The organism is Stenotrophomonas cyclobalanopsidis (assembly GCF_008710035.1).
In the GTDB taxonomy this organism is placed as follows: Bacteria; Pseudomonadota; Gammaproteobacteria; order Xanthomonadales; family Xanthomonadaceae; genus Stenotrophomonas; species Stenotrophomonas cyclobalanopsidis.
This window is the reverse complement of sequence record NZ_VYKI01000031.1, coordinates 1-42,670: the sequence shown is the minus strand read 5'-3', so window position 1 is coordinate 42,670 and position 42,670 is coordinate 1. Positions and strand designations below refer to the sequence as shown.

Annotated in this window: 39 protein-coding genes; 13 read left to right on the top strand and 26 right to left on the bottom strand. The window is 68.5% G+C overall.

What is annotated here, in order from left to right; all coding sequences use genetic code 11:
- Positions 1-226: 226 nt before the first annotated feature.
- The 11 genes from FJU31_RS17015 to FJU31_RS16965 form a co-directional block, all read right to left on the bottom strand.
- On the bottom strand, positions 227-1,495 hold the full coding sequence (locus tag FJU31_RS17015) for a glutamate-5-semialdehyde dehydrogenase (RefSeq protein ID WP_150455792.1): 1,269 nt from the start codon (positions 1,493-1,495) through the stop codon (positions 227-229).
- Positions 1,492-2,649: a glutamate 5-kinase gene (proB, locus tag FJU31_RS17010; RefSeq protein WP_150455791.1), complete on the bottom strand. Its 1,158-nt coding sequence runs from the start codon at positions 2,647-2,649 to the stop codon at positions 1,492-1,494. The genes FJU31_RS17015 and proB overlap by 4 nt, the downstream gene beginning before the upstream one ends.
- A gap of 10 nt (positions 2,650-2,659) precedes the next feature.
- A complete protein-coding gene (locus FJU31_RS17005) occupies positions 2,660-2,923 on the bottom strand; it encodes a YciI family protein (RefSeq protein WP_150455790.1) in 264 nt (87 codons plus the stop codon).
- Positions 2,923-4,218, bottom strand: coding sequence for an argininosuccinate lyase (gene argH, locus FJU31_RS17000; protein WP_150455789.1), 1,296 nt, complete (start codon positions 4,216-4,218; stop codon positions 2,923-2,925). The genes FJU31_RS17005 and argH overlap by 1 nt, the downstream gene beginning before the upstream one ends.
- Before the next feature lie 33 nt (positions 4,219-4,251).
- A complete protein-coding gene (gene argC, locus FJU31_RS16995; RefSeq protein WP_150455788.1) occupies positions 4,252-5,205 on the bottom strand; it encodes an N-acetyl-gamma-glutamyl-phosphate reductase in 954 nt (317 codons plus the stop codon).
- On the bottom strand, positions 5,202-5,804 hold the full coding sequence (locus FJU31_RS16990) for a GNAT family N-acetyltransferase (protein WP_150455787.1): 603 nt from the start codon (positions 5,802-5,804) through the stop codon (positions 5,202-5,204). Before FJU31_RS16990 ends, argC begins: the two co-directional genes overlap by 4 nt.
- Before the next feature lie 5 nt (positions 5,805-5,809).
- Positions 5,810-7,138 (bottom strand): acetylglutamate kinase, encoded by a 1,329-nt coding sequence (locus FJU31_RS16985; protein WP_150455786.1) that lies wholly within the window; start codon positions 7,136-7,138, stop codon positions 5,810-5,812.
- Between the two features lie 24 nt (positions 7,139-7,162).
- Positions 7,163-8,251 carry an acetylornithine deacetylase gene (locus tag FJU31_RS16980; RefSeq protein ID WP_150455785.1) on the bottom strand — a complete coding sequence of 363 codons (1,089 nt, stop codon included), beginning with the start codon at positions 8,249-8,251 and terminating at the stop codon, positions 7,163-7,165.
- 109 nt (positions 8,252-8,360) lie between these two features.
- Positions 8,361-9,557 (bottom strand): argininosuccinate synthase, encoded by a 1,197-nt coding sequence (locus tag FJU31_RS16975; RefSeq protein ID WP_150455784.1) that lies wholly within the window; start codon positions 9,555-9,557, stop codon positions 8,361-8,363.
- Positions 9,558-9,676: 119 nt separating this feature from the next.
- Positions 9,677-10,687 carry an N-acetylornithine carbamoyltransferase gene (locus FJU31_RS16970; protein WP_150455783.1) on the bottom strand — a complete coding sequence of 337 codons (1,011 nt, stop codon included), beginning with the start codon at positions 10,685-10,687 and terminating at the stop codon, positions 9,677-9,679.
- A 338-nt stretch (positions 10,688-11,025) separates the two neighbouring features.
- Positions 11,026-11,589, bottom strand: a complete 564-nt coding sequence (locus FJU31_RS16965; protein ID WP_150455782.1) for a glycine zipper 2TM domain-containing protein — start codon at positions 11,587-11,589, stop codon at positions 11,026-11,028.
- Positions 11,590-11,776: 187 nt separating this feature from the next.
- Between FJU31_RS16965 and cysS the strand changes: the two genes are divergently transcribed.
- From cysS to FJU31_RS16950, 3 genes are read left to right on the top strand one after another with little or no spacing between them, the layout of a single operon-like run.
- On the top strand, positions 11,777-13,153 hold the full coding sequence (gene cysS / locus FJU31_RS16960) for a cysteine--tRNA ligase (RefSeq protein WP_150455781.1): 1,377 nt from the start codon (positions 11,777-11,779) through the stop codon (positions 13,151-13,153).
- A gap of 54 nt (positions 13,154-13,207) precedes the next feature.
- Positions 13,208-13,660: a SufE family protein gene (locus FJU31_RS16955; protein ID WP_079222523.1), complete on the top strand. Its 453-nt coding sequence runs from the start codon at positions 13,208-13,210 to the stop codon at positions 13,658-13,660.
- Complete coding sequence (locus tag FJU31_RS16950; protein ID WP_150455780.1) at positions 13,657-14,904, top strand: MFS transporter; 1,248 nt, start codon at positions 13,657-13,659, stop codon at positions 14,902-14,904. The genes FJU31_RS16955 and FJU31_RS16950 overlap by 4 nt, the downstream gene beginning before the upstream one ends.
- A gap of 141 nt (positions 14,905-15,045) precedes the next feature.
- Here the strand turns inward: FJU31_RS16950 and dksA are convergent, their stop codons facing one another.
- Positions 15,046-16,284, bottom strand: coding sequence for an RNA polymerase-binding protein DksA (gene dksA / locus FJU31_RS16945; RefSeq protein WP_150455779.1), 1,239 nt, complete (start codon positions 16,282-16,284; stop codon positions 15,046-15,048).
- 271 nt (positions 16,285-16,555) lie between these two features.
- Here dksA and yidD point away from each other — a divergent pair, with 271 nt between their 5' ends.
- From yidD to FJU31_RS16930, 3 genes are read left to right on the top strand one after another with little or no spacing between them, the layout of a single operon-like run.
- Positions 16,556-16,810 carry a membrane protein insertion efficiency factor YidD gene (yidD, locus tag FJU31_RS16940; RefSeq protein WP_150455778.1) on the top strand — a complete coding sequence of 85 codons (255 nt, stop codon included), beginning with the start codon at positions 16,556-16,558 and terminating at the stop codon, positions 16,808-16,810.
- A 1-nt stretch (position 16,811) separates the two neighbouring features.
- Positions 16,812-18,158, top strand: coding sequence for a dihydroorotase (locus FJU31_RS16935; RefSeq protein WP_150455777.1), 1,347 nt, complete (start codon positions 16,812-16,814; stop codon positions 18,156-18,158).
- Positions 18,158-19,006 carry a M23 family metallopeptidase gene (locus FJU31_RS16930; protein WP_188115523.1) on the top strand — a complete coding sequence of 283 codons (849 nt, stop codon included), beginning with the start codon at positions 18,158-18,160 and terminating at the stop codon, positions 19,004-19,006. Before FJU31_RS16935 ends, FJU31_RS16930 begins: the two co-directional genes overlap by 1 nt.
- An 88-nt stretch (positions 19,007-19,094) precedes the next feature.
- On the opposite strand, the gene FJU31_RS16925 is transcribed toward FJU31_RS16930, so the two are convergent.
- The 5 genes from FJU31_RS16925 to efp form a co-directional block, all read right to left on the bottom strand.
- Positions 19,095-19,799 carry an isoprenoid biosynthesis enzyme family protein gene (locus FJU31_RS16925; RefSeq protein WP_150455775.1) on the bottom strand — a complete coding sequence of 235 codons (705 nt, stop codon included), beginning with the start codon at positions 19,797-19,799 and terminating at the stop codon, positions 19,095-19,097.
- An 11-nt stretch (positions 19,800-19,810) separates the two neighbouring features.
- The gene (locus FJU31_RS16920; RefSeq protein WP_150455774.1) at positions 19,811-20,506 is read right to left on the bottom strand and encodes a phosphoglycolate phosphatase; all 696 of its coding nucleotides are present in this window, start codon (positions 20,504-20,506) and stop codon (positions 19,811-19,813) included.
- Positions 20,503-21,219: a bifunctional 2-polyprenyl-6-hydroxyphenol methylase/3-demethylubiquinol 3-O-methyltransferase UbiG gene (gene ubiG, locus FJU31_RS16915; protein WP_150455773.1), complete on the bottom strand. Its 717-nt coding sequence runs from the start codon at positions 21,217-21,219 to the stop codon at positions 20,503-20,505. Before ubiG ends, FJU31_RS16920 begins: the two co-directional genes overlap by 4 nt.
- A 25-nt stretch (positions 21,220-21,244) precedes the next feature.
- Positions 21,245-22,588, bottom strand: a complete 1,344-nt coding sequence (locus FJU31_RS16910; protein ID WP_150455772.1) for a TRZ/ATZ family hydrolase — start codon at positions 22,586-22,588, stop codon at positions 21,245-21,247.
- Positions 22,589-22,753: 165 nt separating this feature from the next.
- Entirely contained in the window at positions 22,754-23,320 is a 567-nt protein-coding gene (gene efp / locus FJU31_RS16905; protein WP_107230998.1) for an elongation factor P, read from the bottom strand.
- 120 nt (positions 23,321-23,440) lie between these two features.
- Between efp and epmB the strand changes: the two genes are divergently transcribed.
- The gene (gene epmB, locus FJU31_RS16900; protein ID WP_188115522.1) at positions 23,441-24,457 is read left to right on the top strand and encodes an EF-P beta-lysylation protein EpmB; all 1,017 of its coding nucleotides are present in this window, start codon (positions 23,441-23,443) and stop codon (positions 24,455-24,457) included.
- A 31-nt stretch (positions 24,458-24,488) separates the two neighbouring features.
- Here the strand turns inward: epmB and FJU31_RS16895 are convergent, their stop codons facing one another.
- Entirely contained in the window at positions 24,489-26,615 is a 2,127-nt protein-coding gene (locus FJU31_RS16895; protein WP_150455770.1) for a putative bifunctional diguanylate cyclase/phosphodiesterase, read from the bottom strand.
- Between the two features lie 284 nt (positions 26,616-26,899).
- Positions 26,900-27,673, bottom strand: a complete 774-nt coding sequence (locus tag FJU31_RS16890; RefSeq protein WP_150455769.1) for an RNA methyltransferase — start codon at positions 27,671-27,673, stop codon at positions 26,900-26,902.
- A 120-nt stretch (positions 27,674-27,793) separates the two neighbouring features.
- Between FJU31_RS16890 and FJU31_RS16885 the strand changes: the two genes are divergently transcribed.
- Positions 27,794-28,621 (top strand): inositol monophosphatase family protein, encoded by an 828-nt coding sequence (locus tag FJU31_RS16885; RefSeq protein WP_150455768.1) that lies wholly within the window; start codon positions 27,794-27,796, stop codon positions 28,619-28,621.
- 272 nt (positions 28,622-28,893) lie between these two features.
- Here FJU31_RS16885 and htpX read toward each other — a convergent pair whose 3' ends face one another.
- A complete protein-coding gene (gene htpX / locus FJU31_RS16880) occupies positions 28,894-29,760 on the bottom strand; it encodes a protease HtpX (RefSeq protein ID WP_150455767.1) in 867 nt (288 codons plus the stop codon).
- A 91-nt stretch (positions 29,761-29,851) separates the two neighbouring features.
- On the opposite strand from htpX, the gene gluQRS reads away from it, so the two are divergent.
- From gluQRS to phaR, 3 genes are all read left to right on the top strand, one after another.
- Positions 29,852-30,787 carry a tRNA glutamyl-Q(34) synthetase GluQRS gene (gluQRS, locus tag FJU31_RS16875; RefSeq protein WP_150455766.1) on the top strand — a complete coding sequence of 312 codons (936 nt, stop codon included), beginning with the start codon at positions 29,852-29,854 and terminating at the stop codon, positions 30,785-30,787.
- 17 nt (positions 30,788-30,804) lie between these two features.
- Positions 30,805-31,545 (top strand): acetoacetyl-CoA reductase, encoded by a 741-nt coding sequence (gene phbB, locus FJU31_RS16870; protein ID WP_150455765.1) that lies wholly within the window; start codon positions 30,805-30,807, stop codon positions 31,543-31,545.
- A 183-nt stretch (positions 31,546-31,728) separates the two neighbouring features.
- A complete protein-coding gene (phaR, locus tag FJU31_RS16865) occupies positions 31,729-32,268 on the top strand; it encodes a polyhydroxyalkanoate synthesis repressor PhaR (protein ID WP_150455764.1) in 540 nt (179 codons plus the stop codon).
- A gap of 150 nt (positions 32,269-32,418) precedes the next feature.
- Here phaR and FJU31_RS16860 read toward each other — a convergent pair whose 3' ends face one another.
- The 6 genes from FJU31_RS16860 to FJU31_RS16835 all read right to left on the bottom strand — a co-directional run bounded on the left by FJU31_RS16860 (position 32,419) and on the right by FJU31_RS16835 (position 40,022).
- Entirely contained in the window at positions 32,419-33,363 is a 945-nt protein-coding gene (locus FJU31_RS16860; RefSeq protein WP_150455763.1) for a TraB/GumN family protein, read from the bottom strand.
- A gap of 2 nt (positions 33,364-33,365) precedes the next feature.
- Positions 33,366-34,295 carry a DUF1684 domain-containing protein gene (locus FJU31_RS16855; RefSeq protein WP_150455762.1) on the bottom strand — a complete coding sequence of 310 codons (930 nt, stop codon included), beginning with the start codon at positions 34,293-34,295 and terminating at the stop codon, positions 33,366-33,368.
- Positions 34,296-34,321: 26 nt separating this feature from the next.
- Positions 34,322-36,223 carry a DNA mismatch repair endonuclease MutL gene (mutL, locus tag FJU31_RS16850; protein ID WP_150455761.1) on the bottom strand — a complete coding sequence of 634 codons (1,902 nt, stop codon included), beginning with the start codon at positions 36,221-36,223 and terminating at the stop codon, positions 34,322-34,324.
- Positions 36,224-36,417: 194 nt separating this feature from the next.
- The gene (locus FJU31_RS16845; RefSeq protein WP_150455760.1) at positions 36,418-37,977 is read right to left on the bottom strand and encodes an N-acetylmuramoyl-L-alanine amidase; all 1,560 of its coding nucleotides are present in this window, start codon (positions 37,975-37,977) and stop codon (positions 36,418-36,420) included.
- Between the two features lie 81 nt (positions 37,978-38,058).
- Positions 38,059-38,541 (bottom strand): tRNA (adenosine(37)-N6)-threonylcarbamoyltransferase complex ATPase subunit type 1 TsaE, encoded by a 483-nt coding sequence (gene tsaE / locus FJU31_RS16840; protein WP_150455759.1) that lies wholly within the window; start codon positions 38,539-38,541, stop codon positions 38,059-38,061.
- A complete protein-coding gene (locus tag FJU31_RS16835) occupies positions 38,538-40,022 on the bottom strand; it encodes an NAD(P)H-hydrate dehydratase (RefSeq protein ID WP_150455758.1) in 1,485 nt (494 codons plus the stop codon). Before FJU31_RS16835 ends, tsaE begins: the two co-directional genes overlap by 4 nt.
- Positions 40,023-40,045: 23 nt before the next feature.
- On the opposite strand from FJU31_RS16835, the gene queG reads away from it, so the two are divergent.
- Both queG and xseA read left to right on the top strand, forming a co-directional pair.
- Positions 40,046-41,116 carry a tRNA epoxyqueuosine(34) reductase QueG gene (gene queG, locus FJU31_RS16830; RefSeq protein ID WP_150455757.1) on the top strand — a complete coding sequence of 357 codons (1,071 nt, stop codon included), beginning with the start codon at positions 40,046-40,048 and terminating at the stop codon, positions 41,114-41,116.
- A 44-nt stretch (positions 41,117-41,160) separates the two neighbouring features.
- Positions 41,161-42,492 carry an exodeoxyribonuclease VII large subunit gene (gene xseA / locus FJU31_RS16825; protein ID WP_150455756.1) on the top strand — a complete coding sequence of 444 codons (1,332 nt, stop codon included), beginning with the start codon at positions 41,161-41,163 and terminating at the stop codon, positions 42,490-42,492.
- Positions 42,493-42,670 lie beyond the last annotated feature (178 nt).

Sequence of the window (42,670 nt, the reverse complement as noted above, 5' to 3'; positions counted from 1 at the left end):
TGCGGCGACCGAGCTTACATGGGTGAGGGCGCTTTGCTTGCGAAGCACTGCTTCGCAAGCGCCCGAACGCACAGCCGCCAGCGGCTGGGCCGGGCCCCGGAGGGGGACTTGCAGCGTCCCCCTCAACCGGACCCACCCCGCCAACCCACGGAATGCGCGCGTTTGACGTTGACGTTGACGTTGATTCAAAGCAGGTGCAGGGCTGCAAGCCCTGCAAGACAACCCCCTACCGGGTCTGGCCTTCGCCGCGCACCACGAAACGTTCGACCGTCAGCGCTTCCAGCCCCATCGGTCCATACGCATGCAGCCGCGTGGTGGAAATGCCGATCTCGCTGCCGAGGCCCAGCTGGCCGCCATCGGAGAAGCGCGAGGAGGCGTTGACCATCACCACCGCCGAGCGCAGTGCGTTGACGAAGCGCTCGGCATTGGCCGTGTGCTCGGTAGCGATCACTTCGGTATGGTCGGAGGTGTAGGTGCGGATATGCGCGATGGCGGCATCGAGATCGTCGACCACGCGCACCGCCAGCACCAGATCGAGAAACTCGGCCGCGTAATCCTCATCGGTGGCCGCCGTGCTGCCCGGCAGCAGCGGCTGCGCGCGTTCGTCGGCGCGCAGCTGCACGCCACGTTCGCCCAGCGCCTGTGCGGCACGCGGCAGGAATGCATCGGCAACGTCGCGATGCACCAGCAGCGTTTCCAGCGAATTGCAGGCCGCCGGGCGGCTGCACTTGCCATCCACCAGCAGGCCGATGGCCTTGTCCAGGTCGGCGCTGGCATCCACGAACAAGTGGCAGACACCCTTGTAGTGTTTGATCACCGGCACGCGTGCATGCTCGGCGACGAAACGGATCAGCCCTTCGCCACCACGCGGAATGGCCAGGTCGATCAGCTTGTGCAGCTGCAGCAGCTCCAGCATGGCCTCGCGACGCAGGTCGGTCAGCACGGTCACCGCGGCCGGCGGCACGCCGTTGGCCTGCATCGCCGCGGCCAGTGCCTGGGCGATGGCGGTGTTGGAATGGATCGCCTCCGAGCCGCCGCGCAGGATCACGCCGTTGCCGGCCTTCAGGCACAGCGCCGCCGCTTCGGCGGTCACGTTCGGCCGCGCTTCGTAGATCATCGCGATCACGCCCAGCGGCACGCGTACTTTCTGTACGCGGATGCCGTTGGGGCGCACGTCGTCGCGGGTCACCTGCCCCACCGGGTCCGGCAGTGCGGCCACTTCGCGCACGGCCTCGGCCATCGCGAACAGGCGCGCCGGGTCCAATGCCAGGCGGTCGAGCATCGCACTGCCGACGCCCTTCTCGCGCGCCGCCGCCAGGTCACGGGCATTGCCGGCCAGGATCAGGCCGGCGTTCATTTCCAGCGCCTGGGCCATGGCCTGCAGCAGCCTGCCGCGTGCGGCGCTGTCCAGGCCAGCGACCACCTGGGCCGCGTCACGGCAGGCACGTGCCTGCGCTTCGATCTCACTCATGGGGGTGTCCTGCGGTCCGGTCATGGCAGCACGAGGTCGTCGCGATGGACGACGGTACCGCCGTAGTTGTAGCCGAGCACGGCCTGGATGTCGCGCGAATGGCGGCCGGCGATGCGGCGTACGTCATCGGCGGCATACTGGCTGACGCCGCGGGCGACGCAGAGGCGACCGTCCGGGGCCTGCCAGCACACCTGCACCATGTCGCCGCGGCGGAAATCGCCGTCGGCACCGGTGATGCCGCCAGGCAGCAGCGAGGCGCCCTTCTCGCGCATCGCCTGCGCGGCACCGGCATCGACCAGGATCGCGCCCTCGGCCAGTGGTGCGTGGCGCAGCCAATGCTTGCGTGCGGCCTCGCGGCTGCGCGCGGCATGGATGCGCGTGCCGAACAGACGGTCCTGTGCCAGCGCGCGCACCACGTCGCCGCTGCGGCCGTTGAACAGATAAGTTTCGATGCCGAGCCGGCCGGCCTTGGCCGCGGCTTCCAGCTTGGTGCGCATGCCGCCGGTGCCGGCCCGCGAACCGGCACCGCCGGCCATCGCCAGCACCGCGTCATCCAGTTCAGGCACATCGTGCAGCGGGCGCGCGTCGGCGACGGTGCGCGGGTCGGCGCTGTACAGGCCGTCGATGTCGGTGGCGATGAACAGGGCATCGGCATCGACCAGCGCGGCCACGGTGGCGGCGAGATTATCGTTGTCGCCCAGCTTGAGTTCGTCCACCGACACGGTGTCGTTCTCGTTGACCACCGGCAACGCGCCCAGGCGCAGCAGCTCGGTCAGCGTGGCGCGTGCATTGAGGTAGCGGCGGCGGTTGCGCAGGTCGTCGTGGGTCAACAGTACCTGGGCCACCGGACGTTCGAAGAAGCGCTGCCAGAGCCCGATCAGCTGTGCCTGGCCGAGCGCGGCCAGCGCTTGCCGCGCGGCCATCGCCGCACCCGGCTCATCGGCACGCGGCAGGATGGCGCGTCCGGCGGCGACCGCGCCGGACGAGACGATGACCACCTCGCGCCCGGCCAGCACATTGGCCGAGACGAACTGGGCCAGGCCCAGCGCATGGCGCGGCGACAGGCCACCGCCATCGGCGGCCAGCAGGCTGCTGCCGACCTTGAGCACGGCACGCCGCCACGGCGGCAGCGCTTGTTCGGGGAACGGCGAGGCGACGTGGGTGGCGTGCAGGGTCATCAGATGCGCCTCAGCGGGTGTTCCATTCGTGCACGGTCAGGTGCGAGGCCTGCATCGTCACCAGCGGATCGGTGGCGACGATGGCCTGTGCGTCGGCCAGGCTGCCCACGTTGCACAACACGTAGGCGCCGCCCGTGCCATCGCTGAAACCACCGGTCAGCTGCAGCTGGCCGCGCTCGCGCAGCGCATCGAGGAAATCCAGGTGCGGCTGCACGGCAGCGGCGTTGAAGTCGGGCCGGCGCATCGCCAGCACCAGGTAGACGGTGCCCGCCATCAGGACAGCGCCTGCCAGCGCGTGCGCAGCTCATCCAGGCGCAGGTCGGCGGCCGAACCGGGCGACACGCGCGCGGCCAGGCTGGCTTCCGGCGTGCGGCCCTGCCCTGCACTGTCGGCAGCGGCGGCAGCGGCCTTGTAGGCTTCGCGGAACGGCACGCCGGCCACCGCAGCTTCCACGGCCACGTCGGTGGCATACATGCCCGAATCGATCGCCGCGCGCAGCTTGTCGTCGCGCCATTCCAGGTTGGCCAGCAGCGCCGGCAGCAGTTCCAGCGCGGCCAGGCCGCGACCGAAGCCGTGGAAGATGGCGCCCTTCGAAGACTGCAGGTCGCGGTGGTACCCCGAGGGCAGCGACAGTAGCTGCTCGATCTCGGTACGCGCAGCGGCGACGCTGGCATGGGTGGCGCGCATCAGTTCGATGACGTCCGGGTTGCGCTTGTTCGGCATGATCGAACTGCCAGTGGTGTACTGCGCCGGCAGTGCGACGAAACCGAACTCGGCGCTGGTGAACAGCGACAGATCCCAGGCGATGCGGCGCAGGTCGAGAGTAGCGCCACCCAGCGCTTCCAGTGCGGCCAGCTCGAACTTGCCGCGCGACAGCTGCGCGTAGATCGGCGAGATCTGCATGCGCGCAAATCCCAGCGCAGCGGTGGTGTGTTCGCGGTCCAGCGGCAGGTTCACGCCGTAACCGGCGGCGGTGCCCAGCGGATTGGCGTCGACCAGCGCATGGGTATCACGCGCACGCACGGCGTTGTCGATGAAGGCCTCGGCCCAGCCGGCCCACCACATGCCCGCCGAGGACACCACGGCGCGCTGGATGTGGGTATAGCCAGGAAGCGGCACGTCCTTCTCGGCCTGCGCGCGGTCCAGCGCGACCTTGGCCACTTCGGCGCTGAGCTGGGCCACGCGCTGCAGCTTTTCCTTCAGCCACAGGCGGGTGGCGACCAGGATCTGGTCGTTGCGGCTGCGGCCGGTGTGGATCTTGCGGCCGGCATCGCCCAGGCGCTCGGTCAGGCGCGCTTCGATGGCCGAGTGGCCATCCTCGTACTGCGTATCAAGCACGAAACGGCCTGCGCGGAAGTCCTGCGCCAGCACTTCCAGTTCGCGCAGCAGGCCTTCCAGCTCGTCGGCGCTGAGGATGCCGATGTGCTGCAGGCCCTGCGCGTGCGCGGCGCTGGCGGCGATGTCGTGCAGGAAGAATTCGCGATCAAGGATCACGTCATCGCCGGCGAGGAAGGTCTGGATCTGGGCGTCGACGGCGACGCCGGGCTTCTGCCAAAGAAGGTCTGCCATGGGGGGCTCCGGGAATGCGGTAACTAAGCGATGTCAGTGCGGGATCGACGTCAGTTCGTCGATGCCCAGCGCGAGGTTGAGGTTCTGCATGGCCTGGGTGGCCGCGCCCTTGAGCAGGTTGTCCAGGGTCGCCACCACCACCACCCGCTTGTTGCCCGGGGCCAGGGTGAAGCCACCGACCTGGGCGCCGTGGCGGCCGGCGATGTGACTGACCCAAGGCGCTTCGTCCACGATCTCCACGAGTGCTTCCCCGGCGTAGGCCTGCTGGAAGCGCTCGACGATCTGCTCGCGGGTCTGCGCGCGGTTCAGCCACAGGTTGGCGGTGAGCGTGATGCCACGGAAATGCGGGGCCACGTGCGGCATGAACTCGACCGGCACGCCCAGCTGCGCGGACACTTCGCGCTCGTGCATGTGGTTGGTCAGCGAATACGGCATCAGGTTGTCGGCCAGCAGCTCGGGGTTGTTCTTGTCGGAGGGCGAGGTGCCGGCACCGGAGTAACCGGAGACGCCGAAGCACTGCGGCGGGCCCGCCAGCAGGTCCAGCAGCGGGTGGATCGCCAGCTGCATCGCAGTGGCGTAGCAGCCCGGGTTGCTGATGTGCTTCTGGCCCTGGTAGCGGCCGCGGGTCAGTTCCGGCAGGCCGTAGTACCACTGGCCGTCGAAGCGGTAATCAGCCGACAGGTCGACGATCACGGTCTCCGGCCTGGCAGCCTGGATGGCGGCCACGAACGGTGCGGCCAGGCCATTGGGCAGGGCCAGGATCACTGCATCCACACCCTTGGCAGCCACGGCATCGGCGTCCAGGTTTTCGTAGTGCAGCTCACCGGTGTATTCGGGGTGATGGTCGGCGAGAGGCTTGCCAGCCAGCTCGCGCGAGGACACGAAGGCGAGCTGCAGGCGCGGGTGGGCGGCGACCAGCTTGATCAGCTCGGCGCCGGTGTGGCCGCGGGCACCGACGATGCCCAGGGTGAAAGTCGAATCGTTCATGCGTGATGGTCCAGGCGGTGCTGCAGGTGGCGCTTCACGCCCTGCCATTCCGCGTCGATGATGGAAAAGATGACGGTGTCTCGCGGCGTGCCGTCGGCATGCCGGGTATGGTTGCGCAGCACGCCGTCCTGCTTGGCGCCCAGGCGGGCGATGGCGGCGCGCGAGGTGTGGTTGAACCAGCTGGTTTCCAGCACCACGCTGATGCAGCCCAGGGTATCGAAGGCGTGCTGCAGCAACAGCAGCTTGGCCTCGGTGTTGACCCCGGTGCGCTGCACGCGCGGAGCGTACCAGGTGTAGCCGAGGCTGAGCCGCGGCACGCCCGGCTCCAGCGCATAGAACCGCGTGCTGCCGACGATCACGCCGTCCGCATCACGGATCACGAACGGCAGCACCTTGCCTTCGGCCTGCACGTCCAGCGCGGCCTGCACGTAGTGCCCTGCCCGCTCCGGCGACGGCACCTGGGTGTACCAGAGCTGATCCAGGCCGCTGCCTTGCAGCGCCGCGGCCAGGCCGGGCACATGCTCACGCTGCAGCGGCTCCAGCATCACGTGCTGGCCGCGCAGGGTGGGTACGGTGGCCCAGGCATCGGCGTGGCTCATCGCGCTCAGTCCTTCAGGCTCGGCGGGCGCGCGGCGCAGTGGTCGACGTAGGTCTTGATGCGGTCGATGCCATCGGCGCCGAACCAGAACACCTTCCAGGTGTTCTGCTTGTAGCAGCCATCGGACTCGGCGTAGTAGAAGTGGTTGATCGGGTTGCCGTTGCGCGAGCGCCAGAACAGCTGCGGGGTTTCTTCCAGCATCACGTTCCAGACCGCACGGCCCAGGCCCTCGCCCTGTGCATCATCGAGCACGGCGAACTTGTCCAGGTAAACGCCTTCGGCTTCGTCGGTGAGGATGACCGCGGTGCGGTAGTTCTCGCTGACATAGGCACGCAGCAGCCTAGTCTTCTCGAAGTAATCCGGCACCAGGGTGCGGCCGAAGCTGGATTCGATCAGGCCCTTCAGGCGCGGCAGGTCCAGTTCGTCCCAGCCGGAGGCGCGCAGCACTCTCTCGCCCTTGCGCACCAGCGTGCCCGAGCCCTTGTGGGTGAACAGTTCCTTGGCCAGGTCGGCCGGGCGGGTGATCGACACCGACGATTCCAGCGGCAGGCGGTCCAGCAGATCCTTGATCTGCTCGATCTTCACCTTCATGCCGCCGTGGATCCACGGCTGCGCGATCAGGTGGTCGTATTCGGTGGACAGGTTGATCGAATCGATCACGCTGCCCGACTCGTCCAGCAGGCCGCCGGTGCCGGTGAGGAAGATGATCTTGTACGGCTGCAGTTCCTGCACCAGCTCGTTGGCGGCGAAATCGGCGTTGACGTTGAGGATCTGGCCGCCGGCGGTCTCGCCCAGGCTGGTGATGACCGGGATCGAGCCGGCGCGCAGGCTGGCCTCGATCGGGGCCAGGTTGACCCGCTTCACTTCACCGACCAGGCCGTAGGTGTCCACGTCCAGGTACTCGGCTTCGAACACGCCGCCAGTGATGGAGGTGGCGCGCGCACCGTTCTGCTGCAGGGCCTCGACCAGGCGCAGGTTGGACTGCTGGAACACGCGGCGCACGATCGCCAGCGCTTCCGGCGAGGTCACCCGCAGGCCGTTGACGGTCTGCTTCTCGATGCCGGCCGCCGACAGTTCGGCATCCAGCTGCGGGCCGGCGCCGTGCAGCACGATCGGGGTCAGGCCGACTTCCTGCAGGAACGACAGCGAGGAGGTCAGCGCTTCGAGATCGTCGCGCAGCACCGCGCCGCCGACCTTGACCACGGCGAAGCGCTTGGCGTCCAGCTGCGAGAAACGCTTGAGGTACTGGCTGATCTCCTTCGCGCTGGCCATGCTGGAAAGCAGGCGCACGATGGTCTGGCGGGTCTGGCGGTGGGGCTGGAGGGCAGGAGACATTTCGGTTTCGTCAGAAGGTAGGTATCAGGCGCCGGCGGCGATGATGCGATGCACGGCGTCGGTGTAGCGCTGCAGCTGGTCCAGCGTCACGAACTCATCGGCGGTGTGCGCCTGGGCGATGTCGCCCGGGCCGAACACCATCGTGGTGTAGCCACCGGCCGAGAACAGCGAGGCCTCGGTCCAGAAGTCCACCGCGTTGCCGATCGGCAGCTCCAGCGCATCGGCCACGTCGCGCGCCAGCAGGCGGCGGTTTTCGGCTTCGGCGATGTCACCGGCCGGCAGGCTGGGGCCACGGAAGGTTTCGGTGAACAGCGCGGCGTCCGGTTCGGCGAAGCCGGCGAAGGTGGCCAGCAGCGCATCGATATCCATCGACGGCAGCGGGCGGAAGCCGAAACGCACTTCAGCGGCCGGGGCGATCATGTTGGCCTTGATGCCGCCCTCGACGCGACCGATGTTGAAGCGCAGGCCGGTGAGGCCACCGAAGCGTGCCGAGGCCAGCGATTCGACATGGTCCAGCGCGCGGTTGCCCCAGCGCATGGCCTGGTGCAGCGCGCTGGCGGCCGCATCCTGCTTGCCCGAGGCATGGCCGGCGCGGCCGGCGAACTGCATCAGCACCGAGCTGATGCCACGGTGTGCCAGCACGGCCTCACTCATGGTCGGCTCGGCCACCAGCACCGCTTCGTACGGCAGGCCACGGGCCAGGAACGCGGCGATGCAGCGCGGGTCGTTGGCTTCCTCGTCGCTGGAGAACAGGAACGCGGCGTCGCCATCGCTGGCATTGGCCGCGGCCACCAGCGCAGCGGCCGCGCCCTTGATGTCACACACGCCGAGGCCGACCACGCGGTCTTGCAGGCGGCGCATCACGTGCGGGTCGGCACTCCAGTGCGGCGAGTCCGGCACGGTATCCAGGTGCACGTTGAACAGGTACTTCGGCGTACCGCGCACGGCATACAGGCTGACCGCACCGGCGCCGTGGTCGATCACCTCGACGTTGAAGCCGGGCAGGTTCGCGCGCAGGTAATCGAAGATGCCACCGGTGGTGATCGCACGCGGCGGGTTGCGGGTGTCGAAGGACACCAGGGCCTGCAGGTGATCGAGCGTCTGTTCAAGCATGAATCAACAATCCTGTGGAATTCCGCCGGGCATGGCCTGGCGCTACCGGAATGCGCCTGCTGGAGAGCCCCCTTGGTGTTCGAGGGGGCGCGCCAGCGGCGCAGGTGGGTCAACCGCGGTTGACCTGCGCGTAGACGGTCGAGCTCATGCCGAACAGCTTGATGAAGCCTTCGGCCTCTTCCACGCCCCAGTCGGCCGACTGCGCGTAGGTGGCACCCTTGGTGTTGAGCAGGTGCGGCGACTTCACGGCCACCGCATCGACGCGGCCGCCACGGGTTTCCAGCACCACTTCACCGTTGACCTTGGCCTGCGAGGACTTCAGGAAGGCCTCGATGTCGGTCTTCAGCGGGTCGTGGTAGAAGCCTTCGTACACCAGCTCCACCCACTTGCGTGCCACGTCCGGCTTGAAGCGGTTCTGCTGCTTGGTCAGCACGGCGTCTTCCAGCGCGCGGTGCGCGGCCAGCAGCGAGACCAGGCCCGGGGCCTCGAACACGATGCGGCCCTTCAGGCCGATCACGGTGTCACCGGTGTAGACGCCACGGCCGACGCCGTACGGGGCGAACAGCTTGTTGAGCTGGGCCAGGATCTGGTCGCCCGGCAGTGCCTTGCCGTCCAGTTCGACGGCTTCGCCTTCGACGAACTTCAGGGTCACGGTCAGCGCCTGTTCCGGCCACTCGCTGCGCGGTGCGCACCAGCCGCGGGCACCCTCGCCCGGGGCTTCCCAACGGTCGATCTCGCCGCCGGACATGGTCAGGCCCAGCAGGTTCTCGTTGATGGTGTAGGCCTGCTGCTTGGCGCGCACGCCGAAGCCGCGCTCCTCCAGGTACTTCTGCTCGTAGGCGCGGGTCTGGGTGTGTTCCTTCTGGATCTCGCGGATCGGCGCGATGATCTGGTAGTCACCCAGGGCCTTCACGGCCAGGTCGAAACGGACCTGGTCGTTGCCCATGCCGGTGCAGCCGTGGGCGATGATGTTGGTGCCCAGTTCGGCGGCACGCTTCAGCGCGGCATCAACGATCAGGTAGCGGTCGGAAACCAGCAGCGGGTACTGGCCCTGGTAGCCTTCGCCGGCCCAGACGAACGGCTTGACGAAACCTTCCCAGATGGCCGGGCCGCCGTTGACGGTCTGGTGGCTGGCCACGCCCAGCTCGGCGGCGCGCTTTTCGATGAAATCGCGCTCTTCATCATCCACGCCGCCGGTATCGGCGAACACGGTGTGCACGTTGTAGCCGCGCTCCTGCAGGTAGGGCACGCAGAAGCTGGTATCCAGGCCGCCGGAGAAGGCGAGAACGGCGTCTTTGTTGCTCATGGGAATCAGGTCCACTTGGGGGGATGGGAATTCGGTAGAGCCGACCGTTGGTCGGCTGCAATGTTGGATGCGCCGCGGCGGGAGCAGCCGACCAACGGTCGGCTCCACCCTTCTTTGAATCAGCGCCCGGCAACCGCCGCCATGATCGCCTTCTGCACGTGCAGTCGGTTCTCGGCTTCGTTGATGGCGATGCACTGCGGCGAATCCATCACGCCGTCGGTGGCCTTGACGTTGCGGCGCAGCGGCAGGCAGTGGCTGAACACGCCGTTGTTGGTCAGCGCCATCTTGCGTTCGTCGACGATGAAGTGCTTGAACTGGTCGCGGATCGGCTTTTCCGGTTCCCAGTTGCCGAAGAACGGCAGCGCGCCCCAGCTCTTGGCGTAGACGACGTCGGCGCCGGCGTAGGCGCTGTCGATGTCATGGCTGATCTTCAGCGAACCACCGCTCTCGGCCACGTTCTGCTCGGCCCAGCCCATGTAGCGGTCGTCGAGGATGTAGTCGGCGGTCGGGCACAGCAGGGTCACGTCCATGCCCATGCGGGTGGCGATGGTCAGCGCCGAGTTGGCCACGGCGGTGTTCAGCGGCTTGGGGTGGTAGGTCCAGGTCAGCACGTACTTCTTGCCACGCAGGTCCTGGGTACCGAAGTGCTCCTGCAGCGCCATCACGTGGGCCAGTTCCTGGCACGGGTGGGTGATGGTCTCCATGTTGATGACCGGCACCGGCGAATACCTGGCGAAGCTGTTGAGGACGATGTCCTGGCGGTCGTAGGCCCAGTCGATGAACTTGGGGAACGCACGCACGGCAATGATGTCGCAGTAACGCCCCAGCACCTTGGCCACTTCCGCGATGTGCTCTTCCGTGTCGCCGTCCATCACCGTGCCGAGGTTGAACTCGATCGGCCACGCATCCTTGCCCGGCTGCAGCACCACCGCGTGGGCGCCGAGCTGGAACGCGCCCAGTTCGAAGCTGGTGCGGGTGCGCATGGACGGGTTGAAGAACACCAGCGCGATCGACTTGCTCTTGAGCTGGTCGCCGAGCTTGTTGCGCTTGAACAGCGCGGCCTGGGTCAGCAGCGCGTCAAGATCGCTGCGGCTCCAGTCCTGGGTGTTCAGGAAGTGCTTGGGGGACATCATCTTTCCTTGCGTGGCGGCGCCGGTGGTTCGACGCGGTGGAAGGGAGAACAGGGAAACAGGGTGGGACGAAAAAGTTTCAGATGAAGCTTTCGGACCGCGGAAACGAAAAAACCCAGCCGGGAGGCTGGGTTTTCATCGGACGAACAGCAGAAAGCTCCGGTTACCCAGCGAGGATGTGGGGTTCCGGTCGACGGGCACGCGACGTCATGCCAGTGGCCTGGCGGGCGGCGCTGCTGTCGTGCTGGAAGTCGGTAAGCTTCATGGTCGATTATCTTTGCATGGGGGCGGGGTCGGCGCAAGACCCCACGCGGCCGGCAGAACAGGTCCGGCGCAGGTCAGGGGGTGCTGGCCGCAGCCTGCTCGGGGCCCACCCAGGGGGTGATCGAGACCCGGACCTTCAGCCGGTTGCCGGGATCTTCCGGTAGCCGCGAGCGGTACTTGGTGCCCTTGTAGACGTAGTCCACGTCATAGGCGATGGGCCGACGGAACTCACGCCCGACCGGCACGATCCTGCAGTCGCGGGTCAGCATGGGGCCGTTGTTGGCCGGGGCCGGGGTCGGATTCTCGGCGGCCACCTCCTGGGCGGCCTCCTCGTCGCTGCGCTTGAACATCGAGCGCACCGAGTCCCAGAAGCGGCCGATCCGGCCCTTGTCTTCCACCGGCTCCTCGCCGGTCACGTTGACCGGGGCCAGGGTGCGGGTCGAGATCGGCTCGCAGTGCTCCTCGGTCCGGGTCGCGCGCAGGGTCTGGAACACCGGCTCGACGTTCAGCACCTGGGCGTAGTCGAACTTCACGTTCTCCACGATCACCACGCGGTTGCGGGGTTCGGCCTCCTGGGCCTGGACCACGACCGGCGCCGCCGACAGGCAGGCCAGGGTCAGCAACGCGGTGGATTTCATTGGCGATGGAAGAAAGGGCACGGCGATAGTGTAGGCAGTGACGACCGGCAGGGGCTGAACATTACCCGTCCGCGCAGTTCCTGCCCACCCCTCGGCGGCCCCCTGCCCGGCCCGGCGGCGATCGGCCATCCCCCATTGGGGCCCGACACGTTCTAAAATCACAGGCTTGTCCCCCAGCCACAGCCCCATGACCCTGCGCCTGCACAACAACCTGACTCGCCAGCTCGAACCGTTCACCCCGATCGACCCGGCCTGTCCGACCCTGTATGTGTGCGGCCCGACGGTCTACAACTACGTGCACATCGGCAACGCCCGTGGCCCGGTGGTGTTCGGGGTGCTGGCCGACCTGCTGCGGCGCCGTTTCGGTGGCCTGCGCTACGCGCGCAACATCACCGACGTGGACGACAAGATCAACAACGCCGCGCGTGAGCAGGTCGTGCCGATCAGCACCATCACCGACAAGTTCGCCGCCGCCTACCGCGAAGACATGGCCGCGCTGGGCGTGGTGCCGCCGGACATCGAGCCGGAGGTGACCGCGCACATGCCGCAGATCATCACCATGATCGAGCAGCTCATCGCCAACGGGCATGCCTACGCCGCCGAGGGCCACGTGCTGTTCGCGGTGGCCAGCTTCGATGGCTACGGCAAGCTGTCGCGCCGCGATCCGGAGGAAATGCTGGCCGGCGCCCGCGTCGAGGTGGCCCCGTACAAGCGCGATGCCGGCGATTTCGTGCTGTGGAAGCCGTCCAGCGACGACCTGCCCGGCTGGGAATCGCCGTGGGGCCGGGGCCGCCCGGGTTGGCACATCGAATGCTCGGCGATGGCCGCTGCGCACCTGGGCGAGACCATCGACATTCATGCCGGTGGCGTGGACCTGCAGTTCCCGCACCACGAGAATGAGATCGCGCAGAGCGAGTGCGCCCACGGCGGCAGGATCTTCGCCCGCTTCTGGATGCACAACGGCATGCTCAACTTCGGCGGTGCCAAGATGAGCAAGTCGCTGGGCAACATCGAGCGCGTGCACGACCTGGTGCGCCAGCACCCGCCCGAGGCACTGCGCCTGGCCCTGCTGTCGGCCCACTACCGGCAGCCGCTGGACTGGTCCGACGCGCTCATCGAACAGTCCGCGCGCACCCTGGACCGCCTGTACGGCACCCTGCGCGACCTGGCAGACGTCACCGCCACGGCGGCGATTCCGGCGGCCGTCGAGGCGACGCTGGACGACGACCTGAACACCCCGCAGGCGCTGGCCGAAGTGGCCCGCATCGCCGGTGAGGCGCGCCGTGCCACCGACCCGGCCGAACGCGCGCGCTTGAAGGGCGAACTGCTCGGCGCCGGCCTGGCGCTGGGCCTGCTGCAGGCCGACCCGGCGCAGTGGTTCGGCACCGCGGCCAGCGAAGGCGACGACGATGCACGCATCCAGGCGCTGATCGACGAGCGTGCCGCCGCCAAGCAGGCCCGCGATTTCGCCCGCTCCGACGCCATCCGTGACCAGCTGGCCGCCGAGGGCATCGTGCTGGAAGACACCCCGCAGGGCGTGCGCTGGGTGCGCAAGCGCGCCTGACCCGCCCTGCCCCGTGGCCGCCGCGTCCGGCCACGCCCCACTGTAGAGACCGTTGTGACCGACTCCCCGTTCCCGCTTGAACCCACCGCCGCCGAAGCCCAGGCCGCCATCGCCGAGGAATTCGCCTTCTTCGGCGACTGGTCCGAGCGCTATCAGTACCTGATCGACCTCGGCCGCAAGCTGCCGGCCTTCGCCGATGCATGGAAGACCGAAGAACACCGACTGCTCGGCTGCCAGTCGATGGTCTGGATCGTGCCCGAGGGCAACGCGCAGTCGCTGCGCTTCCACGCCATCAGTGATTCGGCCATCGTCTCCGGCCTGATCTTCCTGGCCCTGCGCGTGTATTCCGGGCGCTCGGCACAGGAGATCCTGGACACCGAACCGAGCTACATCCAGGACATCGGCCTGGCCCGCCACCTGTCGCCCACCCGCAGCAACGGCGTGGCGGCGATGCTGGCCTTCATCCGCGAGACCGCGCAGGCCCAGCTGCAGCGCGAACAGCCGTGACCGCCGCCGCCACCGGAGACGAAGGCGCGCTGGCCCTTCTGGGCCGGCCGGGCTTTGCCAAGCTGCTGGCCTACCGCATCTTCGCGATGCTGTCCTACCAGGTGGTGGCCGTCACCGTCGGCTGGCACATCTACGAAGTCACCCGCAATCCGTTCTCGCTGGGCCTGGTCGGCCTGGCCGAGGTGCTGCCGTTCTTCTGCGTGGCGCCGTTTGCCGGCTACCTGGTCGACCACCTGCCGCGCCGCCGGCTGGGCATGGTCGCCTGCGCGGGCCTGGTCGCCACTGCGGTGGTACTGACCGGCGTGGCCACCGGCTGGCTGCCGTTCCAGGGCGTGTGGCCGATCTATGCCGCCATCGCGCTGACCGGCATGGTCCGTGCGTTCCTGTCGCCCATCTATAACGCCCTGTTTGCCCGCGTGCTCGAACGCAGCCAGTTCGCCCGCGGCGCCGGCCTGGGCAGCGTGGTGTTCCAGTCAGGCATGGTGGTCGGCCCGGCGCTGGGCGGCATCCTGGTCGGCTGGGGCGGCAAGGGCCTGTCCTATGGCGTGGCCACCGCCTTCGCCGTGGTGGCGATGGGCTGCCTGGCCATGCTGAAGGTGAGCGAGCCGGTGCACGACGGCCCGGCCGCACCGATCTTCAAGAGCATCGCCGAGGGCGCCCGCTTCGTGGTCGGCAACCGCATCATGGTCGGCGCGATGGCGCTGGACATGTTCTCGGTCCTGCTGGGTGGCGTGGTGGCGATGCTGCCGGCCTTCCTGCAGGAGATCCTGCACTACGGCCCCGAGGGCCTGGGCATCCTGCGCGCGGCACCGGCACTGGGCTCGATCGCGGTCGGCCTGTGGCTGGCCCGCCACCCGCTGCAGAAGAACGCCGGCCGCGTGCTGCTGTTCGCCGTGGCCGGTTTCGGCCTGTGCGTGGTCAGCTTCGGCCTGTCCCAGCACTTCTGGCTGTCGGCGCTGATCCTGCTGTTCTACGGGGCCTTCGACGGCGTCTCGGTGGTGGTGCGTTCGACCATCCTGCAGCTGGCCACGCCGGAGGAGATGCGCGGGCGGGTATCGTCCATCAACGGCATCTTCATCAGCTCGTCCAACGAGCTGGGCGCGTTCTATGCGGGCACGATGGCGAAACTGCTGGGCCTGGTGCCGGCGGTGGTGCTGGGCGGGTTCGCGGTGCTGAGCGTGGCCGGGATCACCGCGTGGAAGAACCCGACGCTGCGGAAGTTGAACCTGCGCGACCTGCAGTAGAGTCGAGCTTGCTCGACTGCTTTTCTTGAACGGCCAGCCGAGCATGGGCTCGGCTCTACAAACCGCTAGTCGAGCACGGCTCGAGCAACAAAAAACCCGGCCGAGGCCGGGTTTTTCGCATGACCAGACAACGCTCTGGAATCAGTCGCCCTGCTGCTTCTGCAGGTGCTCCCAACGCTCCTGGGCGTCGATGGTGCGCTCGGCGGTCAGGCGCGCTTCGAGGCGCTCCAGGCCGATTTCCTCACCGGTGTCGACGCAGTAACCGTAGTCGCCGGCTTCCAGGCGCTTCAGGGTGCTGTCGATCTTGCCGATCAGCTTGCGATAACGGTCGCGGGTGCGCAGTTCCAGCGAGTTCTCGGTCTCGCGGGTCGCACGCTCGGCTTCGTCGCCGATGTCACGCACTTCCTCACGCAGGTTCTCGATGGTCTGCTTGGATTCCTCCACCAGATCAGCGCGCCAGTTCTGCAGGCGCTGGCGGAAGTATTCCTGCTGCAGCGGGCTCATGTACTCCTCTTCCGAGCCGGGCTTGTAGCCGGTCGGCAGGATCGGGCGGCCGGTGGCCTCGTCGGTCTTGTATTCGACGACCTTGTATTTGCTGCGCGGGGCCGGCGCCGCCGAACGGGCGGTCACAGCCACGGCGACCTTGCCCACGGGGCGCGACACGGTCTTCGGAGCGGGATCAGGTTTCACGGCGGTTTTCACGGCGGTCTTGGCAGGCGATTTCGAAACGGGCACGGGATTCTTGGATTGCGGGGCGGTCGATGCTGCAGGGGTGGCGGCCGGGGCCGGCTTGGGGGCCGGTTTGGCTGCTGCCACTGCCGCGGTCTTGGCCGGGACAGACTTGGCCGGAGCTGCCTTGGCGGCGGGCTTCGGTGCGGTTTTCACTACCGGGGCCGGGGTCGGCTTGGCAGCCGGCTTGGCGACATTCTTGGTGGCTTTCTTTACAGCGGCAGGCGTGGCGGGTTTGGCCGGTGCCGCTTTCTTTGCCGCCGGCTTGGCGACCGGCTTGGCCGCAGCCTTCCTGGCCACCGGCTTCGGCGCGGGCTTGGCGACGGCCTTCTTGGGTGCCGGCTTGGCAACGGCCTTTTTGACCGGTGCCGCCTTGCTGGCAGCCTTCTTCACCACCGGCACCTTCTTGCTGGCTGCCGCGGGCTTGGCCTTGGCCGGCGCAGCGGCCTTCTTCGCCGCTGGCTTGCTGGCCTTGGCCGGCGTTTTCGTTGCGGTGGCCTTCCTGGCCGCCGGTTGCGAGGATGCTGCCTTGGCGGCCGTCTTGCTGGCCGGCTTCTTGGCAACAGGCTTGGCCGCCAACTTCTTCACAACAGGCTTGGCGGTTTTCTTGGCGGCCTCGACGGCCTTCTTTGCAGTTTTTTTAGCAGCCACGAAACGCTCTTCCTTGGATTCCCCGGGGCCCGGGAAAGCGGGCCTTTATAGCCTACCCGACCCGCAGCAGCAACCTTGGGGGCCTGCTCCATTCAGTCCTGGAGCCAGCGGCCCAAAGTGTCGGTCCGACGAACATGGACCGCCCTGCGCGGTACGGAACCTGGCCGACACCCTAGGGTGCCGGTACCGGTCGCAGGCCATGGGCGACATGCGACCAACGGCCCATCCTGCACAAATGCGGCCTTCATGCCAACTGGCATAAGATGACTGGGTGATCTCGCGCCTGCTCATTGCCCTGCTGCGCTCCTACAAGCGCTTCATCAGCCCCCTTCTGGGGCCGCGCTGCCGTTTCGTGCCGAGCTGTTCTGAATACGCCATGGACGCCATCTCGATGCACGGTCCGCTGCGTGGCAGCTGGCTGGCCGCGCGCCGCCTCGGCCGCTGCCACCCGTTCCATCCCGGCGGCTTCGACCCGGTGCCCGAATCCCCCAACGCCCCCTCTTGCCGTTGCACAGGAAAACACTGACATGTCCTCCACCCTCATCACCAATGCCCGCATGGTCAACGAAGGCCGCACCTTCGATGGCGACCTGCGCATCGAGAATGGCCGCATCGCGCAGATAGGCAGTGGCCTGGCCCCGCGCGACGGCGAGCAGGTGGTGGACGCGGCTGGACGCTGGCTGCTGCCCGGCATGATCGATGACCAGGTGCACTTCCGCGAACCGGGCCTGACCCACAAGGGCGACATCGCCAGCGAATCGGCGGCCGCAGTGGCCGGTGGCCTGACCAGCTTCATGGACATGCCCAACACCAACCCGCCGACCCTGGATTCGACCATCCTGGAAGCCAAGTACGAGCTGGCACACGGCCGCGCCTGGGCGAACTACGGCTTCTACCACGGCGCCAGCAACGACAACCTGGAAGCGATCCGCGCACTGGACCCGAAGAAGGCGCCGGGCGTGAAGGTGTTCATGGGCGCCTCCACCGGCAACATGCTGGTGGACAACCCGGAGACGCTGGACGCGATCTTCCGCGAATGCCCGACCCCGATCATCACGCACTGCGAAGACACGCCGATGATCGACGCCAACCTCAAGGCCTTCCAGGAAAAGTACGGCGACGCGCTGACTCCGGACATGCACCCGGACATCCGCTCGCGCGAGGCCTGCATCACGTCCACCCGCCTGGCGATGTCGCTGGCGCGCAAGCACGGCACCCGCCTGCACGTACTGCACATTTCCACCGCCGACGAACTGGCCCTGTTCGAGAAGGGCCCGCTGATCCGCGCCGACGGCAGCCGCAAGCAGATCACCGCTGAAACCTGCGTGCACTTCCTGCACTTCGCCCGCCCGGATTACGCGACCAAGGGCAACCTGATCAAGTGCAACCCGGCCATCAAGGAAGTCGCCGACCGCGAAGCGATCACCGCTGCGCTGGCCGATGACGTGCTGGACGTGCTGGCCACCGACCACGCCCCGCACACCTGGGAAGAGAAGCAGAAGCCGTACGCGCAGGCGCCGTCTGGCCTGCCGCTGGTGCAGTACGCGCTGGTGGCGGCACTGGAGCGCGTACACGAAGGCAAGCTGACCCGCGAGCAGGTGGTGCAGAAGTTCGCCCACGCCCCCGCGCAGCTGTTCGACGTGGAAGAGCGCGGCTTCCTGCGCGAAGGCTACTTCGCCGACCTGGTGCTGGTGGAAGACGTGCCGTTCACCGTCAAGCGCGAGGACGTGCTGTCCAAGTGCGGCTGGTCGCCGTTCGAAGGCACCACCTTCCGTTCGCGCGTGGCTTCCACCTGGGTGAACGGCCAGCGGGTGTGGGACGGCAGCAACCTGGTGGGCGAACCCGCCGGCCAGCGCATGACCTACGACCGCTGATGCGTCCGGCACTGATGATCGGGGCGCTGCTGCTGGCCGCGCCCCTGTTCACCGCACCGGCAGCACAGGCGCAGGATGGCATCGACAGCCTGATCGACAGCCGAGTAGTGTTCCCGGCCAGCGCGTCGCAGGGCGCCCTGGTGATCGGCAAGGTACCCGCCGGCAGCCGCGTGCAGTACGCCGGCCGCCAGCTGCGGGTGAGCAGCTACGGCAGCGTGGTGTTCGGCATCGGCCGTGATGAAAAGGGTCCGCTGCAGGTACAGGTGCAGCGCCCGGATGGGGGAAGAGAGACCGCCACCATCAACGTGACCCCGCGCGACTGGCCGACCGAGCGCGTCAACGGCGTGCCGCCGAAGACGGTCAACCCGCCGCCGGCGATTGCCGAACGGATCAAGCGCGAACAGGCGCAGGTGACCGCCGCGCGCGCCCGCGATGACGACCGCACTGACTTTACCCAGACCTTCATCTGGCCGGTGCAGGGCCGCATCAGCGGCCGCTTCGGTAATGCGCGCGTGTACAACGGCCAGCCCGGCGCCGGACACTCCGGCATGGACATCGCCGTGCCCACCGGCACGCCGGTGAAGGCTCCGGCCGCCGGCGTGGTGACGTTCGCCGGCCAGGACCTGTACCTGACCGGCGGCACCCTGCTGATCGACCACGGCTACGGCGTCAGCTCGAACTTCCTGCACCTGTCGCGCATCGACGTGAAGGTCGGCGACCGGGTGACCCAGGGCCAGGTGATCGCCGCCGTCGGCGCAACCGGCCGTGCCACCGGCCCGCACCTGCACTGGGGCATGAACTGGTTCGACACCCGCATTGACCCGTTGCTGGTGCTGGAACGCAAGTAACGCACGCGCATCGTCGCCGGGCATGGCCCGGCGCTACCTGATCACCGCGCCCGGTAGCGCCGGGCCATGCCCGGCGAGCGCAGCGGCATCAACCGCGTGCGGCCCACCACACGCGCAGCAGGGTGCGCATCGGGGTCGCTTCGATCGGCTTGCCTGCGGCCTGCGCGGCCACGCGGGCGCGGGCCAGGCTGGACCAGACGCGGCGCGCGCGCGGGCCCGGCACGCGGGTCGCCCAGCCCTTCAGCAGGTGCTGTGCCCAACGCTGCGTGGCGTTGCTGGCGTCCTCGTCCAGCAGGCTGCGCGGCACACCGGCCACGCCGGCATCCTGCAGGCGCTGGGCCAGGGTCTGCAGCTGCACGGCACGGCCAGCGCCGTTGCGCGGGGTGTCGTTGAACAGCACCACTTCCACCGCCGCTACGGCGTCGGCGTAGTTGGCCAGCGCGCGCTCGGCACTGGCCGCATCGAGTGCAACCGTGCGCGCCTCGACCAGGTCCGGCAGGGTTTCGGCCAGCTGCGCCCACGGTGCACGCACCGGCTCCAGCAGGCGGCCCAGCGGATGGCGCGAGCGCTGCCCGGCCCAGCTGCGCAGCTCCTCGCCCCACCACGCCAGCTTGGCGTCGGCCGGCATCGGGTCGCCGCTGGTGTTGAGCATGTCGTCGAATTCCTGCAGCAGCGCGAACCACGCCACCGCAAGCTCGCGTTGCGATTCGGCCACGAACGGGGCGGCCACCGACCATTCCGGCCAACGGCTGCGCCACTTGTCGAGGAAACTGTTCAGCGCGGTACTGCTCACTACGTCATTCCTTACGGCTGGGCCGGGGCTGCCGGCCGGGTCGGCCAGAGACTGGCCAGTTGCAGAAGTTCGGCGTTTTCCACCAGCACGTCGGCCTGCCAGGCCAGCGGATCGTCGCTGTGCAGGCGGTAGCCCCACAGCGCCGCCACCGACGGCATGGCCGCCGCGCGTGCGGCGATGATGTCGCGCTCGTCATCGCCCACGTACACGCAGTCGTCGGCGGCAACGCCAATGGCCTGCGCGGCATGCAGCAGCGGCAGTGGGTGCGGCTTGCGCTCGGCCAGGCTGTCACCGCCCACCAGCACCGCGCAGCGCTGCTGCCAGCCCTGCTGCGGCAGGATCAGGCGCGCAAGGTATTCCGGCTTGTTGGTGACGATGCCCCACACGCTGCCTGCGGCATCCAGCGCGGCAAGCATGCCGGCCACGCCGTCGAACAGCACCGCGTGTTGGCCGATCAGCGCTTCATAGCGCTGCAGGAACTCGGGAATCAGCGCATCGCGCTCGGCCGCGTCCAGATCCGGGAAGGCGGCGGTCAACATCGCACGCGAGCCCTTGGACACCACCGGGCGCAGCAGCGCCGGATCGATCGGCGCACGGCCGCGCGCGGCCAGCATCGCATCACAGGTGGCGACGAAATCCGGCGCACTGTCCAGCAGGGTGCCATCCAGGTCGAACAGCACCGCCTGCGGGAAGCCGGCCGTGGTCATGCAGGCTTGACCGCGTACGCCAGGTAGTTGATGTCGGTGCGGCTGCTCAGGCGGGCGTGGTTGCGCCACGGCTCGTAGGCCATGCCGCTCACGTCCACCAGCTGCACGTCGGCCTCGCGCAGCCAGCGCGCCAGCTCGGCCGGCTTGATGAATTCCTGGTAGTGGTGGGTGCCCTTGGGCAGCAGCCGCGCCACGTACTCGGCGCCGACGATCGCCACCGCGAACGCGGCCGCGGTGCGGTTGATGGTCGACAGGAACAGGTGGCCACCGGGCTTCAGCAGGCGCTTGCAGGCCTCGATGATCGCGCTCGGATCGGGCACATGCTCGAGCATTTCCATGCAGGTGACCACGTCGAAGCTGCCCGGCTGTTCGGCGGCCAGGTCCTCGGCCGCCTGCACCCGGTAGTCGACCTTGGCGCCGCTTTCCAGCGCATGCAGGCGAGCGACCTTGACCAGCTCAGGGGCAAGGTCAATCGCGGTAACGTCGGCACCGGCCTGGGCCAGCGCTTCGCTCAGCAGGCCGCCGCCGCAGCCGATGTCGAGCACGCGCGCACCGCGCAGCGTCACCCGGTCGGCCACGTACTGCAGGCGCACCGGGTTCAGGGCGTGCAGCGGCTTCTGCGGGCCATCGGCGTCCCACCAGCGGTTGGCCAGCGCGGCGAACTTGTCCAGCTCGGCCTGATCGAAATTGGAGGAAGCGTGGGGGGCAGTCATGGGGAAGTCCTTGCAGCGCCGGGGTTCAGGCGCGGATATGACGGATGCGCTCGCGCCACTGGCGCGCGTTGGCGATGATGCCCGGCAGGTCCATGCCGACCAGCTCGCGCTGCACCAGCTTCGGCTTGCCGGCGATCCAGACGTCGCTGACCTGCTGGCGGCCGGTGGCATACACCAGCTGCGACAGCACGTTGTGCAGCGGCTGGGTTTCCAGCGCGGACAGGTCGACGCAGACCAGGTCGGCCTGCTTGCCGACCTCGATCGAACCGATGCGCTCGCCTAAGCCGAGCGCGCGGGCGCCGCCCAGGGTCGAGGCACGCAGCGTGGTGGCCGCGTCCAGCGCGGTCGCATCGTCGGCCACGGCCTTGGCCAGGATCGCCGCGGTGCGGTTCTCGCTGAACATGTCCAGGTCGTTGTTGCTGGCGCAGCCATCGGTACCGATGGCCAGGTTGACGCCGGCGCGCTGCAGGGCGCAGGCCGGGCAGAAACCGGAAGCCAGCTTCAGGTTCGATTCCGGGCAGTGCACCACGCTGACGCCACGCTCGGCGCACAGGTGGATTTCCGCGTCGGTCAGCTGGGTCATGTGCACCGCGATCAGGCGGTCGTTGACCAGGCCTAGGCGATCCAGCCGCGCCAGCGGGCGCTGGCCGTGCAGCTTGATCGAATCGTTGATTTCCTGCGCGGTCTCGTGGGTGTGCAGGTGCACCTGCATGTCGAGCTGGTCGGACAGCATCCGCACGCGCTCGAAATTGGCATCGTTGACCGTGTACGGCGCATGCGGCGCGAACGCGGTGCCGATCAGCGGATCGGTGCGCCACTGGTCATGCAGTTCACCGGCCTTGGCGAAGTACTCGTCGTCGGTCTTGGCCCAGGCGGTGGGGAAATCGATGATGACCGCGCCGACCAGCGCGCGGAAGCCGTGCTTCTTGTAGACCGCGGCCTGCACGTCGCCGAAGAAGTAATTCTCGTTGGCGCAGGTCGTACCGCCGCGCAGCATCTCGGCGATGGCCAGGGTGGTGCCGTCGGCCACGAATTCCGGGCCGATCACCGCCGCTTCCACCGGCCAGATATGCTGCTGCAGCCAGGTCATCAGCGGCAGGTCGTCGGCAACGCCGCGCAGCAGGGTCATCGGGTTGTGCGTGTGCGCGTTGACCAGGCCGGGCATCAGCGCCGCGTCGGGGCGGCTGACCACCTGGGTCGCGCGGAAGCGCGCGCGGGCCTCGGCACGCGGCAGGATGGCGACGATTTCGCTGCCACGCACGGCGACGGCATGGTCTTCCAGCACCACCGCATGCGGCTCGATCGGAACGACATGACCGGCTTCGATGAGCAGGTCGCAGGCTTCGGGGAGGTGCGGGCTATCGCTCATGCGGGCTCACTTGGCTGTGGGGGCGGCGCCTGGCTGAAGGCGGTAGCGCCGGGCCATGCCCGGCGGCTGTCCGTTGCGGCGCCATCGGCGCCGGCAACGGGTTCCGGGTGGTGCCCGGAAAGCCGAGCTTGGGCTCGGCTCTACAGGTAATCCGGCTGCGCCGGATTACTTCACGCGTGCGGAATATTCACCCGAACGGGTATCAACCTTGACGATTTCATCCTGGTTGACGAACAGCGGCACGCGGACCACGGCGCCGGTTTCCAGGGTGGCCGGCTTGCCGCCGCCGCCCGAGGTGTCGCCACGGACACCCGGATCGGTCTCGGTGATCTTCAGTTCGACGAAGTTCGGCGGCTGCACGAAGATCGGCGAACCGTTGAACAGGGTCACGATGCAGGACTCTTCGCCCTTCAGCCACTTCTCGGCGCCGCCCATGCCGGCCTTGTCGGCCTGCACCTGCTCGAAGGTTTCCGGGTCCATGAAGTGCCAGTACTCGCCGTCGCTGTACATGTAGTTCATGTTGGTGTCGACAACGTCGGCCACTTCCACGTCATCGGTGGCCTTCATGGTCATTTCCACGGTGCGGCCCGACTTGATGAAGCGGTAGCGCACGCGGGTGAAAGCCTGGCCCTTGCCCGGCTTGATGAACTCGGTCTCGGAGATGACGGCCGGTTCATTGTTGACCAGGATCTTCATCCCGTTCTTGACATCGTTCATGCCCGCAGTGGCCATGCTCAAGCTCCTCAAATGGCGAAACCGCCGCGCGTGCGGCGAGCCGGTAGAATGGAAAACCCACCGGGACCCCGGTGGGCAACTGTTTATGCCCCCATGATAACCGCAGGCCCCCTCTCCATGCAGCTTTCCGCCTTCCCCCGGCCCCAGTCGCCAGGCGCGCCCGCGCGCTGGCAGCAGCTCTGGCGCCAGGCACTGCGTGACCCGCACGCCCTGTTGGCACGGCTGCAGCTGGATCCGGCGGCACTGGGGGTCTCGGAGGCGGCCATGGCCCAGTTCGCCCTGCGCGTACCGGAAGGCTTCGTGGCCCGCATGCGCCCTGGCGATGCAGCCGACCCGCTGCTGCGCCAGGTGCTGCCGATCGACGAGGAGATGCGCCCGGCGCCCGGGTTCAGCTTTGACGCCGTCGGCGATGGTGCCGCCAGGAAGGCCACCGGGGTCATCCAGAAGTACCGCGGCCGGGCCCTGCTGGTGGCCACCGGCAGCTGCGCGATCAACTGCCGCTACTGCTTCCGCCGCCACTTCGACTATGGCGCGGAAAACGCCGCCAAGGGTGGCTGGCAGGAGGCCGTGGCGGCCATTGCGGCCGACCCGGACATCGACGAGGTGATCCTGTCCGGCGGCGATCCGCTGTCGCTGGCCACGCACAAGCTGGTCGAGCTGACCGACGCCCTGCGCCAGATTCCGCACATCCGCCGCCTGCGCATCCACACCCGCCTGCCGATCGTGCTGCCCGAGCGCGTGGACGAGGAACTGCTGGCCTGGCTGGGCAGCCTGCCGTGGCCGCTGGCCATCGTGGTGCACGCCAACCATGCCAATGAGTTCGATGCCAGCGTGGATGCCGCGATGGCACGCCTGCGCGGCCTCGGCGCACAGCTGCTGAACCAGGCCGTGCTGCTGCGCGGGGTCAACGACAGCGTGCAGGCGCTGCAGGACCTGAGCGAGCGCAGCTTCGCCGCTGGCGTGCTGCCCTACTACCTGCACCAGGTGGACAAGGTCGAGGGCGTGGCCCACTTCGAAGTGGACGACACCCGTGCCAAGGCCCTGATCGCCGGGCTGACCGCCCGGCTGTCCGGTTACCTGATTCCCAAGCTGGTGCGCGAACTGCCCGGCGACCCCAGCAAGCGCCCGGTGTAACGGTAGATCCACGCCATGCGTGGATGGGTTTTCAGAGCCCCGAGTCGATCATCCGCACCACTTCGGTGGCGGTGACCGGGTGGCTCAGCCAGTAACCCTGGCCCAGGTCGCAGCCGCGCTGGGCCAGCAGTTCGTACTGCGCTTCCTGCTCGATGCCCTCGGCCACCACGGTGATGCCCAGCGCATGGGCCATGGCGATAATCGCCGTGGTCAAGGCCAGGTCGTCCGGGTCGCGCTGCATGTCGGCCACGAAGCTCTTGTCGATCTTGACGCCGTCCACCGGCACCTGGCGCAGGTGGCTCAGGCCGGAGAAGCCGGTGCCGAAGTCGTCCAGCCAGACCTTCACACCGGTGCGATGCAGCTTGTCCAGCAGCTGCGCGGCCAGCATCTCGTCACCGATCACCGCGGTTTCGGTCAGTTCCAAGTGCAGGCGCGAGGACGGCAGCCCGGATTCGTGCAGGCACTGCGCCACCAGCGCCGGCAGTTCGCCGCCACGCAGCTGGCGCGGTGACACGTTCACCGACACGAACAGCTCGTCCCCGGCCGCACCACGCGGCCACTGCGAGGCTTCCATGCAGGCCGCACGCAGCACCTTCGGGCCGATCACCTCGATCAGGCCGCTCTGCTCGGCCACTTCGATGAACACCGACGGCGGAATCGTGCCCAGGGTCGGGTGCTGCCAGCGCAGCAGCACTTCCACCCCCACCAGGCGGCGGTCGCGCATGCGGAAGATCGGCTGGTAGGCCAGGCCCAGCTCGCCTCGCTCCCAGGCGCCGCGCAGCTCCTGCTCCATGTGCACGCGGCGCTCGACCGCGTGGTCCATCGCCCGGCTGTAGTAGCGGTAGCAGTTCTTGCCGGCCATCTTCGCCTGGTACATGGCGATGTCGCCGTTCTTCAGCAGCGTGGTGGCGTCGGCCGCGTCGTCCGGGTACAGGGTCACGCCGATCGAGGTGCCCAGGAACAGCTCCCTGCCCTGCACCACCAGCGGCTTGCCCAGCTCACGCACCAGCACTTCAGCCAGCAGGCGTGCGTTGGCGGCCACATCGCCGTCGCCGACGAGAATGACGAATTCATCGCCACCGAACCGCGCCAGCACCGCATCGTCGCCGCCGGCCTCCGCCACGGCATGGCCGATGCGCTGGGCGAACTGCAGCAGGGCCTCGTCGCCGGCCTCGTGGCCCATCGTGTCGTTGACCCGCTTGAAGTCATCGATATCGGCAAACAGCAGGCCCAGGCGCTGCTTGGACGCACGCGCCGCCATCAGCCGATGGTCCAGCGCCTCGCGGAAGGCCAAGCGATTGGTCAGTCCGGTCAGCGCATCGGTGTAGGCCATGTGACGCACTTCGCGGTCGTGGCGGGCGATCGCATCACGCATGCGCGCAAAGCCACGCACCAGCTCGCCGACCTCGTCATCGCGGGTGTTTTCCCGCAGCGGCGCCTGGTAGTCACCGGCTTCGATGCGGCGCGCGGCGGCGGCCAGGTCACGGATCGGCGTCACCAGGGTGCGCTGCACATAGAGGATGACCGTCACCCCGATCACCACCAGCAGGCCCAGCATCAGCAGCAGCCAGCCCAGGTGGCGGCTGCCGACCTGCTGCAGGCGCTCGCCGAGGGTGGCACTGGCGGCCAGCTCGCGCTCCCTGACCTCGTCCAGCGCCATGCCCACGCGGACACCGCCGATACGCTGCTTGCCGACCACGATCGGCATGGTGTTGTCGAGCACGCTGGCTGACTGCTGCACCAGCAGGCCCTGCGCAGCGGTCGCCGCCGTGGCCAACGGGTCGGTCATCGGCTTGCCGAAGCCGGGCACGCCGACCGAGCCGTCATGCACCAGCCGGCCCTTGCTGTCGAACACCAGCACATAGCGCACCACCTGCTGCCGCGAGGTCGAGCGCACCAGCACGCCCACCTGGCCCAGGTCGTTGTAATAGAGCGGGTTGGCCAGCGAATCGGACAGCTCGCGCGCCAACGCCTCGCCGCGGCTGCGCACGCTGCGGTCGAACAGTTCATGGATGACGCCACCGCTGAGGCTCTTCACCTCGCTCTGCATCGTCGCCTGGCGGCCGAGCATCACCGCCAGGATCGCCACCACCACCAGCATCGCCCCGCCCATCGCGAGCAGGAAACGGGCCTGCATTCCCGAGCCGAGCCACTTCATGCCGCTTCCATCCGTACGGGTCCCGACTGCACTGCCCACTCCCATCCACTGCACCACGCACGCGCGGCTGCCGGACGCTGCAGCAGCGCCCGGCCCTTCGTTGCTTCTGTGACCTTGTCGATCCGATACCACGCCCGCAGCGCGCCCGCCACGGCCGTGGCCGCGCGGACAGTCCGCCATGGAACCAGGCTCAGCAATCCCCACTGCATTGCCTTGCATGAAGCCGACACAAGCTCATCCCCCCAGGGTATCCAGACAGACTACCCGAAAAAATGAGACCGTCGTCAGCCTTCTTTGCCGTTTTCCCGGGCCAGCCGCGCCATGCGCTGGGTATCGGCCAGGATGCCGCGCAGCAGGCGCACTTCCTGTTCGGTCGGCTCGCCACGCAGGAACAGGCGGCGCAGCTTGCGCATTGCCGACTCGGGCGCACGGCCCTTGTGGAAATCGATCTCGTCGAGGGTGTCGCCGAGCTGGGCGAAGAAGCTCTCCATCTGCTCGTGGCTCGCCACCGGCTCGCGGACGTCCGCCGGCTCGGCCTCGGCCGCCGGCTGCGCGCCCAGCAGCTGCATGCGCGTTTCATAGGCCAGCACCTGCACGGCGGCGGCCAGGTTGAGCGAGCTGAAAGACGGATCCGACGGGATATGCACCGCCGCGTGGCACAGCTGCAGCTCTTCGTTGGTCAGGCCGGTGCGCTCGCGGCCGAACACCAGGGCCACCTCGGCGCCCTCACCGGCCTTGGCCACCGCGCGGGCGGCCGCGTCGGACGGCAGGTACTCCTCCAGCTGCACCCGGCGCGCACGCGCGGTGCAGCCCAGCACCAGGGTGCAGTCGGCGACGGCTTCGGCCAGGGTAGCCATCACCGGGGCATCGCCGAGCACGTCTTCGGCACCGGCCGAGCGGCGGAAGGCCTCCTCGTCCAGCGGCTTCTCGGGGGCGACCAGGACCATGCGGGCCAGGCCCATGGTCTTCAGGGCGCGTGCGGCGGCCCCCATGTTGCCGGGGTGCTGGGTACCGACCAGGACGAATCGGAGGCGGGTGGCGGCAGGAAACTGGGACATGAACAGGGAAATGTCGAGCTGGACGAAGACCAATGGTAAACTGTGCGGCCGGCCACTGCGCCGGACCCGCTCTTTTCCCCCGCCAGCCCTACCTCTTCTGCCTTCCCGGGAGCCCACGCCATGCAGAAACCCGCCGTCACCGTCATGGTCAAGGCCGCCCGCCTCGCCGGCAACGTCCTGTTGCGCAACATCAACAAGCTCGAGGCGCTCAATGTAGTGCAGAAGGGCCGGATGGACTACGCCAGTGAAGTCGATGCCGACGCCGAAAAGGTGATCGTCAAGGAACTCAAGCGCGCTTACCCCGAGTACGGCGTGTTCGGCGAAGAAGGCGGCGTGCAGGGTGGCCACCGCAACATGTGGGTCATCGACCCGCTGGACGGCACCAGCAACTACCTGCGCGGCGTGCCGCACTACTGCGTGTCGATCGCCCTGGTGGAAAATGGCGAGCCGACCGATGCGGTCATCTTCGATCCGCTGCGCAATGAACTGTTCACCGCCAGCCGTGGCGCCGGCGCCGTGCTCAATGACCGCCGCATCCGCGTGGCCGAACGCAAGGACCTGGGCGGCACCATGATCCACACCGGTTTCGCCCCGCGCGAGCGTGCCCGCGCCAGCGCCCAGCTGAAGGCGGTCGACGCCCTGCTGGTGCAGGCCGAGGACATCCGCCGCAGTGGTTCGGCAGCGCTGGACCTGGCCTACGTGGCCTGTGGCCGCGCCGATGCCTACTTCGAAGCAGGGGTGAAGGCCTGGGACATCGCGGCCGGCGTGCTGCTTGTCCGCGAAGCCGGCGGCAAGGTCTGCGACTTCAAGGGCGCGACCCTGGCCCGCATGGACAACCGTGGCCCGGACACCCAGCAGGTCGTGGCCGGCAACCTGAAGGTGGCCGAGTCGTTGCAGAAGGTGCTGGTGAACACCGGCTACGCCGCCGAGTTCGACGCCAAGTTCTAAGCGTCCCGGTAACGCGGCTCACTGAAACGGCACCTGCGAGGGTGCCGTTTTTGTTTGTCCCGCGCGGCGCTGCGTTGGAGATGGCGTGGAACCACGCCATGCGTGGATAGCCTCTGTAGAGTCGAGCCATGCTCGACTTACGCGCGCAGCGCGAAAGGCAGCCGAGCGTGGGCTCGGCTCTACAAACCAATGCGACAACCGCTGCCGCGTTGGAAAAACAAAACGCCCGGCACATGGCCGGGCGTTCGTGTTTCCGGGTTGAAACCCGTCTCTTACGCGGCGGTCGAAGCCCGAAGCGCAGCGATGCGCTCCTCCAGCGGCGGGTGGCTCATGAACAGCTTCTTCGCCGTCGAACCGGCAATGCCGAAGGCCGCGATCTGGGTCGGCAGCGTGCTCTGGCCGTGGTTGAGCTGCAGGCGCTCCAGCGCGGCGATCATTTTCTGGCGACCGGCCAGCGAGGCACCACCGGCGTCGGCACGGAACTCGCGGTGACGCGAGAACCACATCGAGATCATCGTCGCGAACAGGCCGAACACCATCTCCAGCACGAACACGATGATGAAGTAGGCGAAGCCACGGCCGCCGCCTTCGCGGTTGCCCGACAGCGCGCTGTCGATGATGCCGCCGACCACGCGGGCCAGCACGATCACAAAGGTATTCAGCACGCCCTGCAGCAGCGCCATGGTGATCATGTCACCGTTGGCGACGTGGGCGATCTCGTGGCCCAGTACTGCTTCGGCCTCGTCTTCGCTCATGTTGTGCAGCAGGCCGGTGGACACCGCCACCAGCGCGTTGTTGCGGTTGGCACCGGTGGCGAACGCGTTGATCTCCGGACCGTCATACACGGCCACTTCCGGCATGCCTATGCCGGCCGCCTTGGCCTGGCGTTCGACGGTGGCCAGCAGCCAGCGCTCGGTCGGGTTGCGCGGTTCGGTAATGACCACCGCACCGGTGGAACGCTTGGCCATCCACTTGGACAGCAGCAGCGAGATGAAGGAACCACCAAAGCCGAAGATGCCAGCCATGACCAGCAGGCCGCTCATCGAACGGGAGTCCACGCCCAGGATGGACATCACGATGCCGGCAAGGATCAGCACCGCAAGGTTGGTGGCCAGGAAAAGGGCAATGCGGGTAAACATGGGAAATTCGGCTCGGAAGGGTCGATATCCGCCAATTTGCGGTGCAGTCAGCTTGAATTCAAGCGCCAACCTGACCGACGATTCAGCCAGCATGACTTCGCCCATTCCCTGCGGCCGCTTCGCGCCCTCGCCCACCGGCCTGCTGCACGCCGGTTCCCTGTTCGCCGCCTTCGGCAGCTGGCTGCTTGCGCGCCATCACGGTGGCCTGTGGCGGCTGCGCATCGAGGATGTCGATCCGCCGCGCACGGTCGCCGGCGCGGCGCAGTCACAATTGCAGGCCCTGGCCGCATTCGGCCTGGACCACGACGGCGAGGTGCTCTGGCAGAGCGCGCGCGGCGAGGCCTACCAGGCCGCGCTGGACGTACTGCTGGCCAGCGACCGGGCCTTCGTCTGCCACTGCAGCCGCAGCGAAGTGGCCGCCAACGGCGGCATCCACCATCGCTGCGTGGCGCGCCAGCCACGACCGGACCCTGCCGTCCGCTTTCGCGTTCCCGCGGGCAGCGTGGTTGAGTACGAAGACGGACTGCGCGGCCTGCAGACCCAGGACGTGCATGCCGAGGTCGGTGATTTCGTGCTGCGCCGCGCCGATGGCTGCTGGGCCTACCAGCTGGCCGTGGTGGTGGACGATGCGGCGCAGGGCGTGACCGAAGTGGTCCGCGGCGCCGACCTGCTCGATTCCACCGCGCGGCAGATCCTGCTGCAGCGGGCGCTGGGGCTGCCGGTTCCGCGCTACTGGCACCTGCCATTGCTGCTGGATGCACCGGGCCACAAGCTGTCCAAGTCCCTCGCCGCCTTGCCGGTGGACAACAGCCGGCCGGTGCCGGTGCTGCGCCAGCTGTGGCAGCTGCTGGGCCAGGCACCCACCGCGCTGGATGGCGTGGACGACCTGCACGCCCTGCTGGCTGCCGCACGCCAGGCCTTCGACCCGACGCGGCTGCCGCGTTCCGACATCCTGATCGGAGCGGGCCTGCCGCCGGCCGGCGCACTTTCCGCGCCGATGTTGCAGAATCCCCTTCCCCCCACCTGAAACCCGGACAGCATTCCATGACTTCTCGCGTCGCACTGGTCACCGGCGGAACCGGCGGCATCGGTACCGCCATCTGCCAACGCCTGGCCGACCAGGGCCACCGGGTCGCCACCAACTACCGCGACGAGACCAAGGCCCGCGCCTGGCAGCAGGGCATGACCGAGCGCGGCTACCACGTGTCGATCTTCCCCGGCGATGTGTCCGACCCGGAAAGCGCCGAAGCGCTGATCCGCGCGGTGGAAACCGAGCTGGGCCCGGTCGAGATCCTTGTCAACAACGCCGGCATTACCCGCGATACCACCTTCCACCGCATGCGTGCGGACCAGTGGCACGACGTGATCAACACCAACCTCAATTCGGTGTTCAACGTCACCCGCCCGGTCATTGAAGGCATGCGCCGCCGCGGCTGGGGCCGGGTCATCCAGATCAGCTCGATCAACGGCCTGAAGGGCCAGTACGGCCAGGCCAACTACGCCGCCGCCAAGGCCGGCATGCACGGCTTCACCATTTCGCTGGCCCGTGAGAACGCCGGCTTCGGCATCACGGTCAACACCATCTCGCCGGGCTACGTCGCCACCGACATGGTGATGGCGGTGCCGGAGGAAGTGCGCGCCAAGATCATCGCCGACATCCCCACCGGGCGCCTGGGCAAGCCGGAGGAGATCGCCTACGGCGTGTCCTTCCTGGTCGCAGACGAGGCCGCCTGGATCACCGGCAGCAACCTGGACATCAACGGCGGCCACCACATGGGCTGGTAAGGCCGCAGGCAGCGGCAGCGGGCACGCAAAGGTCCCCTGCCGTTGGTCATGCTGCGCAGCACGCAAACCCTTGCTGCGCAACATGATCGGGCGTGAAACCCCAAGCGCGGCGGGGGCTGCAGCGGTTGCCAAGGCTTGTGCACTGCGCCATGCTGCACATCTACAGTGACGAGTGACCGCTTCATGGCTGCGACCCGCATCATCAAGAAGTATCCGAACCGCCGTCTCTACGACACCGAAATTTCCAGCTACATCACCATAGAGGATGTGCGCCAGCTGATCCTGGACGGTGAGGACTTCGAGGTCCGCGACGCCAAGAGCGGCGACGACCTGACCCGTTCGGTCCTGCTGCAGATCATCGCCGACCAGGAGCAGGACGGCGAACCGATGCTGTCCACCCAGCTGCTGAGCCAGCTGATCCGCTTCTACGGCGATTCGCTGCAGGGCTTCATGGGCAACTACCTGGAGCGCAGCATGCAGGTCTTCCTCGACCAGCAGCAGCAGTTCCGCCAGCAGATGGGCAACCTGCTGGGCCAGACCCCGTGGGCGATGATGAACCAGCTGACCGAGCGCAACCTGGAACTGTGGCAGGAATTCCAGCGCAACATGGGCACCGGCTTCGGCGGCCCCCGCCCCGGCGGTACGGGCACCGGCACCGGCACCGGCAACAAGCCGAGCGAGCCGGGCACCAGCACCGGCAACGGTGGCAAGACCCGGCGCTGAGGCCACTGCCCCCGCCTGACACGGAAACGGCGCGCCCTGAGGTGCGCCGTTTATGCTTTGGTAGAGTCGACCGTTGGTCGACTTATGCGCGCAGCGCGGGCATTTCCGCCATCCGACCGAAGTGCAGTCGACCAACGGTCGACTCTACCCTCAGCGCTTCAGCTTGCAGCCCGTGCACACGCGCTCGACCTTGTAGCCCTTGGCCTTCAGCTTCTCCACCACGCCGTCGCTGCCCAGCAGGTGCAGGCCACCGACCACCACCAGGGTGCCGCCCTGCCCGTCCTGCAGGTACGGCAGCAGCTTGGGCACCCACGCGTCGTTGCGCGCGGTGTTGATGCGCTGGTAGAGCTGCGGATACTGCTGGCGCATCTCCACGGCCATCTTGTTCCACAGCACGCGGTCATCGCCTCGGCGCCAGGCCTCGTGCAGCATCAGCGACTGCTCATCGCCCTTGTCGGCCTGGTCCAGCGCCTCGGCCATCATCTGCCGCTGCTCCTGCAGGCTCATGCCGTCCAGCAGGTTGATCTGGCTCTGCATGTCCTCCAGCCCGCGGGTCTGCTTGCCCGCCTTCTTCGCCTCCGCCATGAAATGACGGTCCAGGCCGAGGTTCGCATCCAGGCCCATCTTCTGCATCTGCCCGATGGTGATGTTGAGCGCGACGAACCAGCTCTTCATGCCCTGCAGCTGCGCCAGCGGCAGCTTGTTCTGCGTGGCGTAGGCCTGCAGCTTCTGCCAGGTGGCGTCATCCAGGTCGCGCTTCAGTTCACTGCCATCGCGGCGGATCGCGGTCTGCACCATCTGGGTGGCGGCCTGGGGCGATTCCATTTCCTCCGGCGATACTTCGAACAGCACCCGCTTGGACGCGGTGAAGGCCTGCTCGGCATCGGCCGACAACGGGTAATCGGAGGGCTTCAGCAGGTGGAACGAACCCAGCAGGTAGACACGCGCATCGCCCGGGCCGGTCACCTTCCACAGCAGCGGTACCGGCGGCCTGGCCGCAGGCGCTTCGGCCGGCGCGCCACGCGCCGCGGCCAGGGGGGCGACCGCGCAGGCCAGCAGCAGCACGGCGCCGCGCATCAGTGATCTGATCGACATGATCAGCCTTCTCCTTCAGACAGGTGGTACGCCTTCTCGCCGGCGTCCACGCGCAGGTCCAACCGGTTTTCCGGGGGCGCCAGCGGGCAGGTCGCATACGGGGTGAAGGCACAGGGTGGGTTGTAGGCGTGGTTGAAATCGATGCGCACGCTGCCATCGGCGGCCGGTGCATCCATGTCCAGGTAGCGACCGGCCGGATAGCTGCCGTGGCCACTGGTGCGGTCGGCGAAAACCAGGAACAGTGGCTCGCCGGGCGCGCCGATCGCTTCCATGCGCCAGCTGCGGCCGTCGCGCTCGAACTCCACCGCGCCGGCATTCGGCATTTCGGTGGTCAGGCCGGTGATGTCCACGATCGGCAGGGACTTGCCGGCGGGATGGGCGATGAAATGCGCCTGTACCTGCCAGTCGGGACCGCCAGGCCAGTACTGGATGCCGGCGAAATCGCGGCGCGCGTCCGCATCAGCATGCTTGACCCGCAGCGCATCGCGCGGGCCGCGGCGGATGATGCTCAGCTGCCCCTTGCCGCCATCGAAGGTGAGCACGGTGGGCGCCGGATCCTTGTCGGTGTTCATGCGCACGCGGCCACGCACCGGCTGCCCGTCCAGGCTGACATCCACCCTGGCCTCGGGGCTGAACCACCACTGGTCGCCCTCGCGCCGCAGCAGGCCCAGCTTGTCAGGGCCCACCGCCAGGCGGATGCCACTGCTGGCGCCGCTGCCGATGAAGTGCGACTTGTACTGCAGCCAGTGCAGGCCGACCAGCGAGGTCCAGCCATCGGGCCGGGTCAGGTCTTCATAGCGCTGCACGCGCCACTGCTGCTGCCCCGCTGCGAATGCCGGATCTTCCTTCACCACAGGCACCGGCGCCGGTGCCGGGCTGCAGGCGGCCAGCAACACGGCGACCAGCAGGCCGCCCACTCCCCGATGACGCATGGATGCTCCCCTCAACGTTGCGGGCCTCAACGGCCGCGCAGGAACCAGCGGTCGATTTCCGCCAGCGAAAAACGTGCCCAGGTCGGCCGGCCGTGGTTGCACTGCCCGGAGCGCTCGGTGATTTCCATGTCGCGCAGCAGCGCGTTCATTTCCGGCACGGTCAGGCGCCGGTTGGCGCGCACCGCGCCGTGGCAGGCCATGGTCGACAGCAGTTCGTCGCGCGCACTGGCGATGCGCCGGCTCTGGCCATGCTCGCGCAGGTCAGTCAGCACGTCGCGCAGCAGGCCTTCCGGCTCGGCGTTGGCCAGCAGCGCGGGAATGCTGCGCACATGCAGCGCGCCCGGGCCGGCGCGGGTGACTTCGAAACCAAGCGCGGCCAGCGTTTCCGCTTCCGTCTCGGCGGTGTCGGCCTCGCGCTCGCCCACCGCCAGGGTGATCGGCACCAGCAACGGCTGCGACTGCAGGCCGATGCCATCGTGAGCGTTCTTCAGCCGCTCGTAGCCGATGCGCTCGTGGGCGGCGTGCATGTCCACCACGATCAGGCCTTCGGCGTTCTCGGCCAGGATGTAGATGCCGTGCAGCTGGGCAATGGCGTAGCCCAGCGGCGGCACGCCGGCATCGGCACTGGTCACCGGCAGGCCGTTCGCGCTCGGCATCGGCGGCAGCGCACTGCTGCGTTCGCCTGCATCGGGTACGGCGTACAGCGCGGCATAGGCCGCGGGCGCATCGGCCACCTGCAGGCCCAGCGGCTGCTGCGGGCGCCAGCCAGAGAAGCCACCGCCACCGCCGCCCGAACCAGGCGCGGCACCGCGTACCAGGCCGAAGCCCGACGCACCGGCGCTGGACGGCATCGCTTCAGCGCCGATGTCTGCAGCGTGGACGGCACCGGCACCGATCTCCTGCGCGGACATACCGGCGCGGGTGTCGGCCAGCGCGTCCTTCAACGTGCGGTAGACGAAGTCGTGGACCAGCCGTGAATCGCGGAAGCGCACTTCGTGCTTGGCCGGGTGCACGTTGACGTCGACCCGGGTCGGGTCCAGTTCCAGGAACAGCACGTAGGCCGGCTGGCGGCCGTGGTAGAGCACGTCGCCGTAAGCCATCTTCACCGCGTGGGCGACACTGCGGTCGCGCACCGAACGGCCATTGACGTACAGGTACTGCTGGTCGGCACTGGCCCGCGAATAATGCGGCTGCGCGATCCAGCCATGCAGGCGCAGGCCGGCACCGGTGTGGTCCACGCGCACGGCCTGGCTGGCAAAGTCCTCGCCGAGGGTCTCGGCCAGCCGCACATCGGAATACAGGTCACCGGGCTTGTAACGGCGCGAGGCCTTGCCGTTGTGCGACACGCGCAGCTCGACATCCGGGCGGGCCAGCGCCAGCGAGCGCAGCCATTCTTCGATGTGGCCCATTTCCGTGCGCTCGGCGCGCAGGAACTTGCGGCGCGCCGGCACGTTGTAGAACAGCTCGCGCACTTCCACAGTGGTGCCCGGCGCATGCGCGCGCGGGGTCACTTCGCCGATCTTGCCGCCTTCGATCTGCAGCGCCGAGCCGTGCTCGTCATGCGCGCGGCGCGACGCCAGGGTGAAGCGGCTGACCGAGGCGATGGACGGCAGGGCTTCGCCGCGGAAACCGAGGGTCGCCACCGATTCGAGGTCGTCGAGATCGGCGATCTTGCTGGTGGCATGTCGCGAGACTGCCAGCGGCAACTGCTCGGGCGCGATGCCACTGCCGTTGTCGCGGATGCGGATGAGCCGCACACCGCCCTCTTCCAGATCGATGTCAACGCGGCTGGCGCCGGCATCGATGGCGTTCTCGACCAGCTCCTTGACCACCGACGCAGGACGTTCGACCACTTCGCCGGCGGCGATCTGGTTGATCAGGATTTCCGGCAACGGCCGGATCGGGCGCGGATGGGGAGCAGACGTCATGCAGGGATGATAACGGAGCCGCGGGCCTCGGCGGCCATCCCGCGCTGCGCGCGGTAGAGTCGACCGTTGGTCGACTGCGCAGTACCGAGAACATGAGCCCCGCGCTGCGCGCGGTAGAGTCGACCGTTGGTCGACTGCGCGGTTGCCGAAAACATGAACCGCGCGCAAGGCACGCAGTCGACCAACGGTCGACTCTACTTGCTGCCGCCGGCCATGGTGGCGGCGGCGTCGATCTCGGCCTGGGCGCGGGCTGCGTACAGCGTGCCCGGCGGCGGCTGCCGGCTGAAGAAGGTATGCACGCCATCGAGCACCGCACCGGCGACCTTGCGCTGGTAGGCCGGGTCGGTCAGGCGGCGTTCTTCGTCCGGGTTGGAGATGAAGGCGGTTTCCACCAGCATCGCCGGCATGTCCGAGGTGCGCAGCACCGCGAAGTTGGCGCGCTCGAGGTTCGGCTTGTGGTTGTTGCCGATCCGCTTCAGGCCGCCCAGCACGTGGCCGGCCGCATCTTCGGACGCCTTCATGTAACCGCTCTGGGCCAGGTCCAGCAGCACGTTGGCCAGGGTGCCCTCGGTCTGCTGAAGGCGCACGCCACCGACCAGGTCGGCCGCGTTTTCCTTGTCGGCCAGCCAGCGCGCGCGCTGCGAGGAGGCGCCCTTGGTGGACAGCACGTACACCGACGAACCGGTGGCCGAACGGTTCTCGGCAGCGTCGGCGTGGATCGAGATGAAGATGTCGGCCTTGTTCGCGCGCGCCTTCTGCGCACGCATCGGCAGCGGGATGAACACGTCGCTGTCGCGGGTCAGGTAGGCCTTCAGGCCCGGCGTCGCGTTGACCTGGCGGGCCAGTTCGCGCGCCACGGCCAGGGTGACGTCCTTCTCGCGCTTGCCGGTCGGGCCGATCGCGCCCGGATCCTGGCCGCCATGGCCCGGATCGATGGCTACCACCAGGTGGCGAATGCCCGGCTGCATGCGGATGCGCGAAGCATCGCTGGGCATGGCCGGTCGCGGCGCTTCGGCGGGTGCCGCGGCAGGCGTGGGTGCAGGCGCCGGTGCGGCGGCCACCACGGCACGGGTCGGCTGGCCGGCGAGGATCGCGGCCGGCGAGGACGGCGGCGGCGTGCTGCTGGCACTGATGCCGGCAGCGGCCACCTGGGCCGGGGTGGTGGTCGGGGCCGGCGCCGGCGCAACCGGAGCGGCAGCACTGGCGCTGGCCTGCTGCTGCACCTGGGCCGTCAGCAGCGCGGTGGCGCGCGCGGCATCACCACGCGACTGCGCGTTCTGTGCGGCGGCCGCATCGGCGGCGGACGGGGTGACCGCTGCGATGGCCGCAGGCGAGGCCGGGCTGGCGGCCGTTGCCGGGCCATCGCCCGGCCACTCGATCACCAGCTTGGATTCATTGCCTTCACGCTGCAGCTGCGGACGGAACGGCGACACCGACGCAGCAAGGTCGAAAACGACACGGAACGTGCCCGGCACCGGCTGTCCGGTGCGGACGGCGGTGACCACGCCCTTCGCGGCCGGCATCTTCAGGTTGTGCACGGCGCTGGAATCGGGGAAGTCGATCACCAGGCGGCTCGGCGAGGACAGCGACAGGGTCTTGTAGCCGCCGCTGCCCACCAGGGAGATCTCGGCGCGGGTACCGGTCGCGCCGGTGTTCAGCTGGACCTGGCGGACCTCACCGGCCCACGCGCAGACGCTCGTCAGACCCAGTCCGACGGCGGCACAGATGGCGATGAGACGGTTCCCCAGGCGCATGGTCAGGATTCAATCACCGCGCTGAACGGAATGCAACACCTTTTTCCTTAATAATCCGTAACCTGCCGGTGTTTGTTCTCGTCAGCCGACAGAAATTGCCTGCAAGTCGCCCCCGTCGGGAAGCCGACCCAGCCATTCACGGCCCACGTCGCTGGCCCCAGTGAGACGGACGCGCCGCCCCTGCCCTTCGATTTCCAGCGCCACCACCAGATCGGTGGGCGGCAGCGCACCGGCGCCGCGCTCAGGCCACTCCACCAGCCACAACACGGCACTGCCCTCGTCCAGGCCGAGGAAATCCAGCTCACCGGCCTGGCCGATGCGGTAAAGGTCCAAGTGCCACGCTTCGCCGCCACTGGACAGCGGATAGCGCTCGACCAGGGTGTAGGTGGGGCTGCGGATCGCACCCTGCACGCCGAGCGCGCGCAGCAGCGCACGTGCCGTGGTGGATTTGCCGGCGCCGAGGTCACCGCGCAGCTCGACCAGCGCCTGCGGGGGCCGGGTAGCGGCCAGCCACTGGCCCAGCATTTCGGTGGCTTCGCTGTCGGCCAGGAAGAATTCAGTCATTGCAGGAGTTCCGGGTTCGCCAGCCGCCGCAGGGGCGCCAGCAGATCAGTAGGAAGCAGGCCGCGCGCGCCATCAAGGGCAGCGACATCGCCGGCCAGCGCATGCAGCAGCGCGCCACACGCGGCCGCATCGAAGGCATCCAGGCCCTGCGCGCGCAGGCTGGCGATGATGCCGGTGAGCAGATCACCCATGCCACCGACGGCCATGCCGGGGTTGCCGGCAGCAATCAGGCGCGGGGTGCGGCCAGGGGCGACCACGATGCTGCCAGCGCCCTTCAGCACCACCACGGCGTGGTAGCGCTCGGCCAGCGCCTGGGCGCAGCGGTAGCGATCGGCCTGGATCTCGGCCGTGGCGCATTCCAGCAGGCGCGCGGCCTCGCCCGGGTGCGGGGTCAGGATGGCATCGGGCAGCGCACGGGGGTCGCGGGCCAGCAGGTTCAGCGCATCGGCATCGAGCACCAGCGGCTTGCCACAGGCCAGCACGCGCGCAAACAGGGCACGCGCCCAGTCGTCCTGGCCCAGGCCGGGGCCGATCGCCACGACCTTGGCCTTTTCAAGCAGGCCGGGCAGCGCGTCGCCGTCTTCCAGCGCATGCACCATGGCCTCGGGCAGGCGCGCCAGCAGCGGACCGACATGGTCGCCGCGGGTGCCGATGCTGAGCAGTCCGGCACCGGTGCGCAGGCCGGCCTCGGCAGCCAGGGCGATGGCGCCTCCACTGCCGCGGTTGCCGCCCACGCACAGCACATGGCCGGATTCGCCCTTGTGGCTATTGGCGCGGCGCGGCTTCAGCAATGCCGGCAAGCGTGCACCCGTCCAGTGCTCGGCCGCCGCCGAAACGCCCTGCCACGCCGCCTTGGGCAGCTGCAGCGCGGCCAGCGCGGGTTCGCCGGCGTGCTCCAGCGCGTCGCCGGTGTACAGGCCGCGGTGCGGCACGATGAACTGCAGGGTCAGCGCTGCGCGCACCGCGACACCCGGCACCGCGCCACGGTCGGCGTCGACGCCGCTGGGCACATCCAGTGCAAATACCGGTGCGTCCTGTGCGTTCAGTGCTTCGATCACGGCCTGCGCTGCGCCTTCCGGCGCCCGGTCGAAACCCAGCCCGAACAGGCCATCCACCCAGATATCGGCTGCGGGCAGCGTTCCGTCAAATTCCGCCAGGGCTCCCCCGACGGACCTGAAATCCGAGGTTGCCCGTTGCGCCAACGCGGCGGCTGGCGGTTTGCCCGGCAGGGTCAGCGCCGTTACCCGGCGCCCGGCCAGCAGCGCATGCCGCGCGAGCACCAGGCCGTCGCCGCCGTTGTTGCCGCTGCCGACCACCACGCCCACATTCAGCGCCTGTGGCCAGTGCCGCAGCAGGCGCTGCCAGGCAGCCAGCCCGGCCTGGGCCATCAGCTCCCAGCCACCATCGCCTGCCAGCGCCGAGGCCTGGGCATCCAGCGCACGCGCAGCAGCAGAATCAAACAGATCGGCAAGGTTGACCATGCGGAGATTTTATACTGGTGCGCATGTTCCCCGCCCCTGCCCCCCTCGATCCGGCCCTGGCCGTGCAGCGCATCCGCGAACTCGCCCGTGCGCACGGCTTCCAGCGCTGCGGCATCGCCGGCGTCGAGCTGGGCGAGGATGAGGCGCATTTGGCCGACTGGCTGGGCAAGGGCCTGTACGGGACGATGGACTGGATGGCCCGCCACGGCACCCTGCGCGCACGCCCGGCCGAACTGCTGCCGGGTACCGTGCGGGTGATTTCGGTGGGCATGGATTACAGCCACAAGGACGACACCGAAGCCTGGGCGACCCTGGCCGATCCCGGCCGCGCCTATGTTGCCCGTTACGCGCTGGGCCGCGATTACCACAAGCTGATGCGCAACCGGCTGCAGAAGCTGGCCACGCAGATCAACGATGAAGTGGCGCCGCTGGGCTACCGCGTGTTCGTCGATTCGGCGCCGGTGCTGGAACGTGCGCTGGCGCGCAACGCCGGGCTCGGCTGGATCGGCAAGCACACCTGCCTGATCGACCGTCACGGCGGCTCGTGGTTCTTCATCGGCGAGATCTACATCGACATCCCGCTGCCGATCGATGCACCTGCCACCGCCCACTGCGGCACCTGCACGCGCTGCATCGATGTCTGCCCCACCCAGGCCATCATCGCCCCGCAGCGGCTGGACGCGCGGCGCTGCATTTCCTACCTGACCATCGAACACGACGGCGCCATTCCCGAAGACATGCGGCCACTGATCGGCAACCGCATCTACGGCTGCGACGACTGCCAGCTGGTCTGCCCCTGGAACAAGTTCGCAAAGCGCACCGACGAAGCGGATTTCCGTGCGCGCAACAACCTCGATACTGCGCGTCTGGACCAGCTGTTCGCCTGGGATGAAGCCGAATTCCTGCGCCGCACCGAAGGCAGCCCGATCCGCCGCAGCGGCCACGAGCGCTGGCTGCGCAACATCGCCGTGGCGCTGGGCAACGCACCGGCCTCGACCGACGCACTGGCCGCCCTGCAGACCCGCGTCGACGATCCCTCACCCGTGGTGCGCGACCACGTGCAGTGGGCGCTGGCCCAGCACGGCGCGCGCTGACGTGCGATCCTGAGCGCCCTGCTCCGCCCGCTACCGCCGTACCCATGCAGCCACGCAACAACGACGTCCTCACCCCCAGCCAGCTCAACACCCTGGCCCGCGACCTGCTGGAAGGCAGCTTCCCGGCGATCTGGGTCGAAGCCGAGCTGGGCAGCGTCGCCCGCCCCGCGTCCGGGCACCTGTACTTCACCCTGAAGGATGCGCGCGCGCAGCTGCGTGCAGCGATGTTCCGGATGAAGGCGCAGTACCTGAAGTTCGTGCCGCGCGAAGGCATGCGCGTGCTGGTGCGCGGCAAGGTGACGCTGTACGACGCGCGTGGCGAGTACCAGATGGTGCTGGACCACATGGAAGAGGCCGGCGAGGGCGCACTGCGCCGCGCCTTCGAGGAACTGAAGGCACGCCTGGAAGCCGAGGGCCTGTTCGATCCAGCGCGCAAGCGGCCGATGCCGGCGCACGTGCATCGCCTGGCGGTGATCACCTCGCCCACCGGCGCCGCCGTGCGCGACGTGCTGAGTGTGCTGGCCCGCCGTTTTCCGCTGCTGGAAGTGGACCTGCTGCCGACCCTGGTCCAGGGCAGCACCGCCGCCGCGCAGATCACCCGCCTGCTGCAGGCCGCCGATGCCAGCGGCCGCTACGACGTGATCCTGCTGACACGCGGTGGTGGTTCGCTGGAAGACCTGTGGGCGTTCAATGACGAGGCGCTGGCCCGGGCGATCGCCGCCAGCGGCACGCCGGTGGTCTCGGCGGTGGGCCACGAAACCGACTTCAGCCTGAGCGACTTCGCCGCCGACCTGCGCGCACCGACGCCGTCGGTGGCCGCCGAACTGCTGGTGCCCGACCAGCGCGAACTGGCCCTGCGCCTGCGCCGAACCGCCGCGCGCATGGTGCAGCTGCAGCGGCACACGATGCAGCAGGCGATGCAGCGCGCCGATCGCGCCCTGCTGCGCCTGAACGCACGGAGCCCGCAGGCGCGCCTGGACCTGCTGCGTCGCCGCCAGCTTGACCTGGGCCGGCGCCTGCATGCGGCCTTCAACCAGCAGCAGGAGCGCCGTGCCGCGCGTCTGCGCCATGCAGCCGCGGTGCTGCGCGGTCACCACCCGCAGCGCCAGCTGGACGAGATGCAGCGGCGCCTGGCGGCCCTGCGCGGCCGCCCGCAGGCGGCGCTGCAGCGCCTGCTGCAACGGGACGCATTGCGGCTGCGTGGGCTGGCGCGTTCGCTGGAAGCGGTAAGCCCGCTGGCGACGGTGGCACGTGGTTACAGCATCCTGACCCGCAGTGACGACGGCACGCTGGTGCGTGAGGTCGGGCAGGTACAGGCCGGCGATGCGCTGAAGGCACGCGTCGGCGACGGCGTGATCGACGTGCTGGTCAAGTAGGGGGGTGTTTGGCAGGGCTTGCAGCCCTGCACCTGCTGCAAATCAACGGCAACGGCAACGGCAAAATCAGGAGCAGGCATTCCGTGGGTTGGCGGGGCGGTGTCGGATTGCGGGAACGCCGCAAGTACGTCCTTGTAGGCTTGGCAGCCGCATCCATGCGGCTGACACCCCGCAATCC

Bases quoted from the DNA above. Each gene is read 5' to 3' on its own strand.
- FJU31_RS17015 (WP_150455792.1), bottom strand. From the start codon at position 1,495: ATGACCGGACCGCAGGACACCCCCATGAGTGAGATCGAAGCGCAGGCA.
- proB (WP_150455791.1), bottom strand. From the start codon at position 2,649: ATGACCCTGCACGCCACCCACGTCGCCTCGCCGTTCCCCGAACAAGCG.
- FJU31_RS17005 (WP_150455790.1), bottom strand. From the start codon at position 2,923: ATGGCGGGCACCGTCTACCTGGTGCTGGCGATGCGCCGGCCCGACTTC.
- argH (WP_150455789.1), bottom strand. From the start codon at position 4,218: ATGGCAGACCTTCTTTGGCAGAAGCCCGGCGTCGCCGTCGACGCCCAG.
- argC (WP_150455788.1), bottom strand. From the start codon at position 5,205: ATGAACGATTCGACTTTCACCCTGGGCATCGTCGGTGCCCGCGGCCAC.
- FJU31_RS16990 (WP_150455787.1), bottom strand. From the start codon at position 5,804: ATGAGCCACGCCGATGCCTGGGCCACCGTACCCACCCTGCGCGGCCAG.
- FJU31_RS16985 (WP_150455786.1), bottom strand. From the start codon at position 7,138: ATGTCTCCTGCCCTCCAGCCCCACCGCCAGACCCGCCAGACCATCGTG.
- FJU31_RS16980 (WP_150455785.1), bottom strand. From the start codon at position 8,251: ATGCTTGAACAGACGCTCGATCACCTGCAGGCCCTGGTGTCCTTCGAC.
- FJU31_RS16975 (WP_150455784.1), bottom strand. From the start codon at position 9,557: ATGAGCAACAAAGACGCCGTTCTCGCCTTCTCCGGCGGCCTGGATACC.
- FJU31_RS16970 (WP_150455783.1), bottom strand. From the start codon at position 10,687: ATGTCCCCCAAGCACTTCCTGAACACCCAGGACTGGAGCCGCAGCGAT.
- FJU31_RS16965 (WP_150455782.1), bottom strand. From the start codon at position 11,589: ATGAAATCCACCGCGTTGCTGACCCTGGCCTGCCTGTCGGCGGCGCCG.
- cysS (WP_150455781.1), top strand. From the start codon at position 11,777: ATGACCCTGCGCCTGCACAACAACCTGACTCGCCAGCTCGAACCGTTC.
- FJU31_RS16935 (WP_150455777.1), top strand. From the start codon at position 16,812: ATGTCCTCCACCCTCATCACCAATGCCCGCATGGTCAACGAAGGCCGC.
- FJU31_RS16930 (WP_188115523.1), top strand. From the start codon at position 18,158: ATGCGTCCGGCACTGATGATCGGGGCGCTGCTGCTGGCCGCGCCCCTG.
- FJU31_RS16920 (WP_150455774.1), bottom strand. From the start codon at position 20,506: ATGACCACGGCCGGCTTCCCGCAGGCGGTGCTGTTCGACCTGGATGGC.
- ubiG (WP_150455773.1), bottom strand. From the start codon at position 21,219: ATGACTGCCCCCCACGCTTCCTCCAATTTCGATCAGGCCGAGCTGGAC.
- FJU31_RS16910 (WP_150455772.1), bottom strand. From the start codon at position 22,588: ATGAGCGATAGCCCGCACCTCCCCGAAGCCTGCGACCTGCTCATCGAA.
- efp (WP_107230998.1), bottom strand. From the start codon at position 23,320: ATGGCCACTGCGGGCATGAACGATGTCAAGAACGGGATGAAGATCCTG.
- epmB (WP_188115522.1), top strand. From the start codon at position 23,441: ATGCAGCTTTCCGCCTTCCCCCGGCCCCAGTCGCCAGGCGCGCCCGCG.
- FJU31_RS16895 (WP_150455770.1), bottom strand. From the start codon at position 26,615: ATGAAGTGGCTCGGCTCGGGAATGCAGGCCCGTTTCCTGCTCGCGATG.
- FJU31_RS16890 (WP_150455769.1), bottom strand. From the start codon at position 27,673: ATGTCCCAGTTTCCTGCCGCCACCCGCCTCCGATTCGTCCTGGTCGGT.
- FJU31_RS16885 (WP_150455768.1), top strand. From the start codon at position 27,794: ATGCAGAAACCCGCCGTCACCGTCATGGTCAAGGCCGCCCGCCTCGCC.
- htpX (WP_150455767.1), bottom strand. From the start codon at position 29,760: ATGTTTACCCGCATTGCCCTTTTCCTGGCCACCAACCTTGCGGTGCTG.
- gluQRS (WP_150455766.1), top strand. From the start codon at position 29,852: ATGACTTCGCCCATTCCCTGCGGCCGCTTCGCGCCCTCGCCCACCGGC.
- phbB (WP_150455765.1), top strand. From the start codon at position 30,805: ATGACTTCTCGCGTCGCACTGGTCACCGGCGGAACCGGCGGCATCGGT.
- phaR (WP_150455764.1), top strand. From the start codon at position 31,729: ATGGCTGCGACCCGCATCATCAAGAAGTATCCGAACCGCCGTCTCTAC.
- FJU31_RS16860 (WP_150455763.1), bottom strand. From the start codon at position 33,363: ATGTCGATCAGATCACTGATGCGCGGCGCCGTGCTGCTGCTGGCCTGC.
- FJU31_RS16855 (WP_150455762.1), bottom strand. From the start codon at position 34,295: ATGCGTCATCGGGGAGTGGGCGGCCTGCTGGTCGCCGTGTTGCTGGCC.
- mutL (WP_150455761.1), bottom strand. From the start codon at position 36,223: ATGACGTCTGCTCCCCATCCGCGCCCGATCCGGCCGTTGCCGGAAATC.
- FJU31_RS16845 (WP_150455760.1), bottom strand. From the start codon at position 37,977: ATGCGCCTGGGGAACCGTCTCATCGCCATCTGTGCCGCCGTCGGACTG.
- tsaE (WP_150455759.1), bottom strand. From the start codon at position 38,541: ATGACTGAATTCTTCCTGGCCGACAGCGAAGCCACCGAAATGCTGGGC.
- FJU31_RS16835 (WP_150455758.1), bottom strand. From the start codon at position 40,022: ATGGTCAACCTTGCCGATCTGTTTGATTCTGCTGCTGCGCGTGCGCTG.
- queG (WP_150455757.1), top strand. From the start codon at position 40,046: ATGTTCCCCGCCCCTGCCCCCCTCGATCCGGCCCTGGCCGTGCAGCGC.
- xseA (WP_150455756.1), top strand. From the start codon at position 41,161: ATGCAGCCACGCAACAACGACGTCCTCACCCCCAGCCAGCTCAACACC.